The 56,682-nt window shown below is 69.7% G+C and carries 47 protein-coding genes and 5 tRNA genes (1 of these 52 only partly in view); 28 read left to right on the top strand and 24 right to left on the bottom strand.

The window, feature by feature from the left end; all coding sequences use genetic code 11:
- From AABA78_RS00260 to AABA78_RS00250, 3 genes are all read left to right on the top strand, one after another.
- On the top strand, positions 1-1,232 hold the 3' portion of the coding sequence (locus tag AABA78_RS00260) for a DUF6178 family protein (RefSeq protein WP_338261057.1). Its footprint begins 430 nt before the window's first position; only the last 1,232 of its 1,662 coding nucleotides appear in the window; its start codon lies off the left edge, out of view; its stop codon occupies positions 1,230-1,232.
- Between the two features lie 228 nt (positions 1,233-1,460).
- On the top strand, positions 1,461-2,744 hold the full coding sequence (locus AABA78_RS00255) for an O-antigen ligase family protein (protein WP_338261056.1): 1,284 nt from the start codon (positions 1,461-1,463) through the stop codon (positions 2,742-2,744).
- Complete coding sequence (locus AABA78_RS00250; protein ID WP_338261055.1) at positions 2,734-3,888, top strand: glycosyltransferase; 1,155 nt, start codon at positions 2,734-2,736, stop codon at positions 3,886-3,888. The genes AABA78_RS00255 and AABA78_RS00250 overlap by 11 nt, the downstream gene beginning before the upstream one ends.
- A gap of 564 nt (positions 3,889-4,452) precedes the next feature.
- On the opposite strand, the gene AABA78_RS00245 is transcribed toward AABA78_RS00250, so the two are convergent.
- From AABA78_RS00245 to AABA78_RS00235, 3 genes are all read right to left on the bottom strand, one after another.
- Positions 4,453-5,415 (bottom strand): ornithine cyclodeaminase family protein, encoded by a 963-nt coding sequence (locus tag AABA78_RS00245; protein WP_338261054.1) that lies wholly within the window; start codon positions 5,413-5,415, stop codon positions 4,453-4,455.
- Between the two features lie 109 nt (positions 5,416-5,524).
- Complete coding sequence (locus tag AABA78_RS00240) at positions 5,525-6,922, bottom strand: DUF1552 domain-containing protein (protein ID WP_338261052.1); 1,398 nt, start codon at positions 6,920-6,922, stop codon at positions 5,525-5,527.
- Positions 6,923-6,927: 5 nt separating this feature from the next.
- The gene (locus AABA78_RS00235; protein WP_338261050.1) at positions 6,928-9,255 is read right to left on the bottom strand and encodes a DUF1588 domain-containing protein; all 2,328 of its coding nucleotides are present in this window, start codon (positions 9,253-9,255) and stop codon (positions 6,928-6,930) included.
- A gap of 287 nt (positions 9,256-9,542) precedes the next feature.
- On the opposite strand from AABA78_RS00235, the gene AABA78_RS00230 reads away from it, so the two are divergent.
- Complete coding sequence (locus tag AABA78_RS00230) at positions 9,543-9,983, top strand: hypothetical protein (protein WP_338261047.1); 441 nt, start codon at positions 9,543-9,545, stop codon at positions 9,981-9,983.
- Between the two features lie 147 nt (positions 9,984-10,130).
- Positions 10,131-10,574: a hypothetical protein gene (locus tag AABA78_RS00225; RefSeq protein ID WP_338261045.1), complete on the top strand. Its 444-nt coding sequence runs from the start codon at positions 10,131-10,133 to the stop codon at positions 10,572-10,574.
- Here the strand turns inward: AABA78_RS00225 and AABA78_RS00220 are convergent, their stop codons facing one another.
- The 6 genes from AABA78_RS00220 to AABA78_RS00195 form a co-directional block, all read right to left on the bottom strand.
- The gene (locus tag AABA78_RS00220; protein ID WP_338262353.1) at positions 10,575-10,835 is read right to left on the bottom strand and encodes an RCC1 domain-containing protein; all 261 of its coding nucleotides are present in this window, start codon (positions 10,833-10,835) and stop codon (positions 10,575-10,577) included. It lies immediately after the preceding gene.
- 273 nt (positions 10,836-11,108) lie between these two features.
- Positions 11,109-12,713 carry a hypothetical protein gene (locus AABA78_RS00215; RefSeq protein WP_338261044.1) on the bottom strand — a complete coding sequence of 535 codons (1,605 nt, stop codon included), beginning with the start codon at positions 12,711-12,713 and terminating at the stop codon, positions 11,109-11,111.
- A 142-nt stretch (positions 12,714-12,855) separates the two neighbouring features.
- A complete protein-coding gene (locus AABA78_RS00210; protein WP_338261043.1) occupies positions 12,856-13,953 on the bottom strand; it encodes a quinone-dependent dihydroorotate dehydrogenase in 1,098 nt (365 codons plus the stop codon).
- 1 nt (position 13,954) lies between these two features.
- Entirely contained in the window at positions 13,955-14,947 is a 993-nt protein-coding gene (add, locus tag AABA78_RS00205; RefSeq protein ID WP_338261041.1) for an adenosine deaminase, read from the bottom strand.
- A 36-nt stretch (positions 14,948-14,983) separates the two neighbouring features.
- A complete protein-coding gene (locus AABA78_RS00200; protein WP_338261039.1) occupies positions 14,984-15,688 on the bottom strand; it encodes a Smr/MutS family protein in 705 nt (234 codons plus the stop codon).
- Between the two features lie 24 nt (positions 15,689-15,712).
- Positions 15,713-16,510: a TerB family tellurite resistance protein gene (locus AABA78_RS00195; protein ID WP_338261038.1), complete on the bottom strand. Its 798-nt coding sequence runs from the start codon at positions 16,508-16,510 to the stop codon at positions 15,713-15,715.
- A 90-nt stretch (positions 16,511-16,600) separates the two neighbouring features.
- Between AABA78_RS00195 and folD the strand changes: the two genes are divergently transcribed.
- Positions 16,601-17,452 carry a bifunctional methylenetetrahydrofolate dehydrogenase/methenyltetrahydrofolate cyclohydrolase FolD gene (folD, locus tag AABA78_RS00190; protein WP_120525852.1) on the top strand — a complete coding sequence of 284 codons (852 nt, stop codon included), beginning with the start codon at positions 16,601-16,603 and terminating at the stop codon, positions 17,450-17,452.
- A gap of 249 nt (positions 17,453-17,701) precedes the next feature.
- A protein-coding gene (locus tag AABA78_RS00185; protein ID WP_338261036.1) for an IS5 family transposase occupies positions 17,702-18,507 on the top strand; the annotation gives its coding sequence in 2 pieces (ribosomal slippage) (positions 17,702-18,047 and positions 18,047-18,507; 807 coding nt in all).
- Between the two features lie 113 nt (positions 18,508-18,620).
- Here the strand turns inward: AABA78_RS00185 and AABA78_RS00180 are convergent.
- On the bottom strand, positions 18,621-20,222 hold the full coding sequence (locus AABA78_RS00180) for a hypothetical protein (protein ID WP_338261035.1): 1,602 nt from the start codon (positions 20,220-20,222) through the stop codon (positions 18,621-18,623).
- 281 nt (positions 20,223-20,503) lie between these two features.
- Between AABA78_RS00180 and AABA78_RS00175 the strand changes: the two genes are divergently transcribed.
- On the top strand, positions 20,504-22,042 hold the full coding sequence (locus tag AABA78_RS00175) for an OmpA family protein (RefSeq protein WP_338261034.1): 1,539 nt from the start codon (positions 20,504-20,506) through the stop codon (positions 22,040-22,042).
- A 222-nt stretch (positions 22,043-22,264) separates the two neighbouring features.
- On the opposite strand, the gene AABA78_RS00170 is transcribed toward AABA78_RS00175, so the two are convergent.
- Positions 22,265-25,327 carry a choice-of-anchor D domain-containing protein gene (locus AABA78_RS00170; RefSeq protein WP_338261033.1) on the bottom strand — a complete coding sequence of 1,021 codons (3,063 nt, stop codon included), beginning with the start codon at positions 25,325-25,327 and terminating at the stop codon, positions 22,265-22,267.
- Between the two features lie 237 nt (positions 25,328-25,564).
- Here AABA78_RS00170 and AABA78_RS00165 point away from each other — a divergent pair, with 237 nt between their 5' ends.
- Entirely contained in the window at positions 25,565-26,500 is a 936-nt protein-coding gene (locus tag AABA78_RS00165) for an ADP-ribosylglycohydrolase family protein (RefSeq protein WP_338261032.1), read from the top strand.
- A 4-nt stretch (positions 26,501-26,504) separates the two neighbouring features.
- Here AABA78_RS00165 and AABA78_RS00160 read toward each other — a convergent pair whose 3' ends face one another.
- Genes AABA78_RS00160 through metF form a run of 3 tightly spaced genes read right to left on the bottom strand, consistent with a single transcriptional unit; the run spans position 26,505 to position 28,848 of the window.
- Positions 26,505-27,560, bottom strand: a complete 1,056-nt coding sequence (locus tag AABA78_RS00160; RefSeq protein WP_338261030.1) for a hypothetical protein — start codon at positions 27,558-27,560, stop codon at positions 26,505-26,507.
- Positions 27,557-27,979: a hypothetical protein gene (locus tag AABA78_RS00155; RefSeq protein WP_171413551.1), complete on the bottom strand. Its 423-nt coding sequence runs from the start codon at positions 27,977-27,979 to the stop codon at positions 27,557-27,559. The genes AABA78_RS00160 and AABA78_RS00155 overlap by 4 nt, the downstream gene beginning before the upstream one ends.
- Positions 27,976-28,848 (bottom strand): methylenetetrahydrofolate reductase [NAD(P)H], encoded by an 873-nt coding sequence (metF, locus tag AABA78_RS00150; RefSeq protein WP_171413550.1) that lies wholly within the window; start codon positions 28,846-28,848, stop codon positions 27,976-27,978. The genes AABA78_RS00155 and metF overlap by 4 nt, the downstream gene beginning before the upstream one ends.
- Before the next feature lie 106 nt (positions 28,849-28,954).
- Between metF and gcvT the strand changes: the two genes are divergently transcribed.
- The 3 genes from gcvT to gcvP all read left to right on the top strand — a co-directional run bounded on the left by gcvT (position 28,955) and on the right by gcvP (position 33,478).
- Positions 28,955-30,040, top strand: coding sequence for a glycine cleavage system aminomethyltransferase GcvT (gcvT, locus tag AABA78_RS00145; protein ID WP_338261028.1), 1,086 nt, complete (start codon positions 28,955-28,957; stop codon positions 30,038-30,040).
- 38 nt (positions 30,041-30,078) lie between these two features.
- Positions 30,079-30,462 carry a glycine cleavage system protein GcvH gene (gene gcvH / locus AABA78_RS00140; RefSeq protein WP_338261026.1) on the top strand — a complete coding sequence of 128 codons (384 nt, stop codon included), beginning with the start codon at positions 30,079-30,081 and terminating at the stop codon, positions 30,460-30,462.
- Positions 30,463-30,574: 112 nt separating this feature from the next.
- Complete coding sequence (gcvP, locus tag AABA78_RS00135; RefSeq protein WP_338261025.1) at positions 30,575-33,478, top strand: aminomethyl-transferring glycine dehydrogenase; 2,904 nt, start codon at positions 30,575-30,577, stop codon at positions 33,476-33,478.
- 69 nt (positions 33,479-33,547) lie between these two features.
- On the opposite strand, the gene AABA78_RS00130 is transcribed toward gcvP, so the two are convergent.
- The 3 genes from AABA78_RS00130 to AABA78_RS00120 form a co-directional block, all read right to left on the bottom strand.
- Positions 33,548-34,447, bottom strand: coding sequence for a cation diffusion facilitator family transporter (locus AABA78_RS00130; RefSeq protein ID WP_338261024.1), 900 nt, complete (start codon positions 34,445-34,447; stop codon positions 33,548-33,550).
- Between the two features lie 51 nt (positions 34,448-34,498).
- A complete protein-coding gene (locus AABA78_RS00125; protein WP_338261023.1) occupies positions 34,499-35,743 on the bottom strand; it encodes an energy transducer TonB family protein in 1,245 nt (414 codons plus the stop codon).
- Between the two features lie 119 nt (positions 35,744-35,862).
- The gene (locus AABA78_RS00120; RefSeq protein WP_338261022.1) at positions 35,863-37,734 is read right to left on the bottom strand and encodes a SpoIID/LytB domain-containing protein; all 1,872 of its coding nucleotides are present in this window, start codon (positions 37,732-37,734) and stop codon (positions 35,863-35,865) included.
- On the opposite strand from AABA78_RS00120, the gene AABA78_RS00115 reads away from it, so the two are divergent.
- On the top strand, positions 37,733-39,415 hold the full coding sequence (locus AABA78_RS00115; RefSeq protein ID WP_338261021.1) for a right-handed parallel beta-helix repeat-containing protein: 1,683 nt from the start codon (positions 37,733-37,735) through the stop codon (positions 39,413-39,415). The genes AABA78_RS00120 and AABA78_RS00115 overlap by 2 nt on opposite strands.
- Positions 39,416-39,488: 73 nt before the next feature.
- Here AABA78_RS00115 and AABA78_RS00110 read toward each other — a convergent pair.
- Positions 39,489-39,560, bottom strand: a tRNA-Cys gene (locus AABA78_RS00110).
- A gap of 133 nt (positions 39,561-39,693) precedes the next feature.
- Between AABA78_RS00110 and AABA78_RS00105 the strand changes: the two genes are divergently transcribed.
- The 4 genes from AABA78_RS00105 (at position 39,694) to fdxA (ending at position 42,903) form a co-directional block, all read left to right on the top strand.
- A complete protein-coding gene (locus AABA78_RS00105; RefSeq protein ID WP_338261020.1) occupies positions 39,694-40,845 on the top strand; it encodes an acyl-CoA dehydrogenase family protein in 1,152 nt (383 codons plus the stop codon).
- A gap of 102 nt (positions 40,846-40,947) precedes the next feature.
- Complete coding sequence (locus AABA78_RS00100; RefSeq protein ID WP_171413541.1) at positions 40,948-41,298, top strand: rhodanese-like domain-containing protein; 351 nt, start codon at positions 40,948-40,950, stop codon at positions 41,296-41,298.
- Between the two features lie 69 nt (positions 41,299-41,367).
- Positions 41,368-42,456: an aspartate-semialdehyde dehydrogenase gene (asd, locus tag AABA78_RS00095; protein WP_338261018.1), complete on the top strand. Its 1,089-nt coding sequence runs from the start codon at positions 41,368-41,370 to the stop codon at positions 42,454-42,456.
- Positions 42,457-42,567: 111 nt separating this feature from the next.
- Complete coding sequence (gene fdxA / locus AABA78_RS00090; RefSeq protein WP_120530736.1) at positions 42,568-42,903, top strand: ferredoxin FdxA; 336 nt, start codon at positions 42,568-42,570, stop codon at positions 42,901-42,903.
- A gap of 109 nt (positions 42,904-43,012) precedes the next feature.
- On the opposite strand, the gene AABA78_RS00085 is transcribed toward fdxA, so the two are convergent.
- Together AABA78_RS00085 and AABA78_RS00080 are read right to left on the bottom strand one after the other, a co-directional pair.
- Positions 43,013-43,582 (bottom strand): hypothetical protein, encoded by a 570-nt coding sequence (locus tag AABA78_RS00085; protein WP_338261016.1) that lies wholly within the window; start codon positions 43,580-43,582, stop codon positions 43,013-43,015.
- Positions 43,583-43,989: 407 nt separating this feature from the next.
- Positions 43,990-45,039, bottom strand: a complete 1,050-nt coding sequence (locus AABA78_RS00080; protein WP_338261015.1) for a hypothetical protein — start codon at positions 45,037-45,039, stop codon at positions 43,990-43,992.
- Between the two features lie 264 nt (positions 45,040-45,303).
- Between AABA78_RS00080 and AABA78_RS00075 the strand changes: the two genes are divergently transcribed.
- A complete protein-coding gene (locus AABA78_RS00075) occupies positions 45,304-45,783 on the top strand; it encodes a GNAT family N-acetyltransferase (RefSeq protein WP_338261012.1) in 480 nt (159 codons plus the stop codon).
- Positions 45,784-45,794: 11 nt separating this feature from the next.
- Here AABA78_RS00075 and hrpB read toward each other — a convergent pair whose 3' ends face one another.
- From hrpB to AABA78_RS00055, 4 genes are all read right to left on the bottom strand, one after another.
- Positions 45,795-48,359 carry an ATP-dependent helicase HrpB gene (gene hrpB, locus AABA78_RS00070; RefSeq protein ID WP_338261010.1) on the bottom strand — a complete coding sequence of 855 codons (2,565 nt, stop codon included), beginning with the start codon at positions 48,357-48,359 and terminating at the stop codon, positions 45,795-45,797.
- A 45-nt stretch (positions 48,360-48,404) separates the two neighbouring features.
- Positions 48,405-49,523: an ICP22 family protein gene (locus tag AABA78_RS00065; RefSeq protein WP_338261009.1), complete on the bottom strand. Its 1,119-nt coding sequence runs from the start codon at positions 49,521-49,523 to the stop codon at positions 48,405-48,407.
- A 42-nt stretch (positions 49,524-49,565) separates the two neighbouring features.
- Entirely contained in the window at positions 49,566-50,261 is a 696-nt protein-coding gene (locus AABA78_RS00060) for an HAD family hydrolase (RefSeq protein ID WP_338261008.1), read from the bottom strand.
- Between the two features lie 87 nt (positions 50,262-50,348).
- Positions 50,349-50,897 (bottom strand): HEAT repeat domain-containing protein, encoded by a 549-nt coding sequence (locus AABA78_RS00055; protein ID WP_338261006.1) that lies wholly within the window; start codon positions 50,895-50,897, stop codon positions 50,349-50,351.
- A gap of 198 nt (positions 50,898-51,095) precedes the next feature.
- Between AABA78_RS00055 and AABA78_RS00050 the strand changes: the two genes are divergently transcribed.
- From AABA78_RS00050 to AABA78_RS00005, 10 genes are all read left to right on the top strand, one after another.
- Positions 51,096-51,488: a DsrE family protein gene (locus tag AABA78_RS00050; protein ID WP_338261004.1), complete on the top strand. Its 393-nt coding sequence runs from the start codon at positions 51,096-51,098 to the stop codon at positions 51,486-51,488.
- 202 nt (positions 51,489-51,690) lie between these two features.
- The gene (cglB, locus tag AABA78_RS00045) at positions 51,691-52,995 is read left to right on the top strand and encodes an adventurous gliding motility lipoprotein CglB (protein WP_338261003.1); all 1,305 of its coding nucleotides are present in this window, start codon (positions 51,691-51,693) and stop codon (positions 52,993-52,995) included.
- 77 nt (positions 52,996-53,072) lie between these two features.
- Positions 53,073-54,047 (top strand): ATP-grasp domain-containing protein, encoded by a 975-nt coding sequence (locus tag AABA78_RS00040; protein ID WP_338261001.1) that lies wholly within the window; start codon positions 53,073-53,075, stop codon positions 54,045-54,047.
- Between the two features lie 65 nt (positions 54,048-54,112).
- Complete coding sequence (locus tag AABA78_RS00035) at positions 54,113-54,559, top strand: hypothetical protein (RefSeq protein ID WP_171413529.1); 447 nt, start codon at positions 54,113-54,115, stop codon at positions 54,557-54,559.
- 5 nt (positions 54,560-54,564) lie between these two features.
- Positions 54,565-55,365: a 23S rRNA (guanosine(2251)-2'-O)-methyltransferase RlmB gene (gene rlmB, locus AABA78_RS00030; RefSeq protein ID WP_338260998.1), complete on the top strand. Its 801-nt coding sequence runs from the start codon at positions 54,565-54,567 to the stop codon at positions 55,363-55,365.
- Between the two features lie 126 nt (positions 55,366-55,491).
- Positions 55,492-55,564: transfer RNA gene (locus AABA78_RS00025), tRNA-Thr, on the top strand.
- A gap of 82 nt (positions 55,565-55,646) precedes the next feature.
- Positions 55,647-55,730: transfer RNA gene (locus AABA78_RS00020), tRNA-Tyr, on the top strand.
- Between the two features lie 9 nt (positions 55,731-55,739).
- A tRNA-Gly gene (locus AABA78_RS00015) sits at positions 55,740-55,815 on the top strand.
- A gap of 21 nt (positions 55,816-55,836) precedes the next feature.
- Positions 55,837-55,912 (top strand) — tRNA-Thr (locus AABA78_RS00010).
- Between the two features lie 16 nt (positions 55,913-55,928).
- Positions 55,929-56,682: elongation factor Tu (locus tag AABA78_RS00005; RefSeq protein ID WP_338260996.1), on the top strand; the 754-nt coding region annotated here is incomplete at its 3' end.

The following is a 56,682-nucleotide window of genomic DNA, read 5'->3' as shown; positions in this document are numbered from 1 at the left end:
CGCAGGGGATGACGCTGGAGACCCCGGAGGGCCGCTACCTGGTGGAGCTGAAGGTGGAGGGCGTGGAGATGTCCGCCATGCGCGCGCTCCTCAACGACCTCATCGCGCAGAACCCCTTCGAAGCGGTGCGCCTCTTCGAGGCCGTGCGCTGGGAGATCCCCTCCGAGCTGGAGGAGACCGCGTTCCAGTTCCGCCGCGCGCGCCTCGCCGACCTGGGCTTCCCCTCGCTGGAGGACGCCCTGTCCCTCTTCAGCCGCGTGGACGTGCCGCCGCGCCCCACGTCTTCCGGGACGCCCGCGCTCACCGCCACGGGCGGCCACGTGGACTACCTGGAGGCGGCCTTCCGGGACCTGTCCGACGTGGAGCGGATGAACGCGGAGGACGAGCTGCGGGAGGTGGCCAACGCCGTGCTCGTCGCGGAGCTGGGCGACCCGGGCGACCTGGACGCCGTGCGCCGCGTGGGGGAATGGGTGCGCGACTACCTGTCGTTGGGCCTGGAGCACTTGACGGGTGCCGCCCCCGCGAAGGCGCCAGAGGTGCTGCGCGACACGCCCCTGCGCCGCGTCTTCCAGGTGGGCTTCACGCTGACGCTCCAGCTCAAGTACCGCGCGGACCGCCTCTTCAAGGTGCCCTTCGTGAAGCTGGACGACGTGCCGCTGGTGCTCCCGGAGGAGGCCGCCGCGCTGGAGGCCCTCCGCCGCAAGCGCCCCCGCAGGGCGCTGCGCGTCCCCGGCGCGGAGGCCGTGCCGTTCCGCTCCCTGCGCGAGGTGGCCGGTTCGGAGGCGCTGCTCGCGCGCGCGGAGGGCCAGGTGGCGGCGCTGGGCGCGCTCCTGGGCGGTACGGAGGACGCGGCGCGCACCGTGCTGGCGCGCTTCGGCGTGTCGCTGGACGTGCTGGGCGTGGAGCGGCTGTGGGCGGCCGGCGTCTCCATGGCCGTGCTGGAGGAGCGCGTGGACGTGCGGCCCGTGCCGCTGGGGCGCACCGCGGAGCTGGGGCAGCGCCTCTTCGAGGGCACCCCGGAGTCCCCCCGCCTGCGGGCGAGCGCGGCGGAGCGCGCGGTGGCGGCGCTGTCGCCCGCGGTGCCGGAAGCGGCGCGCGAGGAGCTGCGTCGGGTGGTGAACTCCACGCTGGCGCGCCTGCTGTCGGAGCTGGGCCCGGCGTGGCTGCGCGAGGGGCGCCTGGACGTGATCGCCTCCGCGGTCCTACCGATGGAGACCGCACCGGTCCCGTAGCTTTTTCAGCCTTGCTCGGCCCGGCGGTCCGGGGTGATCCCGCAACCGCTTGAAGATACAGGCCTCCCTCGCTGCCATTCCCTGGCACGCGCGCTGCTTTGCCCCTTGCCCGCTAGCTGTTTGCCGTTGGGGTTTGCCACCTGGCAAGCCCCGGACGGACGGGAACCCACGAGGGCCAGGGGCACGCGTGTGACGGGACGAGCGACCGACAGCGAAGGGGTGGGGTACATGGGACCGGGCGCGCAGGAGCAGCGTCGCGACGTACTGTCTTTCTACATGCTCGCGGGGTTCGCGGCGGTGATGTACGCGGTGCCGGGTGAGTGGATCCCCGCGCTGGAGCCGCTGCGGCTCGCGCTGCTGACGTCAGGGCTGGGCGCGGGCCTGATGGTGATGCGCCGCATCGGCAAGGCGGAGCCCATCTTCTTCGACGGCTCGCGGGGCATCGCGCTGCTGGCGTTCTCGTCGCTGGCGTTCTGCTCGGTGGCGTGGAGCGTGAATCCGGAGGTGACGCGCTTCCAGGGCGTGGAGCTGCTGAAGCTCACGGCCATCTACCTGACGCTCGTCAACGTCATCACCAGCCCCAAGCGGCTGGCGGTGGTGTGCGGCGCGATGGTGCTGGGCGCCATCGTGACGTCCATTGGCGTCATCAACTGGTACATCGTCGGCGAGAACATGGTGGAGGGCTTCCGCTCGCGCTGGGTCGGCGTGTACGCGGACCCCAACCACATGGCCATGAACATGGTGCTGGTGGTGCCGCTCGCGGTGGCGTTCCTCGCGCGCAAGAGCACCCCGTGGGTGTTCCGCCTGCTGTGCGCGGTGTCCGCGGTGCTGGCGGTGGTGGCCATCGTGCTGTCGCACTCGCGCGGCGGCTTCATCGGCCTGTCGGTGGCGATGGCCCTGTGGGCCATCCGCGAGAAGCGCCGCATGCAGGCCATCGTGCTGGGCACGGTGTTCGTCGCGGGCCTGGCGGTGTTCGCGCCCAAGAGCTTCTGGCAGCGCAACGAGACGGTGGCGGCGTTCCACGAGGACGCGTCCGCCATGGGCCGTGTGTACGCGTGGCAGGTGGCCAGCCGCATGAGCCTGGACAGGCCGCTGCTGGGCGTGGGCGCGGGCGGCTTCCGCTACGCGTGGTTCCAGTACGCGCCGCCGGAGGCGCACCGCGCCTACGTGGCGCACAACATCTTCCTCGACGTCATCGGGGAGCTCGGGTGGATTGGCCTCCTGTGCTTCCTGGTGTTCTCGGGCGGGGCCGTGGGCGGGGCGGTGGCCGCGTCGGCGGACTCGGAGATGGGGTGGCTGGCCCGGGCGCTGTCCGCGTCGGTGGCGGGCTACCTCATCTGTGACTTGTTCTCTGGGTACATCCTGTCCGCGCACTGCTACGTGCTCTTCGGCCTGGCCGCGAGCGCGCACCGCATCGCGCAGGCACGGGAGCGCGCCCTGGCGGTGGGGAGGCAGCCGGCGGTGAACACCGCGCCGGTGGCCACGTGGGAGGGGTCTGGGCATGCGGCGTGAGGATGCGCGGATGGGGCACGAGCCCCTCCGCCTGGTGGAGTTCACCCGGTCGTTCCACATTGGCGGCACCGAGGTCCAGGTGCTGGAGCTGCTGCGAGGCCTGCCCTCCAGCTACCGGTTGCAGGTGTCGGTGCTGGAGGACCAGGGGCCGCTGATGGACTCGGTCTGGAAGCTGGGCCACGCGCCGGAGGTGTTCTCCCTCAACGGGTCACTCCTCCAGCCCAACACGCTGTTCCAGATCCACCGGATGTCCCGCTGGCTGAAGGCCAACCGCGTGCAACTGGTGCACGTGCACGACTTCTACTCCAGCATCGTCGCGGTGCCGGCCGCGAAGCTCGCGGGCGCGAAGGTCATCGTCGGCCGCCTGGACCTGTCCCACTGGCAGGGCAAGGCCCGCCGCCTGCTGCACGCGCGGATGACGCGCATGGCGGACCACGTCGTCGCCAACGCGGAGGCCATCCGCCAGCTGCTCATCCACGAGGAGGGGCTGCCCGAAGCGCGCATCTCCGTCATCCACAACGGCCTGGACCTCCAGCGCTTCGACGCGCGCGCGGCGGAGGGGCTCAAGGACGCCATTCCGGACACCGGTGGCGCGCCCACGGTCATCCACGTCGCCAACATGAACCACCCCGTGAAGCGGCAGGAGGACCTGCTCCTCGCGCTTGCCATGCTGCGTCATGAGGGGGCGAGGCTGAACGCCTGGCTTGTGGGAGACGGGCCGCGTCGGCCGGCGCTGGAGAAGATGGCGCACGAGCTGGGGGTGGCGGACGGGGTGCGCTTCCTGGGGCACCGCGCTGACGTCCCGGCCCTCTACGGGCAGGCCACCTTCGGCGTCCTGTGCTCCACCGCGGAGGGCATGTCCAACGCGGTGATGGAGGGCATGGCGGCCGGGCTGCCCATGGTGGTGACGCGGGTGGGCGGCAATCCGGACCTCATCACCGACGGCGAGCGCGGCCTGGTGGTGGAGCCGGAGCGGCCCGCCCAACTGGCCCAGGCCTTCCGCCGGCTGCTGACCAACCCCCAGGAGGCCCGGAAGATGGGCAAGGCCGCTCGGGGCTTCGTCGCCCGGGAGCTGTCCCTGGAGAAGATGGTGCGACGGCACGACACGCTGTACCGCCAGGTGGCAGGGCTGCCCCCAGGCTGAAACCCGCCCTCCAGGGCCGGGAAATGTCAGACCGATCCGGAGAATCCACGCCCGTCCTCAAGCAATTGGGGGCGGGCGCGTTCGTAGGAAGGGGGAGGTGCTTTCCCCGGTGGGCTCCGCGTGTGCGCGGGTTATAGATGGGAATAGCACGATTTTCGTGGAGATTGACGGGCAGGGTGTGGTAATGGCGCCTCGGGCGTTGCCGGTGAGCAGGCGCGTGCCCACCCTGGTGATGGCGGATCAGGCGGGTGCAGGAATCACCGCGGGGACGCAGGGGTTTTGATGGAAGCGGACGCCGAGCGCGGGGCCCGAGACACGGGACGCGGGGCGGACGGCAGGAAACATGAAGGTGGCGTGGGGCCAGGCTTTCGAGCCGCTTCACATCCGCCCGCGACTTTACGAGGCCCTGCCAGTTGGCACGCGGCCCGGGGCGCTCGCCGGTAAAACTCCAAGGTGCCGGCGAGCGCTCTCTTTTTTGCCTCACAGCTACAGCTGCACACCCGGGCGTCCTGACGGGTCCTCCCTGCGCGGAGGACGCACCGGGTGGGGGACGGCCTGGGGCGCTTAGGCGTCCTCGACCAGGTCGAACTTCTGGCCGACGCCCCGGGCGAGCGCGACGTCGTAGAGCGCGCGGGCCAGGGCGACGTCCTGCACGGCGAGGCCGGTGGAGTCGAAGACGGTGATCTCGGTGCCGGTGCGGCCGGGCTTGCGGCCGGCGACGACCTCACCCAGGGTACCGGCGAGCTGTTCCGCCTGGATCAGCCCGTCGTGCAGCGGCACGTTGACCTCGCCGGAGTGGAGGGCCTGCTCCGCGTCGTCGATGAAGACGCGCCCTTCGACGAGCAGGCGCGGATCCAGCTCCTGCTTGCCGGGGGCGTCCGCGCCCATGGCGTTGATGTGGGCGCCGGCCTGGACCCACTCGCGGCGGACCACTGGGGCGCGCGCGGGCGTGGCGGAGCAGACGATGTCCGCGCCGGAGGCTTCCTGGAGGCTCACCACGCGGCCGCCCTTCTCCTTCTGGAGGGCTTCGGCGGCCTGGGTGGACACGTCCGCCATGAGCAGCTCCAGGTCCCCGAAGAGGGCGCGGTGCGCGTCGATGAGGACTCGCGCCTGCACGCCGCAGCCCACGAGGCCCAGCGTGCGGGGCTTCTTCTTGGCCAGGTACTTGGACGCGATGCCGCCCGCGGCGCCGGTGCGCCATGCCGTCAAGAGCGTGCCGTCCAGGATGGCCAGCGGGGACGCGGTGTCCGGATCGCTGAGGATGTAGACGGCGCGCACCGTGGGCAGGCCGTGCTTGCGCGGGTTGTGGGGATGGGCGTTGACCCACTTCACGCCGGCCGCGCCGTCGAGGAACGCGGGCATGGCGCGGAAGTCGCCGTCGTACTTCGGCAGGGACAGGTACACCTTGGGGGGCATGAGCGCGTCGCCGCGGCCGTGGGCCAGGAAGGCACGTTCGACGGCTTCCAGACCGAGCTCGACGGTGTACAGGCCGCGCAGGTCCTTCGCGCTGAGGAGGAGGGTGGGCATGCGCGCCGCTATACCCAAGAACGCAAGGCCCCCCAAGGACTGTCACGGCCCAAGTGCCCGCCGCAGGCACTTCGCTCGGCGGGCAGGCATGTCTGTGATTGGAGGTCGCTCAGCCGTACAGCTCGCTCAGCGGTCCCGGCGCGATGCGCGTGCTGCCCTCCTGCCCGAAGGTGTTGAAGTCCGCGTCTCCGAACGCGTGGCCGAGCGTGTTGAAGAGGTTGGAGACCTGCCGGTTCCGGGCCGCGTCGTACTTCGGGTACACGACCGTGCGCCCGTCGGTCTTCAGGCCCAGCGCGTTGCCGCCCACCACGAGCTTCGGCCACTCACGCGAGGTGGAGTGGTGCTGCTCGCCGTTGTCGGACATGAAGACGATCGCGGTGTGATCCAGCATCGAGCCGCTCGCGCCGACCTCGGGCGTGGCGGCCAGCGTCCTCGCCAGCTTCGCCACCAGCTGCACGTGGCGGCGGGTGACCTCGGCGACCTTCTCCCAGTTCTGCCCCGCGTCCAGGCCGTGCTGCAGGTTGTGTCGCGCAACGTCGCTCACGTCCGGGCCGTAGGACACGTCGAAGCCCGAGGTGCCCGTCGCCAGCACGACCGTGTTCGTCAGCCCGCCCAGGAGGGACGCCGTGGCGATCTGGAACTGCGCCTCGAACCACTTCAGCGAGTCGGGCGGTGAGCCCGCTCCGGTGAGGAGCGGGTTGTCCTTCGGCGCCAGCGGCAGGTAGGGCCGCACGCGGTCCGCCATGCCTGAGAGCTGCTCCTCCCGCGTGCGCAGCGACTCGAGCGAGGAGACGTAGCGCTCCAGCTTCAGCCGCTCGTTGGAGTTGCCGCTGAACTCCGCCAGCGCCTTGCGCGAGTCGGCCAGCGCGAAGTCGAAGAGCATCTTGCGATCGCGCCCATTCGTCGAGCCGCCGAGCAGCGAGCCGAAGGTGCTGTCGAACGCGAGCGACGGGTTGACGATGATGCCCGCGGGCTTGCGGGGTCCGAGCGCGCAGGTTTCGTACACGATCGACACGCGCGCGGAGCTGGTGCCCAGGCGCAGCACGTCGAACGGTGCACCCCGGCGCAGGCGAGGTGCGATCACCGCGTCGAAGGTCGCGCCCGCGCCGTTCACCGCGCAGCTCAGCCCGCCCGTCCCGCTGGAGTGTCCGCCGCCCGCGATGAGGTTCGAGAGCCCCAGCAGCACGGCGGAGCGGTTCACCAGGTCGATGTTGCCGGAGGACGCCGCCAGCGGCCCGAGGCTGATCGCGCTGGCGAGGTTGTCGCCCTCACGCACCAGCGGCGTGTCCTTGTACGCGTCCCAGAAGATGCGGTCGGAGGTGTTGGCGCTGCCACCCAGCGCAGCGCGGGTGCCCGTGCTCAGGAGGGCGCGGGGGTAGACGCCGTTGCACTCGAGGACCAACACCAGGCGCGCCGGCAACGCGGACGACTGGGCGTAGACGTCGTGGAAGTAGGGCGCGAAGAGGCCGGCGGCCATGCCCTTCAGGACGGTTCGTCGCGAGAACATGGCAGTCACTCTCCAGCCTGCGGCACACGCCGCGTCTTCCAGGTGTCGCTGGTCATCAGCGTGGTCAGCATCTTGGAGAACGAGCCGTTGTTCTGATCATAGGCCTGCTCCATCCGCGTCAGCGTGCAGGCGTCACTCGGGTTCTCCGGGCGTCCCATGAAGTAGCGGAAGGCCTGCCGCACGAAGCAGCGCTTCACGTACGGCGAGGTCGCCAGGCGCTCGCTCAACTCCACCGCGTCGCGCACCGGGCCGTCCAGCGCGGGGTCCGGCATCGACGTGAGCGTCGAGCTTCCGTCCGGCGTGGTCCAGCCTCCGCTGGTCGAGTGATCCTGCGCGCGCAGGAAGCCCGCGTGGTTGTAGATCTCGAAGGGCAGGCCGAGCGGCTCCATCAAACGGTGACAGCCCTGGCACTGCGCTCCGGCGGTCGCCTCCTGCAGGCGGCGGCGCGCGTTCTTGTCGGCGGCGTGAGCGCCGACCTTGGCCGCCACCTGCACGCTGCTGAGCGGCGGGACGAAGCCGCACAGGAGGTTCTCGCGCACCCACTTGCCGCGGTGGACGATGGACGGATCGTCCTCGAAGTTGCCGCCGTGCGCGGCCAGCCACACGGGGTGGGTCAGCACGCCCGCGCGCTCCGTGGCAGGCAGCGTCTTCCAGCGGCCCGCGACGGTCGCCGGGAGGATCTCACTGACGTTGTAGGGGTGCGAGAGGCCCTTGTGCGAGTCGTACGCGGCGTTCTGCATGGAGGGTACGTAGAAGGTGCGCGTGGTGAGCAGGTTCGCCAGCACGTCCCGATCCTCGACCACCACCCGCGCGATCAGATCGTCGAACTGCTGGATGAAGGTCGGCTCCAGCGGATGGAAGTTGGTGAGCAGGTTGTCGTACGAGACCGAGCTGATGTAGCCGAGGCCCTCGAGTTCGAAGCGCGAGGTCGCCGCCGGGGACTCCTTGAACACCGCGGACACGTGCCCGTAGCCGAGCCACTCGCGGAAGAAGCCCGCCACGCCGTCACCCAGCCAGTACTGCCCGCGCTTGGAGCGCTGCTCCTCGTTGTAGTCCTGGACCAGGTCGAAGCGCGGTGTCCCGTTCTGGTTGGCGTCGACACCGCCCAGGTGCTTCTTGATCAGGTCGGTGGCCGTCGCATCCTGCGTGAGCGAGCCATCCTTCGCGGCAAGGGCCACGTCCGCCAGATGCCCCTCGAGGGGCGCGGAGTAGTACGGCCACACGAAGCTCGGCGTGGCCGAGGGCGCGCGCCCTGCCAGCGCGTAGGCCAGCTGCGAGCCCAGCTCGAGGCTGGTCAGCTCCACGCGACCGTCGGCCGGCTTGCCGCCCAGCTCGCGGCGGAACATGGCGCCGGTCATCATCCACGCGGCGTTGGAGATCCGCGTGATGGAGTCCGCGCGGTTCTGTGGGGAGTAGCTCGCTTCCTGCGCGATGACCGCGGTCGCGAAGGCGGTGAGGCGGGTCAGCTCATCCTCGGTGGGCGGGCGGAAGAAGACGCCGAACTCGAGCATCTGGCCAAGGTGGAAGCGCTTGCAGGCGTCGCTCGGGTTCGCGTCGTCGAACATGCACCTGAAGCGGCTGTCGGTGAAGACACGCTCCATCCGGTTGCCGTCCGGGTAGTTCATCGTCCACGGCGCGGCGGCCGCGCCGACCACCGGCAGGAAGAGCTCCACCGTGGCCTCGTCCAGCGTCTCGTCCGAGGCCCAGGAGCTGTACTGTTCGATGGCGCTGGGATCGAGCGGGTTGTCGTAGAAGCTGAACCCGGTCCAGCTGCGCTCGACCGAGCCACCGACGTTGCGGGTGAACTCGCGCCGGTTCATGCGGCGGATGCGCGTCGGCGCATCCGAGCGCACGCCTTCGGTGCAGGTGAAGAGCGCGGACTGATCGAGCAGGTTGGGCTCGGGCACCACGGTCACGGGCGGGCCGTCCGTGCCATTGCAGAGGGGCATCCCCTCCTTGATCCAGGTCTCGAGCGCGGTGCGCTCGGCCGCGCTCGCCCGCTCATGCGGGGCCGGCGGCATCGGGGACGCGTCGTCGCGCATGCGGATGAGCGCGCGCTGCGCGTTGCTGAGCTTCCCATCCATCGCCGAGCTCACCCGCATGTCGTGCAGGGTGCGCAGCGGCATCGTCGCCCCCTGTGTCGGCAGCGCGCCGTGACAGCCGGCGCAGCGATTGGAGAGCACCGACTGCACCACGCACGCGGCGCTCAGGTTGCCCCCGGACCCACCGGGATCCCCGGGGTTGTTGGGGTCTCCGTTGTTGGGGCTTGGCCCGATGTTGCCCTTGCACGCAACGAGGCTCAACAGTCCGGCCAATAGGAGGACGCGGTTCATCCGGCCAGTCTGGCACGGACGGCAGGTGGAGTAGCAAGCGAGCTCCGCAAAACGGGCCCACTCGGGATTGGCTCCCGTCCTGATCAGGCGGCTGCCTGAAGGCGGCGTCGCAGAGGACTTCGACAGGACAGGCGGGCTGGGGCTGTTGGAGATCCGGCCCAAATGGTCGGGCGGGGATAAGGCAGATGACCCGGGCGGGTAGGCCGAGGGCGATGAATACCTCCGGGTCCTCTCAAGACACTGGTTCCCAGGCGCCGAACACGGGCCACCCGACGAGTGACTCCATCGTGCCGGAGCGTCCGCTCCATGCGACGCGCGTGGGCCGCTACGTGATGCTGGCGCGGTTGGGGCAGGGCGGCATGGGCGAGGTCTTCGAGGCCTTCGACCCGGAGCTGCGCCGCACCGTCGCCATCAAGCTGCTGCACGAGCGCCGCCTGCCGGACGAGGAGGAGGACGCCCGCGCGCTGCGGCTGGTGCGCGCCTCGCGCTCCAGCCGCAGCGCGCGAAAGCTGCTGGAGACGTCCGAGCGGGTGCTGGCGCCTCTGGACTGGAACCCGGTGGAGGCGGCGATGACGCACTTCGCGTTGGCGCAGGCGCTCTGGAGCCAACCAGCGGAGCACGCCCGGGCGCTGACGCTGGCGAAGCAGGCCGAGAAAGGCTTTACGCAGGGCGGCAGTATGACGCGGCGCGAGCTGGTGTCGGTGACGCAATGGATTGCAAGTCGATAGCCTTTGCCGTCTTTTGAACGGAACGCTCTTGCTGGCGGGTTCTTGAAAGTCTTGAGCTGGCTTGGAGGGTCACGATTGTCTAACGTGAATCCCTGTCGGACGGCCGGGCGCCATTCCGGTGCCCCCTCGGACAAGGAGTCCCCCATCATGCCTGGAATGTCATTGCTGCGCGTGGTCGCCGGAGTGTGCACGGGTCTGGCGTTGACTGCGTGCGGCGGGCCCATGACGCCCGAGGAGGCTGCGGTCGAGGACGCGGCACTTGCCACGTCGGAGTCCGCGCTGGGATCGTGCGGAACCTGGTCCGAGTGGAGCAACACCGGTTCGCAGTATTGTATGGACAACCGCTCTTGTGGTTCCTATTTGTATTGTGAGGGTGACGAGCTGGCGGGGAATACCCGGTCCATCGCGGGAGGGGGCGGGCCTGAGAACGCCCCTCCGCTGTGCGAGGATGGCACTCCCCCCTATTGGCGCGGCAAGCCGGGCCTGTCCAATCTGCAGTCCAGCTACCGCGTGTGTTTCGACGCGGCCGGCAACTACACGCACACGGAATATCAATACCAGTACGCCTTCGGCGGCACCTGCGGCTGCTGATCAGCTCCACCACCGGGCGGCAGAGGCGATGAGGCTTCCCGCCACGGAGACGGCCAGCCACTTGAGCCATGAGGCTCGTGAAGACGGTTGCGAATCCTCTTCGGAGGCCAGGAACCGCTTCACGGGCTCCGGGAGTGGAGGCGGCTCCTGAGGTGTGCTGCTGGTGCTCCCCGTGCCCAACTGCCCCGACACGTTTTGTCCCCAGGCCCAGACCACGCCATCCTTCCTGAGGAACAAGGAATGGTAGGCGCCCCCAGACACGGCCTGTGGCACCTTCACCGCCGTGAGTTCCTCGGCAGCAGCTCACCACAGCCTGCAGCCGCGACGATGCGGACGGCCAGAATGACCGCCCAATTGCTTTTTACTCGCCTCACGGAGTCCCCCTTCGTGTGATGACACTCTCCCTTCCCGAGACAGCCCCGAGCCATTTCATGAACAGGCGTGCTGGGAATGGAGCGGCGAGTTTCTAGCTGAAGTGGAAACGGATGGAGCCTGCTTCGGGGGCACTGGCTCCGTCACTGAAGGCCGCTTCTGCTACCGGGCCGGATTCCCGGCCGAGCAGGACAACGCGGCCGGCACGGACCACAGCGAGAAGGCCCGGACGGTTGGCATTGCATTGAAGAACACTCGATTGCCCACGCGCTGGAACTCGAGGGGATGCGAACTGCCCGGACCCTCCTGGATGTCCGCGATGGGCTGGGTGCCCGCGAGCGTCCCATCCGTCACCCAGGGCTCGAGCCCGCTCCAGCCCACCCGGTTGACGAAGAGGACGGTGCCGGTGCCGGTGTCGAAGAGGGGCGGTTGGGCGACCTTGGACGTGGAGAGGCCCCCGGCGAGCTCACGGGTTCCCGCCGCCGTTCCATCCGTCACCCAGAGGCTGACCTGCTCGTTCGTCGGTTCCATGCTGGAGATCACCTGGCTGAGGAAGATGCGGTCCCCGGTCCGGATGACGCCCTGGAGCCCCACGCCCGTGGACTCGTCCGCGAACGGATTGTCGAGCACGGCCACCAGCTCCTTGCCACCCCCGGACAACGACAGCCGTCGCAGCTCCTGGTGCTGCTGATCCGCGGAGCGGGTGACCAGGATGGCGTACGGCCCCGCGATGCCCAGGAGCCGGGCCTCCGTGCCGAAGGTGTCCAGTCGCACCGTTCCTGACTCGGTGCCGTCCGTCTTCCAGACCTCGGTGCTGGGGCCCGCGTCGTAGAAGGCGAACACCGCCGTGCCGCCCACGACATGCTGGTTCTCCAGCACCACCGTCGACGAGGCATCCAGCCGCTTCAGCAGCCGCGTCCCTTCGGCCGTGCCGTCCGTGCGCCACAGCGTCGTGCCCGTCGTCGGGTCCTGGACGATGAACAGCACCGCGCCGCTCACCTCCAGTGTGCGCACGACCCGGGACTGGGGGCCGAAGGTCCGCACCTCCACTGTTCCGGCCGCCGTGCCGTCCGTGCGCCACAAGCGGGGGCCCACACCGTCCTGATGGACAAAGAGCACCCGTGCCGAGAACGTGCGCGCGTCGCCGCTGATCATCGTCCCGCTCCCGAAGTCCTGGACCCGGACCGTGCCCGCCTTCGTGCCGTCCGAACGCCACAGCTCCACGTGCCCCGCGCCGCACGGCTCGTGGAGGAAGGTCAGCGCGCCGTCATGCGACTGGAAGCCATACTGGGCCGAGGAGTCATCGCACGCCGAAAGGTCCTTCACCTGGAGCGTTCCGGTCGCGGTGCCGTCGGAGACCCAGAGGGTCAGTCCGTTTGCCGGGTCATACAGCTCGAAGAACAGCCGGGTGCCGACGGCGGTCAGGTTCTGGATGCGCCGCTCCCCCGTGTCCGGCGCGGGGAGCGTCAGCAGGGCGATGGTGCCCGCTGTCGTCCCGTCGCTCTTCCAGAGCGTGGTGCCCCGCTCCAGGTCCACCGCGAAGAAGAGCGTGCCCGCCACGTCCGTCAGCCAGCGGGGACGCGGCTCCTCGTTCAGCCAGCCGCCCGGGACATGGTCGGGAGGAATGACCTGCTTCACCTCCTGCGCTGAACCGGGAGCGCACACCTGGGCCTGGACCTGCGCTGCGGTGGCGGAGTCCTCCGGTTCCACTCCACAGCCCACCAGCCACCCCGTCACCGCCAATCCCAACCATCCCTGCATCCGCATGCCCTGCTCCTTGCCAATACAGCCGCGGGGGCAAGGTGGATGCTCCGGGAGTACGATCGACCTGCCCTGAAGGGCAGGTGGGTGTGCAATTCAAGACATTTTGCGTCTGGTATTGCGCGCCGTGCCACGGGTCGCGGCGGCGCTACACGGGAACGGCGGGCATGCCCGTATGCGCGTCCACGCCAATCACGTCCCGTACGGACGTGAAGCCGTCCCGGGCCAGCAGCGCGCCCAGCTCCGGGAGGATGCGGTCCACCATGCCCGGGCCCTCGTAGATGAAGCCCGTGTACACCTGCACCACGGTGGCTCCCGCGCGCAGCTTCTCGTAGACGTCCTGGGCGGTGAACACGCCGCCCACGCCGATGAGGGGCAGGGTGCCCCGGCTGCGCTGCCAGGCGCGTCGGATGACCGCGTTGGACAGCTCACGCACGGGGGCGCCGGACAGGCCGCCGGCCTCCTTCGCGTGCACGTGCTCGAAGGGGCGGGTGAGTGTGGTGTTGGTGGCGATGAGCCCGGACAGCCCGCGCTCCATCGCCACGTCGACCACTTCATCCACGGCCTCGGGCGTGAGGTCCGGGGCGATCTTCAGGAACAGCGGCGTGCCCGGAGCCACGGCCTCCATCCGCTCGCGCACCGCGAGCAGCAGCGCGGAGAGCTGCTCCGGCTCCTGCAGCTTGCGCAGGCCCGGCGTGTTGGGCGAGGACGCGTTGACGACGACGTAATCCCCCAGCGCCGCGAGCGCGTCCACGCACGCCACGTAGTCGTCCACCGCGCGCTCCAGCGGCGTGTCCTTGTTCTTGCCGATGTTCACGCCCAGCGGGCCGGGCTTCCACGTCCGGCCCTTCAGCCGCTCCGCCGCGGTGGCCGCGCCGTGGTTGTTGAAGCCCATCCGGTTGATGACCGCGCGGTGCTCCGGCAGCCGGAACAGGCGCGGCTTCGGGTTGCCCGGCTGCGGCTTCGGCGTGACGGTGCCGATCTCCACCGCGGAGAAGCCGCAGGCGAACAGCCCGTCCACCGCCTCCGCGTCCTTGTCCAACCCGGCGGCGAGCGCCACCGGGTGCGCGAACTTCAGCCCCGCCAGCTCCACGGACAGGTCCATGGGCGCCAGGCGCAGCGTGTGCTCGCGCATGGCACGGCAGCGGGCGGGCCACCTGCCCAGGGCCGCGAGCCCGGCCATGCCCAGCCGGTGCGCGGGCTCCGGGGGCAGGGTGAACAGCAGTGCGCGAGTGAAGCCGTACATGTCAGGCGGGGATGAAGGACGCCTCGCGCGCCCACGCGAGTGCCTGGTCCACCTGCTCGGTGGAGAGCAGGCCGTTGGACTCGACGATTTCAATCTCCCGCCGCATGTCCGTCTCCAGCAGGTAGGGGCCGTCCGTGTTGATGGTGAACTTCACCTTGCGGTCCCAGAACGTCCGCATGATGTGCTCCAGCTCCTTCAGGTCCGCCACCGCCTTGGTGTGGATGTTGGACGTGGGGCACAGCTCCAGCGTGATGTTGTTCTCACGCAGGACCTTCATCGCGGACTCGTCGTACGCGGCGCGGATGCCGTGGCCGATGCGGTGGGGCTTGAGCTTCTCCACCGCCGCCATCAGGCCCTCCGCGCCCGTGCCGGCCGTCTCGCCGGTGTGCACGGTGCACTTGAGGCCGCCCTTGCGCGCGCGGGCGTAGAGGTCCTCGTACTGCGCCAGCGAGGGCTTGTGCTCCATCGCGTCGCGCTCCGTGCCGGCCAGGTCGATGCCGTACACGCCGCGCGAGCGGTACTTGATGGCCTTCTCCACGATGATGCTGTTGAGCTTGTGGTCGAACTCGCGGGCCAGGCAGAAGATGAAGCCCACCTTCACGCCGTACTCCAGCACCGCGCGGTCCATGCCCCGCAGCGCCGCGTGGATGATGTGGTCCAGGTCCAGCTCGCTGGAGAGGTTGCGCTTCATGGGGTTGAAGCGCAGCTCAATCTGCGTGACGCGGCTGCCCCGGTACTCCTTGCCAATCACCTCGTAGACCGAGCGCTCGATGGCGCTGGGAGAGGATTGGATCTTCTCCGTCCAGGTGTGGAGGATCTTCAGGTAGTCGTCGAGGCTGCCCACCTTGCCCGGACGGGAGGTGATGAGCTCGACGAAGTCGAAGTAGTTCTTGACGGGGAGCTTGAAGCCCTGCTGGTGGGCAATGGACCACAGGATGTGCGGGGCCACCGCGCCACCCACGTGGATATGGAGGTCAATGAGGTCGCGAACCATGGCGGCATGTATGCACAGCCACGGCCACGCGTAAAGCTATCGGCGCAGGAGCACGTAGACCGCGCCGGCCCCGCCGTCCTGCGGGCGTGCGGTGGCGAACGCCAGGACCATCCGCTCCAGCCGCTTCTGCGACAGCAGGTCGCGCACCGCGTCCTTGAGCACCGGGATCTGGTCCTTGGAATTCAAACCGCGTCCGTGGACGATGAGCACGCAGCGGCGCTTGGCCCGGCGGCTGTCGGACAGGAAGCGCTCCACGGCGGCCTGGGCCTCCTTCTGCGTCTTGCCGTGAAGGTCCAGCCGGTCCTGCACGGAGAAGTCGCCCCGGCGCAGCGAACGCAGCAGGTTGGGGTCGGTGCCGGGGGAGGCGCCCTCGAAGGACTCGTCCGAGCCGGTGAAGGACAGCGGCCCGTCCACCGCGACCAGGTCCGACAGCTGCGCCAGCGCCTCCGCGTTGTCGTCGATGAGCTCCGGCAGGCGCGGGTTCACCTTCGGGGCTTCACCGCGATTGGTGATCTGCTGCACGCCGTCCATGGCGGAGAAGAAGAGGCCCACGTCGTCGTCTTCCGGGCGGGCCTTGGGGGCCTTCGCCGGCTTCTGCACGGCGGCCTTCTTCTTGGCGACCTCCGCGGCGGCGGCGGCCTGCTTCTCCTGCTTCTCCTGGTCCTGGAGCGTCTTGATGGCGGACTTGAACGGGTTGTTCTGGAACTCCGCTTCCTTCTTCTTCGGGGGACGCTGGCTCATGGGATTCCTGTCTTCTAACCCGGGCTACAGGCCGCGCAGCCGCCGGATTTCCTCGTAGGCGTCGCGGACGGCCTGGAACTGACGGGCGGCCCGCTCGGCGGCCCGGGGGCCCAGGTGGCTGGCCTTGTCCGGGTGGTGCTGGGCGGCGAGCTTCCGGTAGGCGCTCTTCACCTCCGCGTCGGTGGCGTCCGGCGGCAGGCCCAGGGTGGCGTAGTGGGCGGTCGCGTCGCCCAGGTGCTGTTCGGCCAGGGCCTGGGCCTTGGCGTCCGGGACGTCCAGGCCCTCGGCCATGCGCTTCAGGGCCTCGCGTTCGGATCGCTGGAGGGGGCCGTCCGCGAGCGCCATCTCATAGAGCGCGTCCAGCAGGCGGAGCCGTTCGCCTGAAGGCAGGGAGTCCAGGCAGGACGCGAGGGCGGCGGGGGCGTCCAGGGTGGCGGGGTGGGAGAGGAAGTCCTTGAGGTGGCGGCGCACGGCCTGGACGGTGTGGGAGTCGGCGTGGAGGACATCCTCGAAGTAGCGGCGGACCTCGCGGACCTCCTCGCGGCGCATCTCGCCGTCGGCGCGGGCCACGTCCACGAAGAGGGCGGTGAGGTCGCGGTCGAGCGGGTCCTCGTCCGGGGCCTGGACGATGGGGAACTCGCCCGGGCCCTGGGAGAGGGGGGCCTGCCTGGGAGGCGGTTCGAAGGTGGCGGGGAAGTCGCTGAAGAGTTCGGGGAAGTCGGGGGGCGCGGCGTGCTGTTCGTCGAAGTAGTGGCCCAGGCCCGTGCCCACGATGAGCCCGAGCACGATGGCCCAGGGCCCGCCGAGGAGGAGGCCGGCCATGAGACCCAACATCGCCCCGAGAACTTTTCCCGCACCCATGCCGTCGCTTCGCTCCCTTGCGCCGGGCAAGTCTTGCATAAGGTGGGTCTCATGACGGCTCAGTTGATTGACGGCAAGGCAGTGGCGGCGCGCGTGCGTGCGGAGATCAAGGAGGAGGTGGCGCGCCTGAAGGCGGAGCGCGGCATCACCCCGGGACTCGCCGTGGTGCGCGTGGGTGAGGACCCGGCTTCCAAGATCTACGTGACGGGGAAGAAGAAGGCCGCCGAGGAGGTGGGCTTCAACTCCTGGGAGCACCACCCGGACGAGACCATCACCCAGCAGGAGCTCCTGGCGCTGGTGCATCGGCTGAACGAGGACCCGGCGGTGCACGGCATCCTGGTGCAGCTGCCCCTGCCCAAGCACATCGATGCGGACGCCATCATCTCCGCGGTGAAGCCGGAGAAGGACGCGGACGGCTTCCACCCGATGAACGCGGGAAATCTGCTGCTGGGGAGGCCGGCGACGCGGGCGTGCACGCCCTACGGCGTGATGCGGCTCCTGGAGGAGGTCGGCTGCAATCCGGCGGGCAAGCGCGCGGTGGTGGTGGGCCGCAGCAACATCGTGGGCAAGCCGCAGGCGCTGATGCTGCTCCAGAAGGACGCGACGGTGACGGTGTGCCATCGCAAGAGCGACCTGCCGGCGGAGGTGGCCCAGGCGGACATCCTGGTGGTGGCGGTGGGCGTGCCGGAACTGGTGAAGGGCGCGTGGATCAAGCCCGGCGCGGTGGTGATTGACGTGGGCATGAACCGCAAGGCGGACGGCAAGCTGGTGGGCGACGTGGAGTTCGCCGCGGCGGCGGAGCGCGCGTCGTTCATCACGCCGGTGCCGGGTGGCGTGGGCCCGATGACGATTGCGATGTTGATGAAGAACACGCTGGAGGCGGCACAGCGCGCTGGGAAGTGACGGTTGCCTTTGCGTCGAGTCTATTGACCGGTGCGGGCGCTATCTCTAGTCGTGGAGCGTAAGCTGGCTCGGCTGAGCCAGCTGCGCTCGACTTTGAGGCCGAGATTAATGCGGAGGCGACGGCAACTTGGTTTTCAAGTCCATGGCTGCGTCATGCTCATGTGTCACCTCTTTCCTGGCGCTAACAGCACCTAACGAAAGTCAGGGCTGGAGTGGCCGAGCGCAAGGGGCGTCCCCAGGTTGAGGGGCATGGTCCGCGAACTCGTCCCCGACGCCTTCTGGCAGCGCGTGGCTCCCTTGCTGCCGCCGGCCCAGCCCAAGAAGAAGCTGGGCCGTCCTCGGGCGGATGACCGCGCGGCGCTGGAAGCCATCGTCTTCGTGCTCCGAAGCGGCATCCCATGGGAGATGCTGCCTCGCAAGCAGTTCGGCCTGTCGGGCATGACGGCCTGGCGCAGGCTGGAGGAATGGACCCGGGCTGGCGTGTGGGAACAGCTCCAGGCGCGATTGCTGGATGAACTGGGCCTGCGCGGCAAGGTGGACTTCTCCCGCGCCGCTATCGACTCCTCGTCCGTCCGGGCGTCAAAAAGGGGGCCCTCACGGGCCCAAGCCCGACGGATAGAGCGAAGGCGGGTAGCAAGCATCATCTTCTCGTAGAGGCCCACGGCCTGCCGCTGACCGAATCGGTGACAGCCGCCAACGTCCACGACACGCACGAACTTTTCCCGCTCGTCGACTCCGTGCCCGCGGTGCGGATGCCTTCGGGGCAGCGCCGCTTTCGCCCGGGAAAACTCCACGCCGATAAGGCCTACGCCTCCAGGAAGAACCGGAGCGGGCTTCGTCTACGCAGCATTGCCGCCCGCATCGCGCGTCCCGGTGTTGAGTCCAAGGAAAGGCTCGGACGCTACCGATGGGTCGTGGAGCGCACGCTGGCCTGGAAGAACCAGCTGCGCCGCCTTCGCGTCCGCGACGAGCGCAGGGACGACGTCCACTTCGGACTCCTCGTCCTCGGTTGCTGCGTCATGCTCCTGCGCCGCCTCTGCCCTCACATTTGTTAGAGGCTATAATTGGCGGCTGTTACCGGCGAAGACTTCGATCAATGCTGCTGATATATCCTGGCACGGCCGGCAGAGTTTCGATTGAGATCCGACCAGTCATGGAGAGTGTGACGTTAGTTTGAAATCAAGATGGGCCGAACTACCGCCGTCTTGCTACGAGCGACGAGATGGAAGTTCTTGCTCTCGGCGCCGACAATGGCTAGGGACTGCCCGCCTAGAGAGGCAACAACAGCCTCTCCAGTTTCGGTTTCAAACTCGCACCGGGTCCATCCTGTTGCGTCTGTGCGCTCCTCAACCAGGCGGACCACTGGCGCTGCAATTGTAACAAGCCCCTGTGCCGCTGGCGTGGCGAGTGGCCTTAAGGCATCAATTAGACGCAGGCGGATATTGTTCCAGTTTGGAGGAACTTCTTCTTTGGGGTGTGCAAGCTCATTGCGAGCGCTAATCAGGAGTTCCATGGATGGGCCACAAAATGCAGCACGCATTTCGCTGGCTGTCCGCCCTACCTGTTTTAGTGCATGCGCGAATTGAGGCGTCTTTTCGATATCTGTGAGTACTTGTTCGAATAGACGCCGCTTTTGGCCCAGAGTTAGTTCACGAATAGGGCGCTGCTTGCGCGTGGTCAGTTGCCTATCGGCGAGAGATTTTATTCCGTCGACGGAAAGCCAGTCCTTGAGGGAAAGTTCAAGCTCAGCCGTTGCGGATGCAATGAGCGCGCATGCATTGTTCTCCCAATGGCGCTCGAATCTGCGAAGCTCGCGCCAGCTTCTTGCATCCGAGTTGTCGGAAGACGTTCTTGGAGGAGGTTGGTGCAACAGTTCGGAGTATTGTCTCAGTAACCCATCTGGGCGTGGCGCAGGTCGCAATCCAACGTATTGGAGCATCAGTCCGCGAAGCATGTGCTGGTCCGCGTCTATTGGCAGGTGCAGGCCTTTGGCCTGGAGAAACTCCCAGATGGTTGCCGTTGAGAAGAATTCGTCAATGGCGAGAGATGGCCCCTTCTGCAAGGTGTAAATGGCGCAGCGTTCCTTGGTGGAGGCACCAGGAATCTCAGGTAAAATTGCATTTAGACGAACGCCGCCGCGCTCGCAGAGGATGCTGGCAATTGCGTCTTCAGTGTGTTCGTGTGGAAGCGATAGGAGGCCCCAAGGAGTGACAAGCCAGTCTAGGACTATGTATGGTTCTTCGGGATCGGTCTTGAGTGGCCCTAGGGTTGGAATTGAGTTGTTGACTGCTGCCATCAACTCTTCATCTGAGCCATGGAGGCATGCTTGTGCGAGAGTCATGCGCTTGATTGCGAGATCAGCCCCCGTTGTCTGTGCTGCCTGCGCGAAATCCGGAGACACTTGTGTGGCAACAAAATCGAGGTGCGCATCCGAGAGTGCTTCGAGGAGTAGACTGTCTACCAGTTCAGCAGCATCTCCAACCTCACGAGCTTGTCGTGCCTCGGTCATGCCGAGTGGTCCTAAGACACTCTCGTTCCATTGAATGAGGGGCGGCGCGTTGGTCGTCCCATCCCACGTGCCAGCCGCCTTCTGAAGTGCCGCTGCAATATGCTGGATCGGCACATGTGCCGACTGGATGTCGTTGACGTAGTCGTTCTTTGAACGACGTGGGCGAAAGCGCTCTCCGAGCGTTTCTTGGGCGCATTTTCGGAGGAGTTCGATTTCGAGCCTTCTTAGGAGTGCGCTTAAGCGCCTTGTCTGGTTTGTCATTTGGTGTTATTGCGGTGTTTGTGGTGCGTGGGCGTCTTGCATGCCTGAGTTGCCTGCTGTTTGGAGCGGACTTGTCGTCTTCGTTGGGTTGCTTGTTAGGGTGCTTTTAGGGCGGTCGCTGCGATAAGTGTCGACGTGACAAGGATGAAGATCGAGATAGTATCTCAGCTCGGCGGAGCGATGTTCACCACGCTCTGATTAGGATGCGGCGAATGGCACATTCCGCCATTCCCCTTCGCCCCGGGCGGAACCTGACGGATGATGGGCGCATGGGTCCGGCCTTGCACCGATGCGTCCGTGGCGGGGCCGTGCTGGGCCTGCTGTTGCTCGCAAGCCCCGCGCGTGCCCAGGACGCCACGCCCCTGCCCACGTTCTCCCTGGAGCGCCTGGACCCGAATCCGGGCCTGGGGCCCGTGGCGCTCGGAAGCGGAGAGTTGCTCGCGCCCGGGGCGGTGCGCGTCTCCCTGATGGCGCACTACCAGCGGGCACCCCTGACGATTCTGAACGGTTCGGACGAGTACCCGCTCGTCCTGTCCCGGACCACCGGGCTGGTGTCGCTGGCCGTTGGCGTGCTGCCCTGGCTGGAGCTTCAGGCCCAGCTTCCGGGCGTCATCCACCAAAGCGGCGCGGACGTGAGCACCGTGTTGTCCATCTCCCCGCCGTCACGCAGCGGCCTGGGGGCGCCGAGGCTCGCGGCCCGGCTGGGATTGCTGGGGACCTCCGCTCCCGAGGCCTTCCATCTGGCGCTCGACCTGGACGTCCGGTTGCCCGTGGGCGGCTCGGGAGCGCTCGCTCGTGATCAGGGTGTCCGCGGCCAGGGACGGATCATGATGGGGAAGCGCTGGGGGCCCGTGGCTCCGGCGCTGGAGCTGGGCGTGCTCCTGCGTCGCGCCGTGTCGACGGACTCCGGCGTGGACAGCCTCAACGGCGTGGGCAATGAGCTGCGGGCAGGTGTGGGACTGACGGTGGGATACGCCCTGCGCGCGGAGGTGTCCGCGAACGGTGCGTACTCCTGGCGGCAGCAGCGCACCAGCGGTGAGCTGCTCGGGGGCCTTCGCTACGCCCCCGCCCGGCCCTGGGAGTTCTTCGCCATGGGCGGGGCGGGCGTGGGCTCGGAACCGGGGTCCCCGCGCTTCCGGGTGCTCGCGGGACTGGCACTGCTCTTCGACAAGGCGCCACCTCCGCCCCCGGAGGACATCGTCTACGAGATCGTCCAGGGACTGCCGCGCGCCCCCGCCGAACCCCAACTCGAGCCCGAACCCACGCCCTCGGAACCTCCGCCTCCCGAGCCCGCCAAGGACGTGTCGGTCTCCGAAACCGACACGGATGGAGACGGCGTCGTGGATGTGCTGGATGCATGCATCCACGAGCAGGGAACCCGCGAGCACGGCGGTTGCCCCGAGTCCAGTGACCCGCTCGTGACCCTGACCCGCGAGCGCCTTGTCCTCCATGGCCAGGTCTTCTTCGAGGTCGGCGCGACGACGCTGCCGGGCCGCTCGCGCGTGCTGGATGAAGTGGCGCGAGTGCTCCTGGAGCATCCCGAGGTGGAGCGCGTCGTCATCGAGGGGCACACGGACGCGGAAGGTTCCTCTGCGTCGAACCAGCGCCTGTCCCTGGCCCGCGCGGAGGCGGTGCGCGACTACCTTCAGCGGAAGGGCGTCCCGGCCCACCGCCTGGAAGCCCGAGGCCTCGGTGCACGCCGGCCCGCGAGCTCCAACGGGACTCAGGCGGGCAGGGGCGAGAACCGCCGCGCGGAGCTGCTGTTGATCCTGGGCGAGCCCGCTCCGGCCCGCACCATTCCCGCGCCGCCTCCTTCCTGAGCCCTCGGACCGGAGTCCTGCTCGGATGGCTGGAACATGAGAACCCGATAGCGGCTCGCCGTCGGCGGCCTGTCGCACGAACCTGTCCGACAGTCGGACCAGTTGTGACAACCGCGGCGGGCACCCCGACCCTGACGGGCTCCCTCCCCGCAACTGGTCCGACTGTCGGACCGGTTTGGACCGCCGCCTCGGACAGAGGCGGCGGCACGGAGGTGCTCAGGCTCAGCGCAGCCGCCGCCCGCGCCGGAGCATCCCCATGGCGAGGAGCCACATCGCCAGCAGCCCGGCACCGCCCGCCCCACCCACGGAGCAGCCGCTGCCCTCCACCGTGACGGACTCGCCAATCCCCTCCACGGGAACGACGGTCGGGGCGAGTCCGCCTCCGCTCGGCACCACGCGGACCTCTCCGCGCACCGTGCCCGTGCTCGTCGGGTGGAACGTCACTGAAACGCTGGCGCGGCCACCCGCCGGGATGGCTTCGGTCACCGCGCGCGTGTCCACCTGGAAGGCGGCGTCAGAGGACGTCACCTGCACGGTGACGGGCACGTTGCCCGTGTTCACGAGCTCCAGCGGAAGCGCCTGGCTGGTGGCGTTCACGCGCTGGTTGCCGAAGGCGATGGCTCCGGGTGTCACCGTCAGCGCCTGCTGAACGCCAGTCCCCTGCACCGCGATCATCAGCGGGGTGGCGGATGCGTCGTGCCGCAAGGCGAGCGACCCGGCGTACTCGCCGGACCGTGGCGGCTCGAACGCCACGGAGAAGGCGTGACTGGTGCCGGCTTCCAGTTGATGGGGGCGCGGCAGTCCTGACACGGAGAACCCGTCCACCGGATCCAACCCCGTGAGCGTGATGGGGCTCGTGCCGGTGTTGCGCAGCTCCACGACCCGCTGCGGATTCGTTCCCAGGAACTGGGGTCCGAAGGCCAGCGTCGTCACGGAGGCCTCGATGGAAGCCGTGGTCCCGGTGCCCCGCAGCGTCACCTGGGCGGCGCGCGGCGCGTTGCTCTGGACCTCCAGCACGCCGTTCTCCGCCGTGGCCTCAGTGGGCTTGTAGCTGACCTGGAACGTGCGGTTTCCGAGCACCGGCACGCTGGTGCCCACGTTGAGCCCGGAGATCAGGAACGGCCCGGTCACGTTCACCGCCGTCACGTTCAGCGCCTCGCTTCCCGTGTTGAACAGCGTGAACTCCCGCGGCGTGCTCACGGTCCCCAGCCGCTGGCCTCCGAACTCGAGCACGTCGCTCGCCATCCGGGCGATGGCCTGGAGCCCGTCACCCTCCAGCTTCACCACCGTGGGGGACGACGGCGTGTTGGAGAACACCCGGAGCGCGCCGGCCACGGGGCCATCCTCCAGCGGACTGAAGGTGACCTCCATCGTGAAGGCGTCGCGCGGGGTGAGCACCTTGGGCAGCTCCGGGAGCACCACCGAGAACGGCCCCGCCACCGCGATGGTGCTGATGCTGATGGAGTCCGTCCCCGCGTTGACGAGCGTCACCTGCACTGCCTTGCTGCTGCTCCCCACCTCCGTCCGCGAGAAGGACAGCGCCGCGGGGGTGGCGGTCAGCTTTCCTTCGACGCCCTGGCCGCTGAGCGGCACGGCCCGCGTGGAGCCTCCAGGGCCGTCCGCGCTCAGCGTCAGCTCCTGTGTGAACTGGGCGGTGTGCGCAGGCTCGAACGTCACCTGGACCTGGGTCGTGGCACCGGGCGCCAGGCTGAGCCGCGCCGTCGGCGTGACGGCGAAGCCCGTGGGGGCCTGGATGGGCTCCACCACCAGCGTCCCCGCGCCCACGTTCTTCAGCGTCAACGTCTGCGGCGTGCTCACGGAGTTGACCTCCCGTGCGCCGAACGCCAGCGCCGTGCCGCCATCCGACGCGGTGACCTGGAGCGCGGGGACCTCCACGCCGGTGCCCGAGAGGGACACCTTGAACGCGGGGTGGTTCACGTCGTTGCTCCGCAGGATGAGGTCCTTCGTGACGCGCCCGGCGACAGGCGCGAAGGCCACGGTCAGGTCCACCTGCTCCCGGGCCTTGATGATCAGCGGCAGGCCGGCCTCCACCGAGAAGGGCGCGGCCACGTCGAACGCGGTGATGATCAGGTCGGCCTGGCCCATGTTGTTCACCGTCAGCGTCTGGTGAACCGAGTCGATGCCCGCGGTGTGCACGCCGAAGTCCATGGCGGTCGCCGCCACGAAGATGGCGGGCTCGATGCCCGTGCCGTGCAGCGCGACCTCCGCGAGCGGAGTGGTGGAGCCCTGGGACTGGATGTACAGCGGCTGGTTGGCGTCCCCGGCCGTCGCCGTGAAGGTCACCGTGAGCGGGAGGCCGCTGCCGGGCTGCAGCACGACGCCCCCCGCGGGAAGGCCCGTGACGGAGAAGGGCGGCTGGGTCAGGACGGCGGGGATCGTGAGCGGCTGGTTCCCCACGTTCTTCAGCTGGAGGGGGAGGTTCTTGCTCGTGCCAACCCGCACGTCATCGAAGTCGAGCGAGGTCGGGCTGAGCTGGAGCTTCGCGGCCCCGCCGGTCCCCTCGAGGGAGATCCGCAGCTGGGGCAGGTCGGGATCACTGCTCACGACGGTCAACATCCCGGAGTCCGCGCGGTCGACCTTGGGCGAGAACGTCACGTTCACGTCCAGGCTGGAGCGGGGCTTGAGCGTGAAGGGCAGGGTGACGGGCGTCAGCCCGAAGGGAGACGCGGAGGTGACGTTGAGGGAGCGGATGACGAGCGGGGCGACGCCCTCGTTGGTCAAGGTCACCTTCTGCGTGGCGGACGCCCCCACCGCCACCGAGCCGAACGACACCTTGGCGGGATTGAACGTGAGCAGGGGCCGCCCCGCCTGGATGCGGATGTCGGCGGTGGCGAAGCAGTTGGTCTTCTCCGTGCGCAGCGTCAGGGTATTGAGGGCACCGTATTGGTAGCCGGGCAGCCCCGACTGATCACCCGCGACGTACTTGACGGCCTGCGGCACGCAGAAGCCGCAGCTGAACAACGGCCGTGCGGGGAGGGTGAAGGTCCCCAGCGCCAGGTTGTTCATCCGGACGGTGGAGATGCCACCGTCGTAGCCTCGGGCGGCGATGTTCACGAAGACCTCCGTCGCCACCCAACCCGAAGGGAGGGGATCCGCGAAGCTCTGGACCCCACCGTTCCAGTTCCCCGTGTTGTCAGAGCAGGCATAGGAGGCCCGCCCGCAGGTGTCGCACTTGGTCGCGCCCGTCCACGCCACCTGGGCGTTGAACTCCCGGTTCAACTGCACGGCTCGGCTCCGCGAGGTGCCGTCAGGCGTCTCGGGCACGGCGGGTGCCTCGGGCTCCACCGGGGAGCACGCGGAAAGGACAGACAGGCAGAGGGCAGTCAGCAGGGTGAGTCGACGCATTGGAGCGCCTCTCGTGGGGATGGGGTGTCCCGTTCCTGGAAGGAAGGGCGCAAGAGCTTCGCATGATCCGTGAACACCGCGCGAGCCGTCAGCCTTTACATGGATGGTGTCCTGAGTACACGATGGGGCTGGGGCATGGACCTGCGAGGTTGGGACATGGTGAGTCGTGAGGAGCGCATCGCGGGAGGGCTGTATGGGCTGCTCGTCGGAGACGCGCTCGGGGTGCCCTACGAGTTCCACCGGCCGGAGCGGATTCCGCCTCCCGAGGCCATTGAATACGACCCGCCACCGAACTTCGACCGCGCGCACGACCGCGTCCCGCCCGGCACGTGGTCGGACGACGGAGCCCATGCGCTGTGCCTGCTGGATTCGCTGACGCATCAGAAGCGGCTCGACTGCGAGGACCTGGGCCGGCGGCTGGTGAACTGGCAGGACTGGGGCTACCTCGCCGTGGATGGTGACGTGTTCGACGTGGGCATCCAGACCAGCACCGCCCTGCGCAGGCTGCGCGACGGCACGCCCGCGATGCTCGCGGGGCCCAGCGGCACCATGGACAACGGCAATGGCTCACTGATGCGTGTGTTGCCACTGGCCCTGTGGCACCAGGGCAAGGACGCCGCGCTCGTCTCGGATGCCATGGCGCAGTCGCGCGTGACGCACGGCCACGTGCGCGCCCAGGTGTGCTGCGCGCTGTATTGCCTCTGGGCGCGCCGCATCCTGGAGGGCGCGGCGGATCCGTGGGCCGACGCCGTGGCCACCTTCCGCGACCTGTACGTCGAAGGCTTCCCGCAGCGGGAGGAGCTGGAAGCCCACATCCGTCCGGACGACCCGGCACCCGGCACGGGCGGTGGCTACGTCGTGGACTGCCTGCGCTCCGCGCGCGCCTGCGTGGCGAACGGCAAGACCTACGAAGAGGTCGTCAAGTCCGCCATCCGGCTGGGCCACGACACGGACACCACGGCCTGCGTGGCGGGCGGCATCGCGGGCCTCATCTTCGGCCTGAAGGGCATTCCGCACCGCTGGCGTTCCCAGCTGCGCGGACAGGAGCTGGTGGAGCCACTGCTGGAGCGGCTCATGAAGTCGCTGGGCTGAAGCCTCAGTCCGGAAAGATTTCGAGCACGTCCTTCAGCATCGCCGCGCCCGTGCCCCGGGCGCCCTGCTCACCGTTGATGACGGTGTTCACGCCGTGCAGGTCGCTGCGGAACACCGCGCCCATCTCCATCGCGCCCAGCCGGGCCAGGGGATGGGACGCGTCCACGGCGGTGGGCCGCACGCTCCACTCCCACCGGTCCGCGCCCAGCGGCTCGCCGCGCGCCAGGAGCAGCACCTGGCCGCCCTTCGCGCGCGCCGCGTCCAGCTCCGCGCGCGTCACGTCGCGCATGCCCGTCACCGCCACGTCCTTCAGCGTCGTGGGCACGCGCATCACCGCGTTGGCCAGGATGACCAGCTTGCCCGCCGTGTCCCAGCCGTCCACGTCCAGCGTGGGGTCCGTCTCCGCGATGCCCAGCGCCTGCGCCTCCGCCAGCGCGGCCTCGTACGTCCTGCCCTCCGCCATGCGGCACAGGAGCAGGTGGCTGGTGCTGTTGAGCACGCCCTCGAAGCGGCCCAGCTTCCCCAGCGCCAGGTCCCGGCGGCCCACGTTCACCAGCGGCATCGACGCGCCCACCGCGGCGCTGAACCGCAGGCGAGGCCGGCCCGGCGACTCCAGGTCGCTCAGGGCCGCCAGCTCCTGGAACCCCAGCACCAGCGGCCCCTTGCTCGCGAGCACCGCCGGCATGCCGCGCATCAGCGCTTCCCGCGTGATGTCCAGGCCGGGCTGCCCGTCCTGGAAGCTGGTGGGCGTGGCCTCCAGCAGGAGGTCCGCCTTCACCTCGCGCACCAGGTCGCGCCCGCTCATCCCCGGCCGGCCCACCACCGGCAGCGACGCCACCGAGTGCCGCGCCCGCTTCACCGCCAGCACCGCCGCCACGTCCAGCCCATGCGGCGACACCGCCGCGCCACCCGAGTCCGCCAGCCCCACCGGCAACAGCTCCAGCCGGTAGCGCTCCATCAGGAGCGACGCGCGCGACTGGAGGATCTCCAGGAGCGGCACGCCCACGTTGCCCAGGCCCGTGAGCAGGAAGCGCACCGTGCGGACGGCGCGCGGGTTCATGGTGCGAACGCCTCGCGCACGCCGTCGCGGCGCAGCGTGAAGAGCATCCAGACCGCCACCGGAACTCCGACGAAACAGCCCGGCGTCAGCGTGTACATCGCGCAGATGGCGCCCACCGTCGCCAGGCCGTAGCCCTTGAGGTTCATCGCGTTCCATGCGCCCCAGATGGCCAGGAGCCCGCAGAGGATTCCGCCCACGATGGCCAGCGAGAACCCCGTCGTGAACTCCAGCACCACCGGCGCCTGCCCCGGCGTCGCGAAGGGCGACGCCACCTTCAGCGCCGCCAGCACCCCGCCCAGCAGGCTGAAGGTGACGTGCAGCACGCCGACGATGAGCAGGAAGAACGCCGGGAAGCGCACGATCTGGAAGATCTTGAGGCGCGGATCGCCCGGCGGCAGCTGCGGACCCGGGCCGCTCATGACCGCCCCTTCAGCGCGCCCACGATCATCCGCGTCGCGGGGGACTTGTTCAGCGTGTAGAAGTGGATGCCCGGCACGCCGCGCGACAACAGCTCCATGCACTGCACCGTGGCGTGCGCCACGCCCAGCTGCACGACGGCGTCCGGCTGGTCCTTCACGCGCTCCATCTGCAGCGCCAGACGCATGGGCACCGTGGCGCCGCACATGCGCGTGAAGCGTTGGACCTGCTCGTAGTTGGTGATGGGCATGATGCCGGGGACGATGGGGACGTTGATGCCCACCCGCCGCGCCCGCTCCACGAAGTCGAAATAGAAGGCGTTGTCGAAGAAGAGCTGCGTCACCACGAAGTCCATCCCCGCATCCACCTTGGCCTTCAGGTGTTGGAGGTCGTCCTCGCGCGACGCCGTCTCCACGTGGCCCTCCGGATAGCACGCACCCCCGATGCAGAAGTTGAAATCCTCTTCTCGGACGAATCGGACCAGCTCCTCCGCGTAGCGGAAGCCCCCGGGCACCGGCTCGAACGTCGTCTGCCCCTGCGGCGGGTCCCCGCGCAGCAGGAGCACGTTCTCGATGCCTGCCGCGTCGAGCCGGCGCAGCACGTCACGAAGCTCGTCGCGGGTGTGACCCACGCAGGTCAGGTGCGCCATCGCCTCGATGCCGGACTGCTGCTTGATGTGTGTGACCAGCTCCACCGTCCGGTCGCGCGTGCTCCCGCCCGCCCCGTACGTCACCGACACGAACCCCGGCTCCAGCGGCGCAAGCTCCTCCACCGTGCGCAGGAGCGAGGCCACGCCCGCGTCCGTCTTGGGAGGAAAAAACTCGAAGGAGAAGCTTGGCCGGGAGGGATTGAGGCAGTTGCGGATCTTCATGTCGGGAGGAGTTTAGTCCCTTCCGCGTCGGCCTTGATCGGAGAAGGTGCGCCGCTATAGTCCGCGCCGTTTCGCCACCCCCCTTTTTCTGCCCATGGAGAAGTCAATGACCCGGCGTACGCCCCTCAACGAGGCCCACCGCAAGCTGGGGGCCCGGATGGTCGACTTCGTCGGCTGGGACATGCCGGTGCAGTACTCCTCCGTCATCGCCGAGCACGAGGCCGTGCGCACCGCCGTCGGCCTGTTCGACGTCTCCCACATGGGGGAGATTGAGTTCTCCGGCCCCGGCGCGCTGGAGACGGTGAACCGGCTCATCTCCAACGACCTGGCCCGCTGCCAGGACGGCCAGGCCGTATACGCGGGCCTGCTCAACGACCTGGGCGGCTTCGTGGACGACGTCGTCGCCTACCGCTTCAGCCCCGAGCGCATCCTCATCTGCGTCAACTCCAGCAACCGCGAGAAGGACTTCGCCTGGATGAAGGCGCGCGCGGAAGGCGTCACCCCCGTGGACCGCGGGGATGAGTACGCGCAGATCGCCGTCCAGGGCCCCAAGGCCGTGGGGCTGGTGCAGCGCCTGACGAAGGCGGACCTGTCCAAGGTGGGCACCTACCGCTTCACGGAAGGGGAGGTGGCCGGCGTGAAGTCCATCATCTCCCGCACGGGCTACACCGGCGAGGACGGCTTCGAGCTGTACTGCGCCAGCGACGACGCCGTGAAGCTCTGGGACGCGCTCCTGGAGGCCGGGCAGCCGGACGGGGTGAAGCCCTGCGGCCTGGGCGCCCGCGACTCGCTGCGCACGGAGATGAAGTACGCGCTCTACGGCAACGACATCGACGACGCGCACACCGCCCTGGAGGCGGGCCTGGGCTGGATCGTCAAGCTGGACAAGGCGGGCGGCTTCATCGGCAAGGACGCGCTCGTGGCGCAGAAGGCCGCGGGCGTGCCTCGCAAGCTCGTGGGCTTCGAGCTCACCGGCGCCGGCATCCCGCGCCACGGCTACCCCATCCTCAAGGACGGCGTTCGCGTGGGCGAGGTGACGAGCGGCACGCAGGGCCCCACGGTGAAGAAGCCCATCGGCATGGGCTACGTGCCCACAGCGCTCGCCACCGAAGGCTCCACCTTCGACGTGGAGATCCGCGGCCGCGCCGTGCCCGCGGTCGTCGTGAAGACCCCCTTCCTCAAGAAGTCCTGATTCCCTCCCGTTCGCACCCGTTGCGAGGAGCCGCCTCCATGTCTGACAACATCCCGCAGGACCTGAAGTACACGAAGGAGCACGAGTGGGCCCGCATCACGGGCAAGACCATCGTGGTGGGCGTCACGGCCCACGCCCAGGAGTCGCTGGGTGACGTGGTGTACGTGGAGCTGCCGAAGCTGGGCGCCACCATCACCGAGGGCAAGAACTTCGGCGTCATCGAGTCCACCAAGGCCGTGTCGGACCTCTTCGCACCCATCTCCGGCACCGTCGTGAAGGTGAACGACGAGCTCACGGGCAACCCGTCCCTCATCAACTCCGACCCGTACGGGCAGGGGTGGATCGTGGAGGTCGAGCCCTCGGACGCCAGCCAGGTGGGCAAGCTCCTGGACGCCGCCGCCTACGAGCCGCTCACCAAGTAGCCACCGCGCGCGCAAGAAGTCGGGCGCCCCGGTTGTTAGAGACGCTCCACGGGGCGCCGAGCCCGCTCGGACGCCGACCTTCTTGACGCACCTCACGCGAGCCCTTCCGACCATGTCCCTCAACTGGAAGTACCAGGAGTCCTTCGCCGGCCGGCACATCGGCCCGGAGACCCCTGAAGTGAAGCAGATGCTGTCCACGCTGGGCGTCACCTCGCTCGATGCCTTCATCGAGAGCGCGGTGCCCCCCGCCATCCGCTCCCAGGAGCCCCTGCGCCTGCCCGCCGGACGCGGCGAGAACGAGGTGCTGGCGCAGCTGGAGGCCATCGCGGCGAAGAACCAGGTGTTCCGGTCCTTCATCGGCATGGGCTACAGCGACACCCACGTCCCCAACGTCATCCTGCGCAACATCTTCCAGAACCCGGGCTGGTACACCCAGTACACGCCCTACCAGGCGGAGATCGCCCAGGGCCGGCTGGAGGCGCTGCTCAACTTCCAGACGATGGTGACGGACCTCACCGGCATGGAGGTGGCCAACGCCTCCCTGCTCGACGAGGGCACCGCCGCGGCGGAGGCCATGGCGCTGGCCATGCACGCCAAGGGCGACGGCACCGGCGGCGCGTTCTTCGTCTCCGACAGCTGCCACCCGCAGACGGTGGACGTGGTGCGCACGCGCGCCATCCCGCTGGGCGTGGAGGTCGTCGTGGGCGACCACCGCACGGTGGACCTGGCCCAGAAGAAGTTCTTCGGCGCGCTGGTGCAGTACCCGGCGACGGACGGCGTGGTGCACGACTACCGCGCCTTCGGTGAGAAGGTGCACGCGGCGGGCGGCCTGTTCGTCGTCGCGGCGGACCTGCTCGGCCTCACGCTGCTCACGCCCCCGGGCGAGTTCGGCGCGGACGCGGTGGTGGGCAGCGCGCAGCGCTTCGGCGTGCCGCTGGGCTACGGCGGCCCGCACGCCGCCTTCTTCGCCACGAAGAACGCCTACACCCGCGTGATGCCGGGCCGCCTCATCGGCGTGTCCGAGGACGCGCAGGGCCGGCCCGCGCTGCGCATGGCGCTGCAGACGCGCGAGCAGCACATCCGCCGCGAGAAGGCCACGAGCAACATCTGCACCGCGCAGGTGCTCCTGGCCGTGATGGCCGGCATGTACGCCGTCTACCACGGGCCGGAGGGGCTCAAGGCCATCGCGGAGCGCGTGCACGGGCTCACGGTGGTGCTGTCGCGGGGCCTGGCGAAGCTGGGCTTCAAGCCGAAGCATGATCAGTTCTTCGACACGCTGCGCGTGGAGCTGACGCCTCCCCAGGTCAGGGGCGTGCTGGCCGCCGCCGAAGCGTTGAAGATGAACTTCCGTCGCATCGACGAGAAGACGCTGGGCCTGGCGCTGGACGAGACGACGCGCGCCAAGGACGTGGAGGACATCCTCGCGGCCTTCATCCAGGGCGCGAACAAGTCCGCGGCCCCGGTGAACCTGGACGAGGTGGCCGCGAACCTGGAGAGCCCGCTCGCCCCCGAGCTGCGCCGCCAGAGCGCGTACCTCACGCACCCGGTCTTCAACCGCTACCACTCCGAGACGGAGATGCTGCGGTACGTGCGCCGGCTGGAGGCGAAGGACCTGTCCCTCACGCACTCCATGATTCCGCTGGGCAGCTGCACCATGAAGCTCAACGCCACCGCGGAGATGATCCCGGTGACGTGGCCCCAGTTCAGCAAGCTGCACCCGTTCGCGCCCACGTCGCAGGCGGCCGGCTACAAGGTCATCTTCGAGCAGCTGGAGCACGCGCTGTCTCAGGTCACGGGCTTCGCCGGGTGCTCGCTGCAGCCCAACGCGGGCAGCCAGGGTGAGTACGCGGGCCTGCTCGTCATCCGCGCCTACCACCAGGCGCGCGGGCAGGGGCACCGCGACGTGTGCCTCATCCCGTCCTCCGCGCACGGCACCAACCCGGCCTCCGCGGTGATGGCCGGCTACCGTGTCGTCGTCACCAAGTGCGACGAGAACGGCAACATCGACCTGGGTGACCTGCGCGCCAAGGCGGACGAGCACAAGGACAAGCTCGCCGCGCTGATGGTGACGTACCCGTCCACGCACGGCGTGTTCGAGGAGGAGATCCGCGAGATCTGCTCCACCATCCACGAGCGCGGCGGCCAGGTGTACATGGACGGCGCCAACCTCAACGCGCAGGTGGGCCTCACCGCGCCGGGGCTGGTGGGCGCGGACGTCTGCCACATCAACCTGCACAAGACGTTCTGCATCCCGCACGGCGGTGGCGGCCCGGGCATGGGCCCCATCTGCGTGGCGCCCCACCTGGTGAAGTTCCTCCCCGGACACCCGGTCATCCAGACGGGCGGGGCGGAGGCCATCGGCGCCATCTCCGCGGCGCCGTGGGGCAGCGCCAGCATCCTGCTCATCTCCTGGATGTACGTGCAGATGATGGGCGGCGAGGGCCTGACGCAGGCCACGAAGCTGGCCATCCTCAACGCCAACTACGTCGCGGAGCGGCTCCAGCCGCACTACCCGGTGCTCTACCGGGGCAAGCGCGGCCGGGTGGCCCACGAGTGCATCGTGGACCTGCGCCCGCTCAAGAAGACCGCGGGCGTGGAGGTGGAGGACGTGGCCAAGCGCCTGATGGACTACGGCTTCCACGCGCCCACCGTGTCGTTCCCGGTGGCGGGCACGCTGATGATCGAGCCCACGGAGTCCGAGTCCAAGGCGGAGCTGGACCGCTTCTGCGACGCGATGATCGCCATCCGCCAGGAGATCCGCGACGTGGAGGAGGGCCGCGCGCCCAAGGACAACAACGTCCTGAAGAACGCGCCGCACACCGCGCGCACCCTCACCGCGCCGGAGTGGAACCGCCCGTACACCCGTGAGCAGGCCGTGTTCCCCACGGCGTGGGTGCGTGACAACAAGTTCTGGCCGTCCGTGGGACGCCTGAACAACGTGCTCGGGGACCGGAAGCTCGTGTGCTCGTGCCCGCCCATCGAGGACTACGACACGCCCGAGCAGAAGGTCGCTTAAGGCGGCGTCTTCGCCAGCAGCAGTCACCGGGGCCGTCTTCCAGCGCATCGGAAGGCGGCCCTCGTGTTTCTAGCGGGCCTTCGCGGGCTCCACGTGCACCACCACGTCCACCACCTGGGGGTAGGCGTCGTGCAGCGTCTGCTCCACCTTGTCCGCGACCTCGTGGGCCTGCGCGGTGGTGAGCTGCGGGTCGACCTCGATCTTCAGGTCCACGTAGACGCTCTCCTCCATGCCCCGGCTGCGCACGTCGCGGCACGAGCGCACGCCGGCCACCGCCAGCGTGCGCTGGGACACCTGCGCCGGGTCCAGGCGCGCGGTGTCGGAGAGGATGCCCACCGCCTGCCGGACGATGCCGTAGGCCACCCACGCGACGAAGAGCATCACGGCCAGCGCCACCAGCCCGTCCGCGCGGGGGAAGCCCAGCGCCACCAGGCCGATGGAGATGAGCACCGCGATGGTCACGAACACGTCCGACAGCGTGTGCTGCGCGTCCGCGAGCAGCAGCGAGCTCTTGTACTTCTGCCCGTAGTGCCGCTCCACGCGGGTGACGGCCAGGTTGATGACGAGCGTGAGGACCATCACCGCCGCCATCGTCACGGACACCGTGGGGTGCTTGTCGTGCAGGAGCGAGTCGAACGCCATGCGCCCCAGCTCCAGCATGCCCACGCCAATCATCGCGCCGATGCCCAGCGACGCGAGCGCTTCGAATTTGCCGTGGCCGTAGGGGTGGTCCGCGTCCGCCGGCCGCGACGCGACGCCCATGGCGACGAGCCCCAGCACGTTGGAGCCGCCGTCAATGAACGAGTGCAGCCCGTCCGCCGTCACCGACGCGGACTGGGCCATGAGGCCGAAGACGAGCTTCGCGACGGCCACCACCCAGTTGGCCACGAGGATGGCCAGCAGGACGAAGCGGACCTTCCGGTTGCGCTCCTGGAGCGCGGCGCTGCGGTCGACGAGGGGGGCTTCCACGGTGGGGCAGGGTAGTGCCTCATGCCGCCCATCGCGAGGGCTCCGTGGCGCCTACTGTCGGAACAGCCGCATCCGGGGGCCCCCGCCCATCTCCAGGAAGAAGCCGAACTGGAAGCGCACCGTCGCGTCCTGGCTCAAGAGTCCGGAGGGCGGGTTGGGGAAGGGCTGCGCGCGCTTGAAGGAGGCCACGGCCTCCATGTCCAGGAAGTCCAGGCCGCTGCTCTTCTCCACCTGGATGTCCTTCACCGCGCCGCGCTCGTCCAGGGTGATGGTGAGCAGCGTCTGGCGGTCGCGCCCGGAGTAGATGTTCCCCGTCGGGTCGCGCATGCGCAGCTGCTCGTTGGGGTTCCAGTGCATGCCCACGCTCTGCTTCACGCGGTTGAAGAAGCTGGCGTACTTCCACTCGCGCGTGTTGAGGAAGGTGCCGTCGCCCTCCTCCTGGTCCTGGAGCATGTCGTTGGGCGCCGCGCCCACCACCTTGTCCATGGCCGCCTGCGACGGCATCAGCGTGGCCAGGCCCGGGGAGCCGGTGCGGCCCGTGGAGCCCTCCTGCTCGCTGTTTTCACCCTCGCCGGGCTGGATGCGCAGGCGCTTCGCGTTGCCCTGCGTGGCCTCGCTCTCCGACTGGTTGTTCACCGCCATGCCCGGGCCGCGCTCGCGCGGATCCGTCTTCATGGCGATCTCCTGCTTGCGGCGCGTCTCCGGCATCTCGAAGACGGGCTTCTTGCCGCCCTGGGACTGGGGCCGGTCGTCCGCGCCCTGGCCGTTGTTGCCCGACACGCGCGGAGGCTGCACCTGCTCCTGCTGCGCGCCCTCCTGCTTCTGGGGCGCGGTCCGCTGGGGCATGGCGTTGCGGTAGAAGGCCGTCTGGTCCTTCGCGCGCGTCTCCTTCTCCACCGTGTTGTTGTGCTCGGCCAGGTACTTCGCGTCCGGGGACTGCTGATCATTCCCCGGCGCCACGTCCACCACCTGGCCCTGGGGCTTCGTCTCGTCCGGCTTCTTCTCTTCCTTCGGCTCGCGCTTCTCCGTGGGGCGGGGCTTCGTCTGCTGCTGTGCCACCGTCCCCCGGTTCTTCGCCCACTGCTCCGACGTGAGCGGCCTCACCGCCACGGACGTGGGCCGCGCGGGGCGCTTCTCATGCGGGAGGCTGCCCTGGATGACGGACACCAGGAGCACGAAGCCCACGAAGGCGGCCTGGGCCAGGAGCGCCAGGATGCCCGCCACCAGATAGCGCAGGGGGGCGCGCTGCTTCCGCGCGCGCCGCTGACGCCAGTCTGTCGAGGAACCCGTGCCCACGGCCTGATGATAAACCTCCGGACCGCTTCTTCAGTCCCGAACGTGCGGCCCGTAACACGCGGGACATCAAAGAGATTCACGAGCCCGTCAGCGGGTGCGCGCGAATTGTTCCCTGGACTTCAGTAGATGGGGGCCACCTCCGCCCCGTTGAAGTAGAAGCGAAGGATCTCCGGATAGCCCTGGCCCGCCTCCGCCCGGCCGATGGCGCCTGTCTGACACATGCCCACGCCGTGGCCCCAGCCGCCGCCCCGGAACAGCCATCCGGTGAGCCGGCCCTCGGCGTCCCGCTCGGCCTCCACCGTGGCCATGCTGCTGTTGAGCATCCCGAAGAGCCGCCGGATGTTCAGCTCCCCGCGCACCTGGGTGGCCCCCTGCGTGCCGGACACGGTGAGCAGCCGGGCACGCCCGGAAACCCCGCGCTCGGACAGGGCGAGCCCCTGGACCGCCCCCACGCCCAGCTTCTCCGTGAGCGCGTCCACCTGCCCTTGCGTGAAGCGCTTCTCCCACCGGAACTTCGTCGGCTGCGCGAAGCTGGACAGCTTGCACGCGGCGGGCACGTCCGACGTCGCCAGCCACGCCCTGAGGTTCGACGGCCCGGGCACGTCCGGCGCGGGCGCCAGCAGGTCCGGACGGCCGCGCAGGCTGGGGTCCGGCGGGCCGCCCCACACCACGTCGTTGTCCTCGGTGTGGCCGCCGCACACGGCGCTGTAGACGGAGTCCACCAGCCGCCCGTCCTGGCTGAAGAGAGCCTGGCCCCGGGTGGCCTCCACCGCGGCGGTGGTGCTGGCCGCCTCTCCGGTGCGGCCCCGGTACACCGCGCAGTGCTGCTCCGAGCACAGCAGGTACGGATCCGCCAGGTGCTTGATGCCCACCTTCGCCAGCACCTCGCCCCGGGCGGTGACGGCCTGCGCCTTGAGCGCCTCCGGGTGCGCGCGCGCGAAGATTTCAGACGGCACCAGCCCCTTGAGCAGGTCCTCCAGGCCCACCACGTTCACCACCGCGAGCTTGCCGCTCCGGTCCACCGCGAACTGGAGCGCGCCCCGGAAGCTGCGGTCCTCGAAGGCGTGGAAGTCGTAGCCCACGCCGTACTCCACCTGCCGCACGTCGAAGCCGCTGCCGTCCGGCGTCTCCGCGTCCAGCCGGTCCTGCGCCAGGCCCACCACGGCGTCGTTCTCGTCCTTCAGCTCCAGGATGGCGCTGGCCGGCTTGCGGACCTCCTCGAAGAGGGTGGTGCGCAGGCCGTAGCGGTGCAGCAGCTCCGCCTGCTGCTTCGCGGCGGCGGCGGGCGTCAGCGCCTCGTCCCCCAGCAGGAGGTAGCGCCGGTTGTCGATGACCTTCCCCGCGATGCCGTACACGGAGCCCAGCGTGTGCGTGCGCACCGCGAGCCCCCGCGCGCGCCACGTCTCCTGCGCCTCCGCGAGCCCCGCCTTGTCCGCGAAGCGGAACTCGCCCAGCTGCACCCGCGCGCTCCACTGCGCGGGTTCGCCCTGCGTCACCCGCACCGTCCAGCGCGAGCCCGCGGGCGCGTCCAGCATCTTGTCGCCCGGGCCCCCGAAGCGAAGGCGCATCCGGCCGCGCGGCGAGAACGTCACAACGTCGCGCCCCTCCATGAGCTTGATGGGGAGGCGCGGCTCGCCGTTGCGGAAGTCCAGGCGCTTCAGGTCCTGGGGCCCGGGCAGGCCGGCCGTGAGCGGATCCTCCAGGCCACTGCTGGGCACGGGGGCCTTCACGCCCGCGTCCGCGGCGGCGCTGGCCGGGACGGAGACCTCCGGCTCGCCCAGCCCTCGGGTGCCAGGGGCAGGGGAGGGCGCCGGCGTGGCGCAGGAGACGAGCAGCAGGGCGGTCAGGAGCAGGACGGCTTTGGACACGGCGGCGGCACCGTAGCCGCCGCGGGGCCGAGCGTCACGGTTCTCCCTCCCAGTCCGGGGCGCCCTGGCGTGGATGACCGGCAGTGAATAGAACGCCCGACGCCGTGCGTTGCTCCTGCTCATGCGAATTCCTGGAGGCAACGGCTTGAAGACGCGAAACACCCTGGTGGCCTCCCTGGCTGCCTGCACCCTGGCGCTCGGGCTCACCGCTTGTGGCGGCGGCGGTGGTTCTGGCGGGGGCGCCGGCGGTTCCTCGAGCGGCGGCGGTGCCCAGCCCCCCGCGGCGAACACGGGGGCCACCCCCAAGGTCGAAAAGACGCCCACCAGCCCGGGCCAGGCGCCGCCCATCGGCGTGCAGCCGGTGGAGAACACGCCCGCCGCGCAGATGCCGGCGCACGCCGACCACGCGCCCATCGCGGAGCCCGGTCCCCAGCCCGCCGTCAGCGCCAAGGTCATGACGGAAGCCCCCGCCACCCCGCCCGCCAACGAGTGGGTCGTGTCGCCGACGGGAGATGACGGCGCGCAGGGCACGGCGGCCGCGCCGCTGCGCACCATCGCCATGGCGGTGGGCAAGGCTGGCCCTGGCGATCGCATCCGCGTGCTCGCGGGCACCTACGCCGAGCGCGTGGTGCTGGGCGACAACGCCAGGGCCGGCACGCCCGAAGCGAAGATCACCCTCCAGGGAGAGGGCCGCCCCAAGCTCACGCCGGGCAGCGGCTCGGGCGCCGCGGTGCAGGTGCGCCGCGCGAACTGGGTCATCGACGGGTTCGACATCGACGTGCAGTCGCAGCCCATCTTCGGCGTCACCTTCGAGGGCGACGTGCAGGGCACGGTGCTGGCCAACTCGGAGCTCCACGGCGGCACCGGCGGCGCGGGCATCACCATGTTCAACAACGCCCGCGGCCCCACCATCGAGAACAACAACATCCACGACTTCGTGCGCAACACCGGCAACAAGGACTCGCACGGCATCGTGATGCAGCCCGCGTCCTACGACGTGACGGTGCGCAACAACGACATCCACGACGTCTCCGGTGACTCCGTGCAGTGCCTGGGGCCCGAGGGCTTCAGCACCCTGCCGCCCGCCACGGGCCTGCTGGTGGAGAACAACCACCTGTTCAGCAACCGGGAGAACGCCGTGGACATCAAGACGTGCCACGACGTCGTCATCCGCAACAACCGGATGCACAAGTTCCAGGCGAACGACACGGCGAAGGGCGAGGCGCTCGTCATCCACTACTCCGCCAACAACGTGCTGGTGGAGGACAACGAAATCTACGACGCCTCCAAGGGCATCTCCGTGGGCGGCAACCACGAGGGCCCGGTGCCCCAGGCCGTCGTCGTGCGCCGCAACCGCGTGCACGACATCACCGACGCGGGCGGCGGCGAAGGCACGGGCATCCGCCTGGAGAACTCCAAGGGCACCGTGGTGGTGAACAACACCGTCACCCGCGCCAAGGCCGGCATCATCCTGGGCCACGGCACGGGCGGCCCCACGGAGTCGCTGCGCGTGGAGAACAACATCGTGGACGCCCCTGTCAGCGTGGACGTGGGCGGCCAGGCCCCCGGCCTCAAGATGGGCTCCAACCTCTACCCGGCCAGCACGCAGTTCATGAAGAACGGCCAGCCCCAGGCCCTGGACGCCTTCAAGGCCGCCACGGGGGACACCACCTCCAACGGCGGTGACGTCACGGTGTCGGAGGCCTTCGCCCCGTCGGCGGCCGCCCAGGACAAGGGCCAGGACCAGGGACAGCCCTTCTGCGGCGCCGGCCCGGACATCGGCGCGGTGGAGATGGGCTGCTAGGCCCCACCCGGGAAGGCACCCCCGGAAAAACAGAAGGCCCGATGCGGAGTTCCGCATCGGGCCTTTTTCTGTGAGGCGCCACCCGGATTCGAACCGGGGAATGAAGGTTTTGCAGACCTTTGCCTTACCACTTGGCTATGGCGCCGGAAGCGATTGGGGCCGGGGTTATACGCAGCCCCGTAGGAGCCGGTCAAGGAAGCAACACCATCCAGCCCCGCTTCTCGTCCCGGTACCATGCGGCGCGGGATGTCGGACACCACCGAGCGAGGGAGCACACGATGCTGCAGGGCCATGGGGTCTTCCAGGAAGAGCACGACGCCTTCCGGCGTACCGTCCGGGCGGTGGTGGACAAGGAGCTGCGCCCGTTCGCCGCCGAGTGGGAGGCCCGCGAGGAGTTCCCCCGGGAGCTGTTCACCCGCTTTGGCGAGCTGGGCTTCCTGGGCCTGAAGTACCCGGAGGCCTACGGGGGCACGGCCGCCGGAGAGCTGTACGAGGCGGTGCTGCTGGAGGAGCTGGGCCGCTGCGGCTCCGGCGGAGTGGCCGCGGGGCTGGGCGGGCAGTTCACCATCGCCACCGGCCCCGTGCACCTGTTCGGCACGGAGGCCCAGAAGCAGCGCTGGCTGGCCCCCGCCATCCGGGGGGAGAAGGTGGGCGCCCTGGGCATCACCGAACCGGACGCCGGCTCGGACGTGGCGGGGCTGCGCACCACCGCCCGCCGCGACGGCGACCACTACGTCGTCAACGGCTCCAAGACGTACATCACCAACGGGGTGCGGGCGGACTTCGTGGTGCTGGCGGTGAAGACCGACCCGTCGCGCGGCCACAAGGGCCTGTCCATGCTGGTGGTGGAGCGGGGCACGCCGGGCTTCAGCGTGGGGCGCAAGCTCCAAAAGGTGGGCTGGCGCGCGTCCGACACCGCGGAGCTCTTCTTCGAGGACTGCCGCGTGCCGGCGGAGAACCTGCTGGGCGTGGAGAACCAGGGCTTCTCGCAGATCATGGGCAACTTCCAGTGGGAGCGCCTGTCGCTCGCGCTGGGCGCGGTGGGCGCCATGGACGACATGCTGGAGACGGTGCTGGAGCACGTGAAGCAGCGCCGCGCCTTCGGGCAGACGCTGGCCGGCTTCCAGGTGGTGCGCCACAAGCTGGCGGACCTCTACACGGCCCGTGAATGCGCGCGACAGCTCACCTACCACGCGCTGCGCCTGCACGTGGCCGGCGAGTACGCCGTCGCGCAGACCTCCATGGCCAAGAAGGTCGCGACGGAGACGTGCTGCCGCGTGGCCGACGAGTGCCTCCAGCTCCACGGCGGCGCGGGCTACATGATGGAGTACGACATCCAGCGTCATTGGCGCGACGCGCGGCTGGGCCCCATCGGCGGCGGCACCAGCGAGGTGATGAACGAGATCATCGCCAAGCAGTTGGGGCTCTGAGCCCCGGGAACCTCCTGGAAGCAGGCGGGCAGGCGGGCGGGAAGAGGGGAAAAGGCGCTCCGGTTCATGTTCGATGGAGCCTGTCGCCTCGGGGAGGTCCCGGTGGAGCCCACCATCATTTGCGATGAGTTGTTCATGCGTCTGGGGGACGAGGATGTGCTCGTCCTGGATTGCCGCGACGCGATGGACTGGGAGCGGTTCGAGATCCACATCCCCGGCGCGCTGCGCATGACGGCCTCGGAGATCGCCCGGGACCTGGCGATGCTGCCGGACGACGAGCTCATCGTCCTGTGCGGCACCACCCAGGACTGCGCGGACATCCGCCGCGTGTGCCGCGTGTTGCGCCTGAGGGGGCGCAACGCCGTCTGCCTCGCGGGCGGACTCCACGCCTGGGTGACGGGGGGCTACCCCACGGAACGCCACGCGCGCGCCTCCTCCCACGCCCACCGTTGAGCGGCGGATGCAGCGCGTCGTGAAACGGTGTAAGGAGCGCCCTGCCGCCCCCACCGGAGACTCCCCACGATGGCCAAGCTTCGCGCCGTGCTCATTGGCGCCACCGGACTCGCGGGTCAGCAGTTCATCGCTGCCCTGAAGGACCACCCGTTCATCGAGCTCACCGGGCTCGCCGCCTCGCCCCGCTCCGCGGGAAAAACGTACGCGGACGCCCTGCGCGCCTCCAACGGCATGCTGGCCTGGTTCGTCCCGGAGCCGCTGCCGGAGGCCATCGCCCGCATGACCGTGGTCAGCGGCGACGCCGTCCAGGCGAAGGACTACGACATCGCCTTCTCCGCCGTGGAGGCGGACGTCGCGCGGGAACTGGAGCCGCGCCTGGCCCGGGACATCCCGGTGTTCTCCGCCGCGAGCGCCTTCCGCTACGACGCGGACGTGCCCCTGCTCATCCCCCCCGTCAACGCCGCCCACGCCCCGCTCATCAACGAGCAGCGCCGGCAGCGCGGGTGGAAGGGCTTCATCGTCCCCATCCCCAACTGCACCACCACCGGCCTGGCCGTGACGCTGGCCCCCCTGGCCGAGCGCTTCGGCGTGAAGGCCGTGCTGATGACCAGCCTCCAGGCCATGTCCGGCGCGGGGCGCTCCCCCGGCGTCATCGGCCTGGACATCCTCGACAACGTCGTGCCCTACATCCCCAAGGAGGAGCACAAGGTCGAGGTGGAGACGAAGAAGATCCTCGGGGCGCTCAACCCCGCGGGCGCGGCGCTCACCCCGCACGACGTGCGCATCTCCTGCACCTGCACCCGGGTCGCCGTCCTGGAGGGCCACACCGAGTCCGTCTTCGTGTCGCTCGGGAAGAAGGCCAGCGTGGCGGAGGTCACCCAGGCGATGCGTGAATGGCAGGGCGCCCAGGTGGCGAAGGACCTGCCGTCCGCTCCGCCCCGGTGGATCGAAGTGCTGGATGACCCGTTCCGCCCCCAGCCCCGCATGGACCGGGACACCCACGGCGGCATGGCCACCACGGTGGGTCGCATCCGCGAGGACGGTGTGCTGGAGAACGGCTTCAAGTACGTCCTCGTCTCCCACAACACGAAGATGGGGGCCGCCAAGGGCGCAATCCTCGTCGCGGAGCTGCTCCGGGCGCAGGGCTTGCTGGGCTGACCTGGGAACGAGGCTGGGGGAGGCCCTAAATTCAGGGTGCCAAGCCCGGCCGCAACCATCTACTGTGCGCGGCCACGGACGCGCGGAATACCGCACAGAGGAGAGATCAACATGGCCTATGTCGTCGCCGAGCCTTGCATCAAGTGCAAGTACACCGACTGTGTCGAGGTGTGCCCGGTCAACTGCTTCTACGAGGGTGCGAACTTCCTCGTGATCCACCCGGACGAGTGCATCGACTGCGGCGCTTGCGAGCCCGTCTGCCCGACCAAGGCGATCTTCCCCGAGACCGAGCTGCCCTCGGAGTGGTCGGAGTACAAGAAGCTCAACACGGACTTCTCCGCCAAGTGGCCCAACATCGCGGAGAAGAAGGCCGCGCTGCCCGAGGCCGAGGAGTACAAGGACAAGAAGGGCAAGCGCGCGGAGCTGAACACCGCGCCCGGGAAGTAATCGCGGGCCGCGTCCGAGCGTGCCCGTCGTGGTGAAGGCCCTCGCGCCCCCTGGCGTGAGGGCCTTCGTCGTTCGTGGCGGCTGACAGGCAGGGGGCATCGCCGGACGTTCACCCCACCTGGAGGACGCTGAGCCGCAGCCCCCGGGCCTCCAGCGCGTCGCGCAGCCGCGCCACGTCCTCGGTGGGGACGGGCCCGTGCCGCCCCTGGATGCGCAGCGCCACCTCGCGCGGCCCCGTGCGCTCCACCTCCACGGTGGCCTCCAGCGGCCCGCGCAGGCTCAGGCCCAGCGCCGGCCGCTGGGACTTCACGAAGACCTCGATCTTCTCGATGAGCGCCAGGGTGGACTCGACCTGCGCGACGGGGGGACTGGCCGGGCCGGCACCTTCTGCGGATCCGCTCGCCGCGCGGGGACCTTCAACGGTGGAGGCACGCGCCAGGCCCTCCGAGGAACGGTCGTCACGCAGGGGAGAGGGAAGGGGAGGCGGCACCGGACGCGGCTCGGCGCGGAACGAGCGCTCCACCTCCCGGGCCAGCAGCTCCGACGCGCGGTGGGAGGCCTGCGTCCCTCCCTCCGACAGTGCCTCCTGGCGCACCGTCCCCAGCCGCTGCGCCTCCACGTGCATGCCCTGCCGGGCCTGCCGGAGCGTCTCCGGGCTCCCCAGCGCACTGCGCGTCATCGAGAGGATGGCCCCTGATGCACGGACGCCGGGAAGCGCTGGCGTGGCGCGCACCGCCGGTCCCGTCCCAGGACCACCGGGAGGACGAAGGGCCCCGGCCTTCGGAGCGATTCCCGGTGTCACCGGCTCACGGCGGGCCCCGGGATGGAGCGGGGCGTCGGGCCGTCCGGAGGTCCGCTGGAGGGCCTGTTTGAACGCGTCCTTCTGCTCGGGGACCTTCTCGTGACCGGCAGGAGCGTCCTGACCTTCGACCTTCATGGCATGCCTCGCGCGCAAGGGATGCGCGGGCATGAGCAGCGGCCGTGCCAATCAGGCGGGACGCGCTCCCGGGAGGAGGGCGCGAAGGAGGCGGCACGGCAGGGGTGCCGCCCCCGGGATGGGTGTGCGGGACGCGGGACGGCGCGCTGCTAGCGCTTGCCGCCGAAGCCGCCCGGCTGCACGGGCGCGGTGCCCGTCAGGTCGTTGAACGCGAGCGGACAGGCCGCCACGGCGTTGGGGTCCGCGAGCGCGGGGTTCTGGGCCCAGTCCCGGTCCTGGAACAGGTACGCGTCGCGCACCTCCAGCTCCTTGAGCTGCTTGCGGTACTCCCAGAAGCGGCCGCGCAGCAGCACGCGCGAGCCCTTCGGCAGCTGCGTCAGCGCCGTGTACTGGTCCTCATTCAGCCGCGCCGTGATGTTCACCGCGGGCCGCACCTTGGGCTTGCCGAAGTTCAGCCCGGACAGCAGGCCGTCGTTGCCCGGATCCGGCAGGTAGTAGACGAGCCGGGCCATCAGCGCGGGCGGCTCGGGCGGAGGGCCCTTCTTGCTTCGCTTCTTGGGCTTCTCCAGCTTCGCGTCGATGAACTCCAGCCCCGCGAAGGCCACCTCCTTGTCGAGGTAGTCGTCGCGGAACTTCGCGTCCGCCACGCTGGCCGCCATGGCGTTGGCCTTGAGGACCTCCACGTCGTAGCGCTCCAGGATGGCGGGCAGCGTGAAGAAGAAGCTGTCCACGGGCTTCACGCCGTCCGCGATGAAGCGCAGCTTGCTCAGGTCGAGCGGCGGGTAGTACGGCGCGAGCGCCACCGCCGTCTGCATCCACTCCGCCGGCAGCTTCTTGTCGATGAGCACGCGGCGCATCATCGACACCAGGAACATGTTGGCGGGGAAGCGCGGCGTGGACAGCTGCGTGCCCAGCGCCTGGATCAACACCGGGTCCAGGTAGAAGTTCTCGTCGCGCTTGTGCAGGTACGGCGCGGACTCGCCCACGATGGTGAGCAGCGCGCCCACCAGCTGGGCGCAGTTCGCGTCGCTCGTCCCCTGGACCAGGGCCTGATTGACGCGGGAGCGGAGGAACCGCTTGTCCATGTCCGCTTCGCGGAACACGGGCGGCTCTCCCGTTCCAAAAAAGAACTCCTTCTGGGCGAGCGCGGGCGTCGACAGCAGGCCCACGGACAGGGCGAACAGGGCTCGGGTACGCATCGCCCTGAACCCTACCATGCCCTCCCCGGGGTGAGCCTCCTCCGAGCGGCCGCGCCCACGCGCTGAGTGGAGGCCTTCGGGACCGCCCGACGTAGGAGGGCAATTGCAACCGGATGACCCGATGCGGCGGGGCATTCGCGACAGGCCGCTCCCCGCCAGGAGGCAGGGGACGGAGCGACCGCGTGGGAGGCGCGCCAGGCCGGAAGGCGGGTGGTTTTTTCCGCCTGTTGGCGGCGCGGCCTTTTGTGTACCTTGCCCGGAGCCATGCCGACGCCCCCCGAGACCTCCCCTGCACCCGTCACCATCGCCCACATCAAGGACGAGGCGGAGCTCATGCAGGCCCTCGCCATCCGCGAGGTGGTGTTCATCGAGGAACAGCACGTGCCCGAGGGCATCGAGCGCGACGCCGAGGACGCCCACGCCTACCACGTGCTCGCCATCCAGGGCGGCCACGCCATCGGCACGGGGCGTCTGGTGAAGCTGCCGGAGCCGCCCGCCGGACAGAGCGGGACGTGGGGCCAGATTGGTCGCATGGCGGTGCTCCAGTCGCACCGCAAGGCCCGCGTGGGTTCGCTGCTCCTCACGTCGCTGGAGGAGGAGGCGCGCCGCCGCAACGTGACGGGCATCATGCTGCACGCCCAGCTCTACGCGCTCGACTTCTACAAGAAGCACGGCTACCAGCCCGTCGGCGCCGTCTTCGACGAGGCCGGCATCGACCACCTGGAGATGCACAAGCGGCTGTAGTCCCGCCGCCTTCAGCGCCTCGGAGGACGGGGCGCGGGCGGCTCGGCGTGGCGCGGATCCTCGGGCCACGAGTGCCGCGGGTACTTGCGGCACAGCTCCTTGCGGATCGCCGGGTAGTGACGCTCCCAGAAGCCCGCCAGGTCGGTCGTCACCTGCACGGCGCGCATGTTGGGGGCCAGCAGGTGCAGCACCAGCGGCACGCGGCCCGCGCCCACGCTGGGCCCCTGCGCCATCCCGAAGAAGTCCTGCAGCCGTGACTCCACCCAGGGTGGCTTGTTGGGCTCGTAGTGCACCTTCACGCCGCGCCCACCGGGCAGGGTGACGCGCTCCGGGGCGTGGTTCGCCAGCAGGCGCTGCTGCTCGGAGGTGAGGCGCGCATAGAGCGCATCCAGCAGCGACACGCCCTCCAGGTCGGAGAAGCTGCGCGCGCCCACGCACAGGGACGCCAGCGCGTCGCGCATGAAGGCCGCGTCCACGGTGGGGAAGCCCGCCTCGGGGAACGCCTTGCCGAGCAGCTCCACGCGCGTGCGCCACTGCTCCAGCGCCTCCGGCTCCGCGAAGCGCTCCGGGCCCGCGGCCAGCGCGGCCTCTGCCAGCACGCGCGCGGCCTCCTCCGACGGAGGGGCGGGCGTGCGTGTCTCCTCCAGCATGAGGTTGCCGTAGGCCAGCCGGGTGAGGCGCTCCACGCGGCGCGAGTCCGGGTTCCACTGGAGGGTGTCCACCTCCTCCAGCGCGTCCGGGTAGAGGTCCAGCAGCCACTCGGCCTCCACGGCACTGGCCAGTCGCACGACGGCGCCGCGCCCGGGGCGCTCCTCGGCATCCACGGCCACCATGAGCTCCGCGTCCTGGACGACGCTGAACTCGGACAGGCTGGTGGTGCCGCCGCCGAACATGAGCAACTCGGGGGAGCGGGGCCGCCGCCTGCGGGCCACGCGGTCCGGATAGCCCGCGAGCACGCTGAGCATCAGGGCCTGCTCCACGTCCTCGGGGCGTCCGGGCTTCGAGCCCTGTTCGCGCACCGCGCGGCGCAGCTGCTTCTGCACGCGCTCCACGGACTGCACCGCGCCCGCGTCCAGCGACAGCGACTGCATGCGGCCGGAGGCGAAGCCTGAACGGCCGGCCTCGCGGAAGCGCTCCAGGAGCTCCAGCAGGTCGGACGGGCCGCTGACGAGCGCGGACGCGCGGCCACCGCCGCCCAGGTTGGCCCGGGCCTCGCGGCGGATGTCCCGCTCGCCCATGAGGGCCGCGAGCACGGCGGCATCCGCGCCCACGCCCCGGCGCTCGCCCTCGACGATGACGCGGGCCTGTCGCGGGTGGACGGGGAAGCGCAGGAGCCGCTGACCCACGTCCGTCACCTGGCCCTTCGCGTCCACCGCGCCCAGCCGGCGCAGCAGCGTCTCCGCCGCCTCCAGCGCGGGAGCAGGGGGCGGCTCGAAGAACGGGAACGCCGTCAGGTCCTTCACGCCGGAGGCACGCAGGGCGAGCACCGTCTCCGCCAGGTCGGTGCGGCGGATCTCCGGCGCCTCCTGATCAGGCCGCCCGTCGAAGTCGTGCTGGGTGTAGAGGCGCACACAGTGCCCGGCCCGGGTGCGGCCCGCGCGGCCGGCGCGCTGGATGGCGGAGGCACGGCTCACCTTGCCCAGCTTGAGCTGCGGCAGGCCGGACCACGGCGAGTGGGACGCCACGCGCGCAAGCCCGCTGTCGATGACGACCGCGACGCCGTCGATGGTGACGGACGTCTCCGCGACGTTGGTGGACAGGATGATCTTCCGGCGCGAGCTGCGGCGCACGGCGCGGTCCTGCTCCGCGGGAGAGAGGTCGCCGTGGAGCGGGAGCACGTCCGCGTCGTGGCGCTCGGCGAACTCCGCGCAGGTGTCGCGCGCGCGGCGGATCTCCCCTGCGCCGGGGAGGAACACGAGCACGTCGCCGTCGACGCCCTGGGTGAACAGGCGCTTGAGCGCGGAGAGCACCTGCTGATCCAGGTGCCGCTCATCCGGAGCGGACAGGTATTCGACGCTGACGTCGAAGCGGCGGCCCTCGGAGCGCAGGGAGGGGGCGCCGCCCAGGTACGCGCGGACGGGCTCGGCCTCCAGGGTCGCGGACATCACCACGAGCTTGAGGTCGGGGCGGGCCGTCTCCTGCAGCCGCCGCAGGAGCGCGAGCGAGATGTCCGCGGACAGGTGCCGCTCATGGAACTCGTCGAGCACGACGATGCCCACGTCGCGCAGGGTGGGGTCGGTGAGCAGGCGGCGCCCGAGCACGCCCTCGGTGACGAAGGACATGCGCGTCTTGGGCCCGCGGACGTCCTCGAAGCGGACCTGGTAGCCGACGGTCTCGCCCACGCGCTCGCCAATCTCCTCGGACACGCGCTGCGCGGCGAGCCGGGTGGGCAGGCGCCGGGGCTGGAGGACGACGATCTCCTTGCCCGCGCCCAGCCCTGCCTCCAGCAGCGCGCGGGGAACGCGGGTCGTCTTGCCCGCGCCAGGAGGCGCCTCCAGCACGAGCGACCGCGAGCTCCGGAGCGTGGAAACGATGTCGGGCAGGAGGGGATCGATGGGAAGGGCGACGTCCGCCATGTCCGGGTTCCTCTTCACGGCGGGGGACTCACCGCGCGTCGGGTCTCAAGGCGTGCCAGCCTCGGACGGGTCGGTCTTCTTGCGACGCTTGGGACGCACGGCCTCCGGAGCACCGGAAGCCGGGGCCTCCGAAGGAGCCTCCGCCTGCGCGGTCTCTGGAGCTGGAGCCCCGTTCTTCGGAGGCCGGCCCCGTCGAGGACGCGCCACGACGGGAGGCTCGGAGGCGACGGGTTCCGGAGCAGCGGGGACCTCCGCGGCTCCACGGTCCGAAGTCTCGACGCTCCCCGCCTCCTGCTCGGCGGCCTCCTCCAGGGGCTCCTGGGCCTCGACGTCGGCGGGAGCCGCCTCCATCGCGTCGTCCCCGGAAGACTCCACACCCTCGGCACCATCGAACGCCTCGTCCTGGCCGGAGTCGCCTTCCTCTCCGAAGAGGTCCGAGGCGCCTTCCTCGGCGGAGAGCGCGAGCGACTTGCCCGCGCGCTTCCGGGGCTTGAGGGTGAGGCCCGCGGCTTCGAAGACCCCCGGCACGGGAACCAGCGCGGCCTCCGCGAGCAGGCGCCCCTGCCGCAGCGCCACGTCCAGGCGCCGCCCCAGTGCCACCAGCGCCTCGCGCAGGGCGGCCTCCTGCTCCGGGGGCAGCGGGGTGGGGGACAGGCTCGCGTTCCACGCGGCGAACGTCGCGGCGACCTGATCCACGACGGGGCGGACCATCGCGAAGTCATCGCGGGAGAAGATGCGGGTGACGTAGGCGCTCTTGAGCCGCCGCTCGTACGACGTGGCGTACTCGTTGACCAGCTCCACGGGGGCCCGGCGCAGCTGCGGGAACTTGAGATGCGGGAAGAGGGCCTCGATGACGGGCGCGCGGCTGCTGGCGGTGAAGGTGATGCCGGCGTGCAGCTTCTCCAGCGCATCCACCCAGCGGCCCTGCTGATCGAACGAGAACTCCTCCCGGGCCTCGTCGAGCTCGGGCAGGTCCTTCACCTGCTCCAGCAGGCCGGCCGCCGGCTCGCGGGCCTCGCGCAGGCGCTCCAGCGCGGAGGCCAGCCACTGCTTCTCGGCCTCCAGCCCCGGCCTGCCGACGACCATCTCCTCCGCCGTGGCGAGTCGGGCCTCGAAGGCTTCGGCGAAGCGGATCAGCTCATAGGATTCGAGCGTGGACGACATGCGTGAACGACTCCTCGGAGGGGCGGCGGAGATACCACACCTTCACCGTCCGACGAGCAGGGCCTCCATGGCTCCAGGGGCGGAGAAATCCGCGAAGGCCCACTCGGCGCCAGCGTCGATCAACGCCTGGGGCGTGAAGTTGCCCGTGCCCACGCCAATCGTCTCCGCGCCAATGCCCTTGGCGGCCGCGACGTCCTTGGGCGTGTCGCCGATGATCACCACCCGGCACGCCTCCAGGGGATGGCCCAGCTGCGCCGCCCCGGCCTTCGCGCCGTGCCGGATGAGGGCCACGCGGTCCTCGAAGTCGCAGCCGAAGCCGCCGAAGGCGAACTGGTCGTGGATGTTCACGCGGTCCAGCTTCACCTTGGCGCCCGCGCGCACGTTGCCGGTGCCCAGGCCCACCGCGAAGCCCGACCGCGAGCGAGCCTCCAGCACCGCCTCGCGCATGCCCGGGTGCAGTCGGTACTCGCGCGCATCGACCTTGGGGACTTCCAGGCCCAGCTGGGCGACGTACGCGTCGATGACCGCGCTGATGGCGTCCTCGGTGTCGGGCTGGCCGATGATGCCCAGCGCCTTGCGGACGATGGCCCGGTCCGTCATGCCGGACATGCTGAAGCCGTCGCACGCGTCGCGCCGCCGGTGGAGCTGCTCGAAGGCCAGGCCCATGGCGCGGCGACCGGCGCCGCCAGTGGTGACGAGGGTTCCATCGATGTCGAAAAGAAGGACGGTGGGGCGCATGGCCTCCCATCTAACGGAAGGCCCCGCCCGACGCGAGCCCCGAGCACTCCACCAGGGCGACCGTCCCCGCCATGCCCGGCGCCCGGCTCAGGGCTCCGCCAGCGTGAGCCCCTGCTGGAGTGCTTCACGCACCTGGGGGACGTCCTCCAGGGGGAGCCGCTCCTCCAGCACCTCGCGCACCTGCTGACCGCCCAGCCGTCCGAGCGCCTGGGCCACGGCCTCGCGGATCCGCAGGTCGTGGTCTTCCAGCCGGGCCTGCAGCGTCTTCACGGCCTCGAACCCCAGGCGCTGGCCCAGCGCGGCGGCGGCCTGCGAGCGGACATCCGAAGGGCGGTGTGGATCCTCCAGCATCGCCTGGAGCGTCTGTCCCGCCTGGGGAGCCTCCACGCCCGCCAGCGCCGTCACGGCCCGCATCCGCTGCGCGTCTGGGATGCTCATGTCCTCAGCCAGCGCCGCGAGCACGGGAACGATCTCCGGCCCCAGCCTGCGCCACGCCGTCTCCGGCGCCACGTTCGGTTGCGCGAGCAGCCCCAGTGCCTCCGTGCGCAGCGGCCCGGGAGCGACGGCGCTCGGGGACGTGGGCGCGGAAGCCCGGACCACCGCGGCGGTCGTGCGGACCGGAGCCGCTTCGGACACGGGCCCCGCGCCCGCGAGCACGGCGAGACCGGCCAGGGCCCTCCACCGTGGCGCGGCGTGAAGAGACGGGACCGGCGAGGGACGAACACCGCGGGGGCGGGACGGCTGGCTCGGCATGCGGGGCTCCCGGTGGGGAAGGGGAGCCCTGTTATACGACGGCTGCCGGTCCGGACTCGATAACGCTAAGGTCGGTCCACCATGGCCGGACGCGTCTTCTTCTTCCTCCAGCACGCCACGTACGAGCCCGCCTATCAGGCGGCCTCCATGGGCATCACCGCCGCCGCGATGGGCGACGACGTCTACTTCGTCTTCGCCTTCGAGGCCCTCCGTCAGCTGGTCCGGGGCGGCTTCGGCCTGGCGCACAGCGAGCGCGAGCGCACCGAGGTGGCCCGGGCCGAAGGGCTCAACGTCCCCACCCCGGCCCGCATGTTGGAGGAGGCTCGCGCCCTGGGCGCGAAGCTCGTGGCCTGCGACACGACGGTCCGCATCTGTGGCCTCTCGCCCCAGGAACTGCACGGCACGCTGGACGACGTCATGGGCCTGGCCTCCATCTGGAGGCTGACCGAAGGCGCCCGCGTCCTCACGCTGTGAGCGGGCCCCCTCCAGGAGGAGGCGGATGTCCGACAGGGGAAACGAACCTGCCCTCGGGGATCGCCTGACGTTGCAACTTGGCAGCACTACCTGAATGGAACCTGCCTGCCGCGAGTCGCTGTAGCCTCGGCGGGCTTCCACGCGTTACGCTGCGGCATTCGCAGTCCGTTGTTCCCCCCCTGGAAGGAAATCCTCAAAGCCTATGCGCGCCAAGTCGACCCCCCTGAGCGCACTGCTGGCCGGCATGCTCGGTGTTGCCGTGATGGCCGGCTGTCAGACCTATGACTTCGAGCCGGTGGATCCGCTCGCGATCGCCCAGACCACCGTGGAGTCGGTGATCACCGCTCGCAAGAGCAAGCCGGACGTCATGCTGCTGGTGGACATCTCCGGCTCGATGACAGAGCCGGTCAACAAGGACCTGGTCGTCAACGGCCAGCGCGTGTGCGACCTCAAGGACGAGCAGGGCCGCACCTTCACCTGTGCCGAGGATTTTCCCTGCGACACGTCCAAGTGCCCCACGCGCTGGTCGGAGCTCCAGGGCGCCATGGGCCCCTTCCTCTCGGAGAGCGGCAAGCTGGTCCGCTTCGGCCTGACGACCTATCCGGCGCCCACCACCGCGACGACGCCGAGCGCGGCGCAGCTGTGCGCGGCCGCCACCTCGGGTGAGAGCGTCCGCGCGGTCATCCCGGTCGACCTGGACTCGGACGAGGACCTCCAGAACTACGCGCTCCAGGTCAACGCGAAGCTGCAGGCCATCCCCAACGCGGGCGCGAACCGGCCCAAGGGCGGTACGCCGACGAGCGGAAGCCTGAAGTTCGCGGGCACGCTCCTGACGCCCAACTCCCAGGAACGCGATCAGATCGTCATCCTGCTCACCGACGGTCTGCCCAACTGCAACGAGTTCAACGAGTACAACGGCAGCATGCCGGAGTGCCGCTGCACGCTCGCGTCGGCGTCGCAGTGCACGGTGCAGCAGAGCCCCTATTACAAGCGGGGCTGCCTCGACAAGAACGCCTCCGTGGCGGAGGTGGCGGCGCTGAAGAGCAACGGCATCAAGACCATCGTCATCGGTTTCGGCGCGGAGACGTCCTCGGGCGACGGTCCCGCGGTGCTCAACGAGATGGCGCTCACGGGCGGCTTCGCGCGTACCTGCAAGGCCAGCATTGATTGCGGCGCGGGTGATACCTGTGACGTTGCGGCCGGCCTGTGCGGTCGCTCGTTCTACCAGGCGGGCAATCGTGAGGAACTGGCGAGCGCGCTGAAGAGCATCAGCGAGCAGATCCTCCCGGGCGAGCCGTGCTTCACTCCGCTTGAGAAGAGCCAGCTGCCCTCCAATGAAAAGCTCATCGTCGTCTACATTGACGGCGAGCGCACGCTCGCGGGCCCCGACACCTGGTCGCTGGAAGAGGGGGGCGTGCGGTTCACCGGCAGCGCCTGCGCGAAGCTGGAGTCGTCGCGTCCGGAAGACCCGGTCAGCGTCGAAGTGCGCGCCATCCGCAAGCTCTAAGCCGGCAGGCAGGCGGAGGCGGCTTTACGCGGGCGGAGGCGGGGATTATAGGGTCCTCGCCGCCGGTCGCCTCCGCCATGAAAATCACCGTCCTCTCGCGTTCCGCTTCCATCTCGTCCACGCGGCGGATCGTCGAGGCAGGACGCGCGAGGGGGCACCGGGTCCGCGTGCTCAACCCGCTCCGGGTGCAGATGCATCTGGACGGGGGCAGCCAGGCGACCCTGCTCTACGACCGCAAGAAGCTCACGCCCACCGACGTCGTCATCCCACGCATCGCCCAGTCCATCAGCACGTACGGGCTCGCGGTGGTGAACCAGTTCGGTCTGGCGCGCGTGCCCCTGGTGAACCACGCCCAGGCCATCGCGCAGTCGCGCAACAAGATGCGCGCGCTCCAGCTCCTGTCCGCCCACGGCATCGACATCCCCGCCACGGTGATGGCCCGGGACGCGGCCCACCTCAAGGAGATGGTCGGGCTCGTGGGCGGGGTGCCCGTACTGGTGAAGCTCCTCCAGGGGCAGGAGAAGCACGGCGTGATGGTCTGCGAGAGCCTCCAGTCGCTGGAGGCCGCGCTCGAGGCGGTGCTCGGCCTGGGGCACAACCTCGTCATGCAGGAGTACGTGAGGAGCACCGGCCAGGACGTGCGCGTCCTCGTGGTGGGCGGACAGGCCATCGCTGGCGTGCTGCGCAAGCCGCGCCCCGGCCGTCTCTCGCACACGCTGAACCGGGGCGCCCGGCTGGAGGCCCTGACGCTGTCCCCTGGCCACCGCGCCACGGCGGAGAAGGTCGCCCGGCTCGTGGGCCTGGAGGTGGCCGCGGTGGACATCCTGGACGTCCAGGGGCACCCCAAGGTCTTCGAGGTGAACAGCTCGCCCGCCCTCCTGGAGATGGAGGCCGCGACGGGCATGGACCTGGCCACCCCCATCATCGAGCGCGCGGAGGCCCTCGTCGCCGGCGCCACCCCCGTCTGGAGCGCCGCCCTGGAGACGCCGCAGGCCCTGCTCCCGCCGCCGGAGCGCAAGGGGCCCGTGAAGGTGAACGTGCCGCGGAGTTAGAAGAGAAAGCGCTCCCCGCGCGTCCGAAGCCCCGGTATACGAACGCCGCCTTCCTGGAGACACCCATGCCCAGCCCCCGCCGCCTCCCGACCCTGGCCCCCCTGCTGCTGACGCTCGTCGGCGCGCCGGTGCTGGCCCAGGACGTGGATCCCGCCACCCTCTATGAAGTCACCACCGAGGGGACGTCGACGCAGGTGAAGGCCGGAGGGCAGGGCACGTTCGTGCTCGCCATCAAGTCGAAGCCCGGCGCCCACGTCTCCGACGAGGCCCCGCTGAAGCTGGAGCTGACGGGCAAGCAGCTGACGCCCGCCCAGAAGACGCTGACCCGTGAACAGTCGGTGGCGAAGAAGGCCGCCGGCCAGCAGTTCGTGGATCCGCGCTTCGAGGTCCCCTTCACCGCGGTGTCCGCCGGCAAGGGCACGCTGGACGCGACGCTGACCTTCTTCATCTGCACGGAGAAGATCTGCGCCCGTCAGAAGAAGACCTTCTCGCTGCCCGTGGAGGTCCAGTAATTCCCATGCGAGAGCGCTCCCCCAAGCCTTCCGGTGGCGACCGCGGCGGCCATGAAGCCCCGCGCTACGTCCATGGCGTCAACCCCGTGCTGGAGGCCCTGCGCGCCCACCCGGACGCGGTGGAGCGCCTCTTCATCGTCGACGGGCAGGTGGGCGCCAAGGCCGCGGGCGAGCTGCTCAGCCGCGCGCGGGACGCGGGCGTCCGGGTGGAGAAGGTCGGCCGGGAGCGGCTGACGTCCATGGCGGAAGGCGGCGTGCACCAGGGCGTCGTCGCCGAACTGCGCGGCTTCCAGTACGTCGAACTGGAGGACGTGCTCGACGCGGCGAAGGCCAAGGGGCAGCCCGCGCTGGTCGTCGTGCTCGACGGAATCCAGGATCCGCACAACCTGGGCGCCATCATCCGCTCGGCGCACGCGCTCGGAGCCCACGGCGTCGTCCTGGCCAAGGACCGGGCCGTGCAGGTGACGGGCACCGTGGCCAAGGCCTCCGCGGGCGCCGTCGAGTACTGCCCCATCGCGCGCGTCACCAACATCTCCCGCGCCCTGGAGCAGCTGAAGGAAGCGGGCCTGTGGGTCGCGGCCGCGGACATCGAGGGCGCGGAACCCCTGTGGAGTGCCCGGCTGGACGGGCCCCTGGCGCTGGTGGTGGGGGCCGAGGGGGCGGGCGTGAGGGAAGGCGTCCTCAAGCACTGCGACTTCCGCCTCCGGATTCCCATGGGCGGTCAGGTCGGTTCATTGAATGCGTCGGTTTCCGCCGCGATTCTGCTATACGAGGTCGCCCGTCAGCGGGGCCGTCCTTCCCGCTGATGACCCCGGATCAATCTCCTTGACTTGGAGAGTGGGGGCTTCTAAAAGGTCGCGCCTCTCAAGTCGCTGCCGAGGGGTTGACGGTCCGCTCGGGATGAGGTAGGGCGGGGCAGTTGCTGGATGGATGCCGGTGTAGCTCAGTCGGTAGAGCAACTGATTTGTAATCAGTAGGTCGCGGGTTCAAATCCCGCCGCCGGCCAGGTAGGACGGGCCGCGGTTAAGGGCCCGGGACGCAGCAAGATGGGGTAGAGAGCAGGACGCAGCACCACAAGCGAATATCCGGAGAGATGCCCGAGCGGCCAAAGGGAGCAGACTGTAAATCTGCCGGCTCTATGCCTACGGTGGTTCGAATCCACCTCTCTCCACTCGGCAATGCGGGAATAGCTCAGTTGGTAGAGCGTCAGCCTTCCAAGCTGAATGTCGTGGGTTCGAATCCCATTTCCCGCTCCAACCGTTGTAGTGCATCGCCAAGCCCTGATAGCTCAGTTGGCAGAGCGCATCCTTGGTAAGGATGAGGTCACCAGTTCAATCCTGGTTCAGGGCTCCATTTTTCGAGGAAAGTCATGTCCAAGGAAAAGTTCGATCGCAGCCTGCCCCACGTGAACATCGGAACGATTGGGCACGTGGACCACGGCAAGACGTCGCTGACGGCGGCCATCACGAAGGTGCTGGCGAAGACGGGCGGCGCCACGTTCCTGGCGTACGACCAGATTGACAAGGCGCCGGAAGAGCGTGAGCGCGGCATCACCATCTCCACGGCGCACGTGGAGTACAAGACGAAGAACCGCCACTACGCGCACGTCGACTGCCCGGGGCACGCCGACTACGTGAAGAACATGATTACGGGCGCGGCGCAGATGGACGGCGCCATCCTGGTGGTGTCGGCGGCGGACGGCCCGATGCCCCAGACGCGCGAGCACATCCTGCTGGCGCGCCAGGTCGGCGTGCCGTACATCGTGGTCTTCCTGAACAAGGTGGACCTGCTGGACGACCCGGAGCTGCGCGAGCTGGTGGAGATGGAGGTGCGTGACCTCCTGAAGAAGTACGAGTTCCCCGGCGACACCATCCCCATCGTCCCCGGCTCCGCGGTGAAGGCGCTGGAGGGTGACACCAGCGACATCGGCGAGCCGGCCATCCTGAAGCTGATGGAGGCGGTGGACAGCTACATCCCGACGCCGCAGCGCGCGACCGACAAGCCCTTCCTGATGCCGGTGGAAGACGTCTTCTCCATCGCCGGCCGTGGCACGGTGGCCACCGGCCGCGTGGAGCGCGGCATCATCAAGGTGGGCGAGGAAGTGGAAGTCGTCGGTCTGCGCG

The organism is Corallococcus caeni, assembly GCF_036245865.1.
GTDB classification, from domain to species: domain Bacteria; phylum Myxococcota; class Myxococcia; order Myxococcales; family Myxococcaceae; genus Corallococcus; species Corallococcus caeni.
This window is presented reverse-complemented; position numbering and strand designations above follow the sequence as displayed.

Coding starts and splice junctions, on each gene's coding strand:
- AABA78_RS00195 (WP_338261038.1), bottom strand. CDS start 16,510: ATGGCCGGCCTCCTCCTCGGCGGGCCCTGGGCCATCGTGCTCGGGCTC.
- fdxA (WP_120530736.1), top strand. CDS start 42,568: ATGGCCTATGTCGTCGCCGAGCCTTGCATCAAGTGCAAGTACACCGAC.
- AABA78_RS00155 (WP_171413551.1), bottom strand. CDS start 27,979: ATGAGCGGCCCGGGTCCGCAGCTGCCGCCGGGCGATCCGCGCCTCAAG.
- AABA78_RS00250 (WP_338261055.1), top strand. CDS start 2,734: ATGCGGCGTGAGGATGCGCGGATGGGGCACGAGCCCCTCCGCCTGGTG.
- gcvH (WP_338261026.1), top strand. CDS start 30,079: ATGTCTGACAACATCCCGCAGGACCTGAAGTACACGAAGGAGCACGAG.
- asd (WP_338261018.1), top strand. CDS start 41,368: ATGGCCAAGCTTCGCGCCGTGCTCATTGGCGCCACCGGACTCGCGGGT.
- AABA78_RS00060 (WP_338261008.1), bottom strand. CDS start 50,261: ATGCGCCCCACCGTCCTTCTTTTCGACATCGATGGAACCCTCGTCACC.
- AABA78_RS00075 (WP_338261012.1), top strand. CDS start 45,304: ATGCCGACGCCCCCCGAGACCTCCCCTGCACCCGTCACCATCGCCCAC.
- add (WP_338261041.1), bottom strand. CDS start 14,947: ATGGTTCGCGACCTCATTGACCTCCATATCCACGTGGGTGGCGCGGTG.
- cglB (WP_338261003.1), top strand. CDS start 51,691: ATGCGCGCCAAGTCGACCCCCCTGAGCGCACTGCTGGCCGGCATGCTC.
- hrpB (WP_338261010.1), bottom strand. CDS start 48,359: ATGGCGGACGTCGCCCTTCCCATCGATCCCCTCCTGCCCGACATCGTT.
- gcvP (WP_338261025.1), top strand. CDS start 30,575: ATGTCCCTCAACTGGAAGTACCAGGAGTCCTTCGCCGGCCGGCACATC.
- AABA78_RS00035 (WP_171413529.1), top strand. CDS start 54,113: ATGCCCAGCCCCCGCCGCCTCCCGACCCTGGCCCCCCTGCTGCTGACG.
- AABA78_RS00160 (WP_338261030.1), bottom strand. CDS start 27,560: ATGAACCCGCGCGCCGTCCGCACGGTGCGCTTCCTGCTCACGGGCCTG.
- AABA78_RS00255 (WP_338261056.1), top strand. CDS start 1,461: ATGGGACCGGGCGCGCAGGAGCAGCGTCGCGACGTACTGTCTTTCTAC.
- gcvT (WP_338261028.1), top strand. CDS start 28,955: ATGACCCGGCGTACGCCCCTCAACGAGGCCCACCGCAAGCTGGGGGCC.
- AABA78_RS00210 (WP_338261043.1), bottom strand. CDS start 13,953: ATGTACGGCTTCACTCGCGCACTGCTGTTCACCCTGCCCCCGGAGCCC.
- AABA78_RS00080 (WP_338261015.1), bottom strand. CDS start 45,039: ATGCGTACCCGAGCCCTGTTCGCCCTGTCCGTGGGCCTGCTGTCGACG.
- AABA78_RS00085 (WP_338261016.1), bottom strand. CDS start 43,582: ATGACGCGCAGTGCGCTGGGGAGCCCGGAGACGCTCCGGCAGGCCCGG.
- AABA78_RS00225 (WP_338261045.1), top strand. CDS start 10,131: ATGCCTGGAATGTCATTGCTGCGCGTGGTCGCCGGAGTGTGCACGGGT.
- AABA78_RS00115 (WP_338261021.1), top strand. CDS start 37,733: ATGCGAATTCCTGGAGGCAACGGCTTGAAGACGCGAAACACCCTGGTG.
- AABA78_RS00240 (WP_338261052.1), bottom strand. CDS start 6,922: ATGTTCTCGCGACGAACCGTCCTGAAGGGCATGGCCGCCGGCCTCTTC.
- AABA78_RS00105 (WP_338261020.1), top strand. CDS start 39,694: ATGCTGCAGGGCCATGGGGTCTTCCAGGAAGAGCACGACGCCTTCCGG.
- rlmB (WP_338260998.1), top strand. CDS start 54,565: ATGCGAGAGCGCTCCCCCAAGCCTTCCGGTGGCGACCGCGGCGGCCAT.
- AABA78_RS00050 (WP_338261004.1), top strand. CDS start 51,096: ATGGCCGGACGCGTCTTCTTCTTCCTCCAGCACGCCACGTACGAGCCC.
- AABA78_RS00235 (WP_338261050.1), bottom strand. CDS start 9,255: ATGAACCGCGTCCTCCTATTGGCCGGACTGTTGAGCCTCGTTGCGTGC.
- AABA78_RS00165 (WP_338261032.1), top strand. CDS start 25,565: ATGGTGAGTCGTGAGGAGCGCATCGCGGGAGGGCTGTATGGGCTGCTC.
- folD (WP_120525852.1), top strand. CDS start 16,601: ATGACGGCTCAGTTGATTGACGGCAAGGCAGTGGCGGCGCGCGTGCGT.
- metF (WP_171413550.1), bottom strand. CDS start 28,848: ATGAAGATCCGCAACTGCCTCAATCCCTCCCGGCCAAGCTTCTCCTTC.
- AABA78_RS00120 (WP_338261022.1), bottom strand. CDS start 37,734: ATGAGCAGGAGCAACGCACGGCGTCGGGCGTTCTATTCACTGCCGGTC.
- AABA78_RS00245 (WP_338261054.1), bottom strand. CDS start 5,415: ATGCCCACCCTCCTCCTCAGCGCGAAGGACCTGCGCGGCCTGTACACC.
- AABA78_RS00215 (WP_338261044.1), bottom strand. CDS start 12,713: ATGCGGATGCAGGGATGGTTGGGATTGGCGGTGACGGGGTGGCTGGTG.
- AABA78_RS00040 (WP_338261001.1), top strand. CDS start 53,073: ATGAAAATCACCGTCCTCTCGCGTTCCGCTTCCATCTCGTCCACGCGG.
- AABA78_RS00180 (WP_338261035.1), bottom strand. CDS start 20,222: ATGACAAACCAGACAAGGCGCTTAAGCGCACTCCTAAGAAGGCTCGAA.
- AABA78_RS00200 (WP_338261039.1), bottom strand. CDS start 15,688: ATGAGCCAGCGTCCCCCGAAGAAGAAGGAAGCGGAGTTCCAGAACAAC.
- AABA78_RS00065 (WP_338261009.1), bottom strand. CDS start 49,523: ATGTCGTCCACGCTCGAATCCTATGAGCTGATCCGCTTCGCCGAAGCC.